The organism is Pseudomonas sp. FW305-E2, assembly GCF_058782925.1.
Genome location: NZ_JBYSYE010000009.1, coordinates 1 through 50484 on the forward strand (window position 1 = coordinate 1; position 50484 = coordinate 50484).

Consider the following 50484-nt stretch of genomic DNA (forward strand, 5'->3'; position numbering starts at 1 on the left):
CCGGTCGATTACAGCGAGAACGACCGCATTCTCAACAGCGAGCTGCGTGAGCGCGCGCTGGCGGTGTAAGCCCTGACGACCTTATCGCTGTAAGCCGGCACCCACAGGTATCTCAGATCCTGTAGGTGCCGGCGGGTGGTAGATGGCAACCACTTCACGCCTGTTGCAATTGATCATTCTCAGGTTCTCTACTCATGGAGAACCCGAGAACATGACTATTGGTTCGACACACAACCCTCCTGCCGATCTGGCCATCGACCCATCACTGCCTATGCAGCCATGGGCCGCACGTTTCCCTAATCCCCCGGATCTCTGCTTCGACTACCGCCGGCTTCTCGAACAAGATCAGGTTGGGAAATAACGGCGTACGGGTCATTTTGTAGGGGGAGTCCTACTGCCATTATGTGACTTTCCTTTGGTCCCATAGGACTCTCCTGACTGTCGCTCCCTGGCCCAACATCGCTTTACTGGCGTCCTTCCAAAACAACCACAAAAAGGAAGCCGCCATGTCTGAATCCTGTTCCCCCGTCAGCCCCGTACGTATCGCTGTCATCCAGTACGACCCTCAGGTCGGTCTTGAGCACTGTGAGAGCAACGTGAGCAGAGGTCTGGCATTGGCCCGGCGCGCAGCACGCGAAGGTGCCAACCTGATCGTACTGCCTGAACTGGCCAACACGGGCTACACCTTCAACTCCCGTGCCGAAGCCTATTCCCATGCGCAGGTGCTGCAGGACGGCCCTTGCCTGAAAACCTGGGCCGACTTCGCCAAGCAGTACCAAGTATACCTGGCTGCGGGGTTTGCCGAATGTGACGGGCTGAAGCTCTACGACAGTGCTGTACTGTTTGGCCCCGAAGGCCTGCTCGGGCACTACCGCAAAGCGCATCTGTGGAACCAGGAAAAGCTTTGGTTCACCCCTGGTGACCTGGGGTTCCCGGTGTTCGAGACGCCTATCGGCCGTATCGGCCTGCTGATCTGCTGGGACATCTGGTTCCCGGAAGTACCACGGGTGATGGCCGCGCAAGGTGCCGACATCATCTGTAGCCTCAACAACTGGGTATGGACCCCGCCGCCTTTGTTCGATGACGCAGGGCGCTGTATGGCCTCGTACCTGACCATGACGGCAGCGCATGTCAACAACGTTTATATCGCCGCCGCGAACCGTGTCGGCAGCGAGCGGGGCGGGCGCTTCCTGGGCTGCTCGCTGATCGCCGGTACCCATGGCTGGCCGATCGGCGAGGTGGGCAGTGCAGAAGCCGAGGAGATCATCTATGCCGATGTCGATTTGAGCAGTGCGCGCTCGGCACCGATCTGGAACAGCCTCAACGACCTGCCAAGAGACCGGCGCACCGACCTCTACGATGCCACCCTTGGCTATCGCTTGCATGCACCTATGCCACGCTGAGGAGTTGCGAATGAACACGCGCTTCTTCTCACGACAGCAGCATTGGCTTGTGTTGATGTTCGGCTGCCTGCTGGTGTTTTTCGCTGCAAGCCTTGCCCATGGCCAATGGCTGGATTATGCACAGAGGGTGGCGACGCTCGATGAGCCGCTCAGCCGCTTGCGCTGGATTGTTGGTGATATCAGTGAAGTGGCTTTCTACAAGCACGAACTGCCCGCGCTGGGCTTGCTGCTGGGCGCGTGCCTGGCGCACTGGGCGCAGGTGCGAGGGTACCGCTGGCAGGGCTTTGCCATTTGCTATGGCAGCGGATTATGGCCATGGGTGTTTACCAGCTCGCTCTTGGGCTTGCTGCTTAGCCATGCGTTGTGGGGATGGACCTTGGCCAGTGGCATCTGGCAACCAACGTTCGTTGCCTTCGTGTCATTGCCGGCAGCCATGGTCTTGCTTTTTGGTGCGGGCTGGCGGGTGACGATCACGGGGGCGCTACTGGGGGCTCTACTGGTAACACCGGCCAGCCTGCTGATGGTCAATTACCTGTGTTATCCCCTGCAGTTGCCCATGGTAGTGGGCAATGTGAGTGGCATGGCTGTGGCAAGCGTCGTGGCCTTCATCCTGTGCAAGCGCTTTCCTTCATGGGTACGCCAATGCCGTGAACCCACCGTCGTGGAGCCGGTTGTCAATCAGCCTGACTACGGTGTGGTCTGGACTTTGCGGCGCGTTCTGGCCGACTTCAGCGAAGCCCCATTCTTTGGTAATGAATTGGCCAGCCTCGGGCTACTGCTGGGTGTGTTGCTGGCTTACCTGTTGAGCCCGGCTGCACTGTCCTACGGTTCTATGCTGGTGATGCAAATAGTGGCCGGGCAGGCCCTGGCATCCCTGGTCGGGGTTGTATGCTGGCGTGGACAGTGGAAAGCCCGTGGGTGGTACCCTACCTACATTCCGATTGTGTCGATCGTTCCGGCCGCGGTGTTGACACATGGCGGCAGCTGGCAAGTGGTGGTGGCCAGTGCAGTGCTGGGTGCACTGGTGGCTCCGCCGCTGGCAGTGGCGATCACTCAGCGGTTGCCGGCCTATGTGCATGGCTACATCGGCAATGTGGTGTCGATGGCCATCTGCACGCTTGGCATTGTGCCGGTAGTCGGGTTGATTGTGGGGGGAGAAGCATGAGCGAACATTCGAGCCTGCCCAGGCTGTCGATCGCTACTCTGGGCGGCACGGTCAGTATGCGGGCCGGTGCTGTCGGGGATGGTGTGACGCCAAGTCTGGATTGTGAGCGGCAACTGCTTCAGGTTCCACAGTTGCGCGAGATGGCGCAGTTGAACGTTGCTTCATTGTGCCTGCTCCCCAGTGCATCGCTGGGCTTCGCGACGTTGCTGGAGGTGCTGGCATGGGCCCGGGGCGAGGTGGAGCGCGGAGCTCAGGCCTTGGTATTGAGCCAAGGGACCGACAGCCTTGAGGAAACGGCCTATTTCCTGGATCTGCTCTGGCCATTCGATGCGCCATTGGTGATGACCGGTGCCATGCGCTCGGCGAGTCAGCCGGGCAATGATGGGCCGGCCAATTTGTTGGCTGCGGCTCAGGTTGCATTGGCACAAGACAGCCGTGGGCGAGGTGTGCTTGTGGTCATGAATGATCAGGTCCACTGCGCGGCAAGGGTTCGCAAGACGGCCAGCCTGGCGATGGCGGCATTCGAGTCGCCCGGATGTGGCCCGTTGGGCGACGTTGTGGAGGGTGTTGTGTTGTATCGCCATCCGCCCGGGCGACGGAAAGTGTTGCCGTTACCGTATCGCACCGACCAGCGCGTTGCCCTGCTGGAAGCCTGCCTGGATGCGGACACGGCGCTGCTGCGGGCTGTGGCCACATTGGGTTATGAGGGGGTGGTCATCGCCGGTTTCGGTGCTGGGCATGTTTCCGCTAGTTGGTCCGAAGTGCTGGAACACCTGGCGCCCACCTTGCCGGTCATGGTTGCTACGCGCACAGGTAGGGGGCCTACAGCCCGGGCAACCTACGGGTTTGCTGGTGCAGAGATCGACCTGCAGAAAAAAGGCGTCTACATGGCTGGGCAACTCTGCCCGCGCAAATGCCGCATCTTGCTGTGGCTGCTGATAGGCACCGACCGGCAACATGAGCTGCAGGACTGGTTGCAGCCCTGAACCATCTGCCCGCGCGGGCGTTCGCGCGGGCAGCCCTTCCGGCGTTGCTGTGCTAGGGTGCACACACTTTTGCTTCCCAGGATTCTTACCCATGCTCCCCGTACTCAGCGAAAAAGAACTAGACCGCCTCGAAGACCTGCTGATCACCTATGGCAATGACTACTCGGTGCTGGACCTGGCCGAGCTCAATGGCTTTTTCGTCGCACTCGCCAGTTCGCCGATCACTGTCCTGCCGGAACAATGGCTGCCGGCGGTAGCGGGTGGCAAGGTACCGAAGTTCAAGAAGCCCGCCCATGAGGAGGCCTACACGGCATTGATGCTGCGTTATGCCAGCCAGGTGGCAGAAGAACTGAGCAATGAGGTCGACCAGTTCGAACCGCTGTTCGAGGAACGCGAATGCGAGCAGGGCACTGTGATCGTGATGGAGGAGTGGTGTTTCGGCTACATGCGCGGTACCCAGGTGGCCGGTTGGGGCGAGTTGCCACCGGAGCAGGCCCCGCTCCTCAAGGCCATTTCGCTACATGGGTTGGAAGATAACTTCGAGCTGCTGGACCAGATGAGCGATGAGGATATCCAGGCCTGTGTGCCGCAGGTGGTCGAGGCTGCGCGTGGGCTGTACCGACATTTCAAAAAACTGCACTGATCGGATCGTAGGCTAGCGCTCACCTGCAGGCGCCAGCGCAAGTGTTTGGAAACCATTATTCCGCCCTGCGAAATTATGGTTTCCCCTGCGCACTGATTCTGCTGCCAGCCGATCCAGTGCAGCATGTGCTCCATCAGCCCCATCCCGGCGCTGACCAGGAGCCAAGCCCATGTCGAACCCGATCAAGCTCTACAACTTCCCCAAGTCTGGCCATGCCCATCGCATCGAGTTGATGCTCTCGCTACTGAACCTGCCCACCGAGCTGGTGTTCGTCGACCTGGCCAAAGGCGCGCACAAGCAGCCGGACTTCCTCGCCCTCAACCCGTTCGGCCAGGTTCCGGTCATCGATGACAACGGCACGGTGATTGCCGACTCCAACGCCATCCTCGTCTACCTGGCCAAAAAATATGACAACGGTGCCTGGCTGCCCGAAGAACCTGCCGCCGCCGCCCGTGTGCAACGCTGGTTATCAGTCGCTGCCGGCCCGCTGGCCTTTGGCCCGGCCGCCGCCCGCCTGGTCACGGTGTTCGGGGCTTCATTCAATGCCGACGAAGTGATTTCCCGTGCCCACACCTTGCTCAAGGTGATCGATGCCGAGTTGGCGAAGACGCCATTCCTGGCGGGTAGCACACCCACGATCGCGGACATTGCCAACTACTCCTACATCGCTCACGCCCCCGAAGGCAACGTGTCGCTGGAGCCCTATGCCAATGTGCGCAACTGGCTGGCGCGGATCGAGGCGCTGCCGCGTTTCGTCCCCATGCCGCGCACCGTGATCGGGCTGCAAACCCACGCCTGAAACCCCGCCATCGCGAGGAACGCCGCCATGCAACAATCTCCTGATCACCGCCCCTCGCCCTGGCATACGGGTGAAAAGACCCTGCAGGAAAAGGTCGGTGTAGCAGAACGCATGGAGGCGTTCGGGCAAAAGGTCATTCGTGACCACATGCCCGACCAGCACCGAACGTTCTATCACCAGTTACCCTTCATGGTCGCCGCCAGTGTGGATGCCCAGGGTCGGCCTTGGGCCACGCTGCTGGAGGGGCCAGAAGGGTTCGTAAGCTCGCCCGACCCCCGTATGCTGACGATCCACACCACGCTGCCAGCAGATGACCCCGCCACCCCCGGGTTGGCAGCCGGGCAGGCGGTCGGCCTGCTGGGGATCGAACTGCACACCCGTCGGCGCAATCGCATCAACGGGCAGATCCGTCACGCTGCCCAAGGGCAACTGCACGTGGCCGTAGAGCAGGCGTTTGGCAACTGCCCGCAGTACATCCAGTTGCGTGACTACACCCGCGTCACCGAACCCGCCCTCGGGCGCATCGATGCGACAACACTGGATACCTCAACCGTCAGCATGATCCAGGCGGCCGATACCTTCTTCGTCGCCAGCTATGTCCAGCATGCTGACGGCCAGCGCTCGGTAGATGTCTCTCACCGGGGTGGCCGGCCAGGGTTCATCAAGGTCGAAGGCAATCGGCTCACGATTCCCGACTATGCTGGCAATCTGCATTTCAACACCTTGGGCAACCTGGTGGTCAACCCGCGGGCCGGCTTGCTGTTCATCGACTTCAATAATGGCAATGTGTTGCAACTGTACGGGCGTGCCGAGGTGCTGCTGGACAGCCCGGCCATCCAGGCCTTTGAAGGGGCTGAGCGGTTATGGACACTGCAGGTCGAGCAGGTGGTGTGGCGTCCGGCAGCCGTTGCGCTGCGCTGGGCTTTCAAGGAATACGCGCCGACCAGTCTGATGACCGGTACTTGGGCCGAGGCCGATGCGCGCCTGGAGCAGCGGCAACAACAGCGCCAATGGCTGGCCTGGCGGGTGCTGCGGGTGGAGCAGGAAAGCCGCGACATCCGCTCGTTCTATCTCGAACCACCGGCAGGCTGCCATGTGGCCTTTGCCCCTGGCCAGCATCTGCCTGTGCAGGTGCCGCGTGATGGCGAGCCGGCGCTGATCCGCACCTACAGCCTTTCAAGTGCCCCCGACGATGGATTCTTGCGCATCAGCGTCAAAGCCCAGGGCCCGGCTTCGCGGTATTTGCATGAGCACGTTGTGGCCGGCGAGGTGTTGAATGTGCGGTCTCCGATGGGCAGCTTCACGCTTGATCAGCAAAGCACGCGCCCGTTGGTGCTGATCGGCGCGGGGGTGGGCATCACGCCGTTGCTGGCCATGCTGCGTCAGCAGTTGAGGACGGGGCAGGCCCGGCGCATTCATCTGTTCCATGGCGCACGCAGCCTGGCCGACTTGCCGTTCCAGCAGGAACTGGCGACCTTGCAGCAACAGGCTGGCGAACTACTGCATATACACCGCGCCCTGAGCCAGCCTGAAGGGCACGCGCAGGTCGGTCGTGATTACGAGTTTGCCGGCCGGTTGGGTATCGAACAGGTCAAGGCAACGCTGGCGTTGGACGACTACGATTTCTACCTGTGTGGGCCGGGCAGCTTCACCCAGCAGCTTTACGAAGGGCTGCGTGGGGTGCATGTGCCGGATGCGCGGATTCACGCCGAAGCGTTTGGCCCGTCGACGCTGCGGCGGCACAGCGACGCAGACCAGCCAATCTTGCAACAGCCGCCTGCCGCCGACGAACCGGTGCCGGTGTATTTTGCTGCGTCGGCCAAGGAGGCTCGCTGGGTGCCCGGTAGCGGCACCTTGCTGGAACTGGCCGAGGCGCGTGGGCTGGCACCGGAGTTCAGTTGCCGGGGTGGTTCGTGTGGTACCTGCAAGACCCGGCTGGTGAGCGGCCAGGTGCATTATCCGAATCCGCCGGCAGAGTTGCCGGAAGCAGGGTCGGTGCTGATCTGTTGTGCTGTGCCAGCGAAGGGGGAGGAGGGGACGCAGGCGTTGGTGCTGGATGTCTGATTCAAGCCAGTCGTAGGAACGGGCTTGCCCGCGAAGAGGCCGGCACAGCTAACACCACGCATCCAGATGAACGATAATCCGCACGCCCCATTACCCTCAGGAGCCCGCATGGACCAGATCCACCTGATGAAGGTATTCGTCGCCGTCGGCGAGCTGGAAAGCTTCGCCGCGGCTGCCCGCCGTCTGGACATTTCTGCGGCCGCCGTCACCCGCGCCGTCAGCGCCCTGGAAGAGCAGCTCGGGGTCAAACTGTTGCTGCGCACAACACGCAGCGTGCGTCTGACCGAGGCCGGCGGCCGCTATCTGGAAGACACCCGGCACATCCTCGCCAGTATTCACGAGGCCAATGAAGCCGCTGCCGGCATCAATGCGACGCCCAGGGGCGACCTGGCGGTGACCGCGCCGATTTTGTTCGGCAAGAAGTTCGTCATGCCGTGCATTGTCCGTTACCTGCAGCAGTACCCGGAAGTCGACGTTTCCGCGTTTTTTCTCGACCGCGTGGTGAACATGGTCGAGGAGGGCATGGACGTGGCCGTGCGCATCGGGCCGTTGCCCGACTCCGGGTTGAAGGCGTTGCGGGTGGGCAGGGTGCGGCGCATGTTGTGTGCCTCACCCGACTACCTGGCGCGCCATGGTGTGCCGAAGCACCCGTCGGACCTGGCCGGGCATGCGATAATCGGCACCACCAACCTGTCGCCGCGGGCGGGTTGGCGCTTCGGAGTGACCGACGAGCCGACCTTGGTGCGCATGAAGCCACGGCTGACGGTAACCAGCAATGACGGGGCAATCGCAGCTGCCAGCGGCGGGCTGGGGATTGCCCGGCTGCTGTCGTACCAGGTGGCAGACGAACTGGCCAGCGGGCAGTTACAGGTGCTGCTGGCCGAGTACGAAGAGGCGCCCTGGCCCATTCATGTGCTGCACCGCGAAAGCAAGTACGGCTCGGCCAAGGTCAGGGCCTTTATCGACATGCTGGCGCAAGACTTGCGCGATCAGCAGCTGGATTGAGGTCGTGCAGCGCGTCGAGAAATGGCGCCAGACAATGTTCGCTATCGTGACGGCCCTTTTTCAGGCAGCCCGCTCACAACGCCCGATACTGCATCCTGAACCCCAGGGTCATTGCCTCCCCCCGGTTCAGCAACCGCAACCCTGGTCGCCCTGGCAGGTGATGCGCATTGATTGGGTGGCTAACAGGTTCAAAGCAGAAAAAACCTTGCCCCTGCGGGCAATACAGCAAGAAGTGTTCGGCCCCATTGGCACTGCACGCCAGTCGATAACCCGCGCTGGGCTGTTCGATCACGCACTCGCCTGGCCAGCCACCGAAGGCGTGATCAACCACTGTCTCGGGTAAACGTCCCATGGCATTGAAGCGCCATTGTTCGGGCACCTCGGCCTGGTACGACGGCAACCGCCCATCCTCGGCCAGCCACACTTTGCGTGCCGATGCGTACAACTTGGTATCGGGATACCGCGGAAAGTAAGGGTGCAACCCCAACCCGTACCAGTTGGCCGACTCATCCAGATGGGTTATATGCAGGTCCAGGTTCAGGCACCCCTCATGCAGATACACATCCAGCGTGGCCCGGTAAGCAAACGGCACAGCACTGTCTAGCGTCAGCCGTGCTCGCTGTTCACTGTGGTGCTCCACCTGCCAGGGCTGCTGCCAGGCACTGCCATGGATCGGGTAAGGGTCATGCCCGGTATTGGGTGCCAGTGCCTGCCACCCCTCGGGTCGGGCAAAGCCACCCTCGCCAATGCGGTTGGACCAAGGCACCAGTGGGTAGCAGGCGAGGCGTCGTGGCGTACCACTTTCCAGTGCGGCCAGGTCGGAATGGCGCAGCAGCGCTTGCCCGGTCGCTTTCACTTCCCAGTTGACCAGGCTGGCGCCCAACTCCGGAGCCAGGCTCAGGCGGGTCAGGCGGTCCTGCAGGTGCAGTTCGGTCGCAGGCATTCAAGGCTCCATTTAAATGAACGATCAATTGGCCCGACGGTAGGTGAGCAGCACGATGCCGCACACCACCACCGCGCCGCCGAGTAATTGCAGGGTGCCGAGTTGCTGGTCGAGCAAGGCCCAGCCCAGCAGTAGCGTGGCGATGGGTTCGACGTTCATCACGGGTGCGTTCTGCGCCATGTTCAGCCTTGGCACACAAACGAACAGCAAGGTGAAGGCCAAGCCATACAGCACTACCAGGCTGGCCAAGGCCGCCCAGCCACTGCTGCTGCCTGGCAGTGACAAACCGGACGGCATCACGCCGCTTGCGCCTGCAACCAGCATGCTGGAGAACACGATCAGCAAAGTCAGCAGGCTGCGCACGGGGCCGCGCACGCTGGCCAGTTTATGGTCGGTGATCCACAAGGCGCAGGCAAAGGCACAGGCGGCGCCGAAGGCCAGGCTGACCCCCGGCACCCAGTGCGGGTTGGCCGCAGCGCTGTCGGCCAGGCGTGCCGGGACATCCAGCGCCAGCACCAGGCCGCACAGGATCAGGCCCATGAACAGTACGGTGCGGCCCGTGGGGCGTGCGCCGCCCAGCGCCCAGGTGAGCAGCGCCAACAGCATCGGGAAGGTGTTGCCCACCAGCAGTGCCAGAGCCACCGGAATACGCGCCACCGCCGAGTACAGGCAGAGGCTCTGGGTGGCAATCAGCAAGCCGAGCAGCAGCTGCCAGCGGCGCGCACCAGCGGGCAGGGCCAGGGCCTGACGTTGCCACAGCAGCAGCCCGGCCAGTACCAGGAAGGTGATGCCAGAGCGGCAGAGGATGGCCAGCAGCACGCCGGTGCCGTCATCGAAGGCGATGCGCGCGGCGATGTGGTTGCCGGCGAATGAACAGGCCAGCAGGGCGAGCAAGGCGATGGCCAGTTTGCGGGGGAAAAGCGGTACAGCCGAGGAGGGGACAGCCATGTGCAGGATCCATTTGCAAGAGCCCAGGGGCCGCCAAGCGGCCCCCGGTCATAATTACAGCACCACGCTAGGCAGCCACAGCGAGATCGCTGGAATGTAAGTCACTGCCATCAGCACCAGGAACAGCGCCAGGTAAAACGGCAGCAGCGCCTTCACCGTCGACTCGATGCTCACCTTGCCAATGGCCGAGCCCACGAACAGCACCGCGCCCACCGGTGGCGTTATCAGGCCGATCCCCAGGTTTACCAGCATGATCATGCCAAAGTGCACCGGGTCCACGCCGATACCGGTAATCACCGGCAGCAGGATCGGGGTAAGAATCAGGATCAGCGGCGCCATGTCCATCACCGTGCCCAGCAGCAACAACATGAAGTTGATGCACATCAGGATCACGTAGCGGTTGTCCGACAGGGTCAGGAACGCCGTGGTGATCTTCGACGGGATCTGCATCAGCGTCATTACGTAGCCGAAGCTGGCGGCGAAGCCGATCAGGATCATCACGATGGAGATGGTCCGTACTGTGCGGTGCATCAGCTTGGGCAGGTCGCGCCACTTGTAGTCGCGGTAGATGAACATGGTCACGAAGAACGACCACACCACCGCCACGGCTGCCGATTCGGTGGCGGTGAACACCCCCGACAGGATACCGCCGAGGATGATGACCATGGCCATCAGGCCCCACAGCGCCTCACCGGCAATTTTCAGCGCCTGGCGCAGCGGGATCACTTCGCCCTTGGGGTAGTTGCGCTTCTTGGCGAACAACAGGCACAGGCCCATCATCACCGCGCTCAGCAGCAGGCCGGGCATCACCCCTGCCATGAACAGCGAGGCGATCGATACCGTGCCGCCCGCCGCCAGCGAGTACAGCACCGAGTTGTGGCTAGGCGGGGTCAGCAACGCCTGCACCGAACCGCTGACGGTTACGGCGGTGGAGAACTCGCGGGGGTAACCCTTGCGTTCCATCTCCGGGATCAGCACCGAGCCCACCGAGGCGGTATCGGCTACCGACGAGCCGGAAATCGCGCCAAAGAAGGTCGAGGCCATGATGTTGACCAGCGACAGCCCGCCACGCACGAAGCCCACCAGCACTCCGGCAAAAGCCACCAGCCGCCGCGACATGCCGCCTTCGGCCATGATCGCGCCCGCCAGCACGAAGAACGGAATCGCCAGCAGCGAGAACTTGTTAACCCCACTGGCCACCTGGATCATCATCGCCTGCAGCGGGATGTCGATCCACCAGGCGCCGATCAGTGCCGACAGGCCCAGGGCGTAGGCTACCGGCATGCCGATCAGAATCAGCACGATGAAACTGCCCAACAGAATGAACGCTTCCATTTACGCAGCTCCTTCGTTTTCTTCGACCAGATCAAAGCGCACGACCTTGCGGTTGCTCTGATCGCCCAGCAGGAGTTTTTCCAGCACGAACACCAGCGTCAGCACGCCGCCGACCGGGATCGGCGCGTAAGTCATGCCGACCCGCACACCGGGCAGCGAGGCCAGCGACTGGTTCCAGGTGGTGATGCACAGCCGGGTGCCGTAATAGGTCATGAACACGCACACCACGATCATCAGCAGTTGTACCAGCAGGGCGACCAGCTGGCGCTGCAGCGGCGGCAAACGGTCGGTAATCATCCCCACCGCCATATGCGCCCCGGCGCGATAGCTGGCGGCGGCACCAACGAAGGTGAATACCACCATCAGCAGGATCGAGACTGGCTCTGGCCAGCTGGAGCCGGTGCCCAGCACGTAGCGGGCGAAGATGCCCCACGGGATGATCAGCGTCATGGCCAGGATCGACAGGCCCGCGATCCAGATACAACTGCGGTACAGCGTGTCGTTCACGCTCAGGAAAAGCGATTTCATAGGCATCACCAAAGCGGCAGGGCGGCGGCGGCCGCACTGCCGAGGTCGTCTTGGAAGGGGCTGGTATTACTGGACGGCGTCGATACGCTTCATCAGGTCGGCGTACTGCGCGCCGTACTTCTCGCGTACCGAGGCGGTGGCGTCATAGAACGGCTTCTTGTCGACGGTGATGAACTCGACACCGGCGGCCTTGAGCTTCTCTTCGCTGGCGGCAGACTTGGCGTCCCACAGCGCGCGCTCTTCCATCTGTGCTTCGCGCGCGACCTTTTTCACCAGCACCTGCTGCTCGGGAGTGAGCTTGTTCCAGGTGGTCTTGGACATCACCACCGGCTCCGGCAGGATCAGGTGGCCGGTCAGGGTGTAGTACTTGGCGCTCTGGAAATGGTTGTGCTCAAGCAAGGTCGGCGGGTTGTTCTCGGCGCCATCGATCACCCCGGTTTGCAGGGCACTGAAGATTTCCCCGGTGTCCATGGCGATACCGTTGCCGCCCATGGCGTTCATCATGTCGATGAACAGCGGGTTGCCCTGTACGCGAATCTTCATGCCTTTGAGGTCTTCCAGGCTGCGCACCGGCTTTTTGGTGTAGATGCTGCGCGAGCCGCCGTCCATCCAGGCCAGGGCCACCAGGTTGAAATCGGAATTGGTGATCTTGTCGAGGATCTCCTGGCCGATCTCGCCGTCGATAATCTTGCGCATGTGATCATGGTCGCGGAACACGAACGGCATGTTGAACACGTTCACATCCGGTACGACAGGGCCGACGATCCCTAAGCTGACGCGGGTCATCTGCACGGCGCCGATCTGAGCCTGTTCGATCACTTCCTTCTCCGATCCCAGCACCCCGCCGGCGAACATCTTGAAGGTAATGTCGCCATTGCTGGCCTGTTCCAGCTTTTTACCCATGTTCTGCTCGGCGACCACGGTCGGGTAGCCGGCCGGGTGGATTTCGGCGAACTTGATGTCCAGCGCCGAGGCGGGCATGGCCACGCTGAAGGCGAACGGGAGTACGGCAAGAAGCAGCTTGCGTTTGAACGTCATGATGAAACTCCGTGGTTTTTATTATCCGGTTTCGGGCGTGCAAGTGTGGGTGTGGCAGTGGGGCTCAGCCCCGGTAGGCAGGTTCCTCCAGGCCCTTGGTGCCAGGGTTGAGGGCAAATACCCCGCCAGCCAGTGGCTGGTCGCCGAGGTCGATGCCCGCGGGGCGGATCGAGGTGACGTACAGGGTGTCGAGGTTGGCGCCACCAAAGGCGCACATGGCCGGCTTTTTCACCGGCACGCTGAGCGAGCGGTCGAGGCGCCCGTCAGGCGTGAAGCGGTGAACTTGCCCGGCGTCGTTGCCGCAGATCCAGTAGCAGCCATCCTGGTCGATCGCGGCGCCGTCGGGGCGTCCTGGGTAGCCGCGCATGTCGACGAACAGCCGTTTGTTGTGCGGCGTGCCGCTGTCGGTGTCGTAGTCGAAGGCCCACACCTTTTGCACGTTGGGGTGCGAGTCGGACAGGTACATGCGCTTGCCATCGGGGCTGAACGCCAGGCCGTTGGGCACGATCATGCCGTCTTGCTGCAGGTGCAGGTGGCCTTCGCCGTCATGCCGGTACAGCGCACCCACATGGGCGCCTTGCTGCATGTCCAGCAGCATCGTGCCGGCCCAGAAACGGCCCTGGCGATCGCAGCGGCCATCATTGAAGCGCATCCCGCCCTGGGCATGCTGCAGGCTGGCAAGCAGGCGGCTATCCAGGCGGCCATCGGCTTTGGCCTGGATCTGGTAGATGCCGCTTTCCATGCCTGCCACCCAGCCTTGGCCGCTACGGGCAATGCAGGCGAGCATTTCGTCGCCTTGCCATACTTGGTGCGCGCCATCGGCGGCCTGCCAGCGGTGCAACTGGCGGGCGGGAATGTCTACCCAGTACAAGGCCTGTTCACCGGGGTGCCACACAGGGCTTTCGCCGGTACCGTTACGGGCGTCGACGATCAGTTCGCAGTTCATGGCCGTGCCTCCTGGCGTGGGGTCAGTTGAACGGGCCGGTCACGGCGAAAGCGCCGCCCTGGTAGACCATGCTCGGGTCATCGGCGGGGGGGGCCGGTTGTGCCTCCACGGCTGCGCGGAAGGCTTCCGAGCTGTCCTTGGGCACATAGCCCAGGTGCGCGGCATGGCGGTTGTCCCACCACACGGTGCGATTGTCGGAGGCGCCGTAGACGATGGTATGGCCAACGTCGGGCGTCGATAGCCCACGTTCGATCAGTTGCACCAAGTCGTCATAGCTCAGCCAGGTGCAGAGCATGCGCGGGTTCTGTGGCTGCGGGAACGACGAGCCGATGCGAATGCTGACGGTCTCGATGCCGTAGCGGTCAAAGTAGAAGCTGGCCACATCTTCGCCGTAGCACTTGGACAGCCCGTAATAGCTGTCGGGACGGCGCGGCGCGTGAGCATCGATGCGCTCATCCTGGCGATAGAAACCGATGGTGTGGTTGGAGCTGGCGAAGATGATGCGCTTGACCCCATGCTTGCGCGCCGCCTCGTACACGTGGAACACGCCGCAGATATTGGGGCCGAGAATCTCTTCGAAGGCGTGCTCGGTAGAAACCCCGCCGAAGTGGATGATGGCGTCCACGCCTTCGACCAGTGCATGCACCGCAGCCTTGTCGGCCAGGTCGCAGGTGATGACTTCCTCATGCGGGCCAGCAGCAGGCGCCATGGGGCTGATGTCGGAAAGGCGCAGGACCTCGGCGTAGCCTTTCAGGCGTTCGCGAAGGACCTTGCCCAGGCCGCCTGCGGCTCCGGTGAGCAGCAGGCGATTGAAGGGGGTAGTGGTCATGGCCGGCTCTTGTTGTTAGTTGTTGTAGGTTGTCGTATGACTTGGGTGATTATTGGCGGTGGTTCTGTGTGTTGTCAATGAGGCTTGGGCGGCTTTTGCCGGCCTTTTCGCGGGTAAGAAAAGGCGAAAGGCCTGCGCGGTCGCCCGTAGGAGCGGGTTTACCCGCGAATGGGCCAGGCCTGCTGGCCAATCTCCACCCGCCGTTCACCGTCGCCGCCACCACCGTATTCGCGGGTAAACCCGCTCCTACACCTGATCAATGGTGGACACAGGTCGGTGGTTGGGCGCAGGCCGTCGTGTAGGAGCGGGTTTACCCGCGAAGAGGCCAGGCCTGCTGGCCAATCTCCCCCCGCCGCTCACCGTCTCCGCCACTACCGTATTCGCGGGTAAATCCGCAGGTCTTGATCAGAGCAACGACAATGGGTAGTTGAAGATCAGCCGGTTCTCATCAAACTCGTTATTGCTGTAATCCCGGCGAATCGACGAGTTACGCCATTTCACACTCAAATCCTTGAATGCCCCGCTCTGGATCACATACGCAAGCTCCGTTTCACGCACCCACTCCTTGCCATCGGTCACCCCCCCGCTGTGCACATCGCGCCCGCTGATGTAGCGGTTCATCAAGGTCAGCCCTGGCACCCCGACGGTGACGAAGTTGAAGTCATGGCGTACCTGCCACGAACGCTCGTTGGCATTGTCGAAGCTGGAGTTGTAACTGTCGTTGGCCAAGGTCCCGCCACTGGTGCCGTTTACCCGCATCCAGGTATCACCATCGACTTTCTGCAGCCCCACCCAGAAGGTGCTGCCACCGTACTTGGCCGAGAACATCCCCGAGTAGGTCTTGTTGTCCAGCTGCCCGGCGCGTTCGGAGCCGTCCTCGTCGCCATGGAAGTAGCCCAGGTTCGCACCCAGGGTCCAGTCACCCACCGGCTGGCTGTGGCTCAGTTGCAGGTACTGCTGCTGATACACGTCCTTGAGCACCGCATTCCACAGCCCGACCAGGGTACGGTCCTTGTTGAACTTGTACTCGCCGCCGACGAAGTTGAAACGGTCCGACACGCCGCCGCCGTAGCTCATGTCTTCCATGCTGGCGTCGTTGCGCGGGCTGTTGCCGCGGAACTGCCCACCGTACAAGGTCAGGCCGGCAATCTCGTTGGACGTAACCTGGCCGCCACGGAACGTCTGCGGCAACGAGCGACCGTCGTCCGAGCGAAGAATCGGCAGCACCGGCATCCACTCACCGATTTTCAGCTCGGTCTTGGAGATGCGAGCCTTGCCTGCCACCGCCAGGCGCCCGTAATCGTCAGCAGGCTTGCCATCGTCATGGCGTGGCAGCAACGCCGTGCCATAGGTACCGCCACCGCCGTCGAGTTTGACCGACCACAGCCCCAGCACATCCACGCCGAAGCCGATTGGCCCTTCTGTGAACCCCGAGCGGGCATCGAGAATGAAGCTTTGCGTCCACTCCTCGGCCTTGCTCTGTGGGTTGCTGGGGTTGGTGAAGTTGCGGTTGATGTAGAAGTTGCGCAGCCCGAGCGTGGCCTTGCTGTCCTCGACAAATCCCGCAGCCAGGCTGGTGCCCGGCAGGCCGGCGATAACCCCGGCGCCAAGCAGGGCGAAGGGCAGGGTGTGGCAGATTTTCATTATTGTTGTGCTCCCTAAGGGTGTGGCAGCCCGTCCACCGGGCACGCGCAAGCGGCCTGCGGCAGGGGCGGGTAGATAACGGGCCGGTCAGGGCCAGGGGTGAATGCGCGGCAACCGGGCGCTACGTACTGGCAGGTTTACGCGAGCTGGCCGGGGGAAGAGGGGTATGCAACAGACGTAGGTGTAGCGGGATGGATGTCGACATGAGTTCGTCCACTGATTGTTGTTTTTGTTATGCGTTGTCGTACAACTGTGGGCGATTATTAGCAAGGGGGAGGAGGGCTGTCAACGGCTGATCGCAGAGCAAATAGGGTACTAGACGCCAAAAACTGAGCGGCAGAGGCTCTACCCTGAACGCGCTGCAGACATACTACAACTGCCATGCACCATGCCACGCACGTACACGATCTACTGGTAGGAGCGGGCTTGCCCGCGAACACGGGTAAAGCCCGTGCCATCCACCCCATTGGCCGCCTCGCACCGCAAACCGGGGGCAGGGTTAAAAATCAAATCGTAACTGCGGTGGCCCCATCCCCGAGCCTGCGCTATCTTCAGATCTGGCCTCGCCCTTGACCACGTAGACTGGCATGTCCAGTCCCGGCATCCTTGCTGGTGCCGTACCCCTCCTGTCGGCAGGGGCGAGGCCTCTTCATTTGAAGGGAATGGCGCTGTGGTCACTTCCGGCAGACAAACTGCCATTGCAGAATAGCCAAGATCAGTGCATTGTAATGACAATCGTCTTTACATGAGGGCTATGTCATGGCTTCTATCAATATCCGCGTCGACGACGATCTCAAAGCCCGCGCCTACAAAGAGCTCGATCGCCTCGGTGTCACCCCCTCCGAACTCATGCGCCAGGCCCTGCAATATGTAGCTGAGCGGGGCAAGCTACCCTTCCGGCCGGTCCTGATGACCGAGGAAGATGAAGACCTCATTGCCACTGTACAAGAGCGGCTTGCTTCTCCGCAGCGCGTGAGGGTAAAGCTGGATGACCTATAGCCTCGACTTCGATGCCCGCGCATTGAAAGAGTGGAAGAAGCTGGGCGATACCGTGCGTCAGCAGTTCAAGAAGAAACTGGCAGAGGTCCTGCTGAAACCTCGAATCGAGGCAAACCGCCTTCACTCGCTGCTAGATTGCTACAAGATATAGCTTCGCAGCAGCGGGTATAGGCTGGTTTATCAGGTCATTGACCAAGAGATCGTGGTTTTTGTCGTCGCTGTCGATCGCCGTGAAAGAGACCAAGCTTACAAAAAGGCTGCTGAGCGCCTTGAGTAGGCTTCAAGGATTTGGCGGTCCCAGGTCGCAATCTCAAGGTAAATCACCGCCTCAAAGCCAGAGCTCTGCTCCGGTGGGAGCGGGCATGCCCGCGAAGAATCCGACTCGGTGTATGGCACCGGCTGCGCCGGTGTTCGCGGGGGGTCAACGCCTCGATGAACCCGCACAGGTCCCCCATCAGCCCATAGGGCTCATTGCCAAGTCAGGCAGACCAGCTTGCCAGGTAACCCCGGCAAACTGCGATCTCTGTAGGAGCGGGTTCACCCGCGAAGAGGCCAGCACAGGCAATAAATGGTCCCCTGTTCACATGGGCCTTCGCAGGGGCGGTCTTTTATAGGATTAAGAAATCAATCTTCGTAACTGACGTCAGGACTCTCGGGGAAAATCATAAAAAAGGCTGCCAATCGGCAGCCTTCTCGGTGCTCAGCCCGGACGATCAGTCCCAGCTCAACGCCCCACCCGTCTGATACTCGATCACCCGCGTCTCAAAGAAGTTCTTCTCCTTCTTCAAGTCCATGATCTCGCTCATCCATGGGAACGGGTTGGTAGTCCCTGGGTACTCTTCTTTCAAACCAATCTGGGTCAGACGACGGTTGGCGATGAACTTGAGGTAATCCTCCATCATCGCCGCGTTCATACCCAGTACACCGCGTGGCATGGTGTCACGGGCGTATTCGATCTCCAGCTGGGTTCCTTGCAGGATCATCTGGGTCGCTTCTTCCTTCATCGCCGCATCCCACAGGTGCGGGTTCTCGATCTTGATCTGGTTGATCACGTCGATGCCGAAGTTCAGGTGCATCGACTCGTCACGCAGGATGTACTGGAACTGCTCGGCCACGCCGGTCATCTTGTTGCGGCGGCCCATGGACAGGATCTGGGTGAAGCCGCAGTAGAAGAAGATGCCTTCCAGGACGCAGTAGTAGGCGATCAGGTTGCGCAGCAGCTCTTTGTCGGTTTCGACGGTGCCGGTGTTGAATTCCGGGTCGGAGATGGCGCGGGTGTACTTCAGGCCCCAGGCGGCTTTTTTAGCGACCGACGGGATCTCGTGGTACATGTTGAAGATCTCGCCTTCATCCATGCCCAGCGACTCGATGCAGTACTGGTAGGCGTGGGTGTGGATCGCTTCTTCGAAGGCCTGGCGCAGGATGTACTGGCGGCACTCCGGGTTGGTGATCAGGCGGTACACGGCCAGGGCCAGGTTGTTGGCAACCAGCGAGTCGGCGGTGGAGAAGAAGCCGAGGTTGCGCATGACGATGCGGCGTTCGTCTTCGGTCAGGCCGTCCTGGCTCTTCCACAGGGCGATGTCCGCGGTCATGTTGACCTCTTGCGGCATCCAGTGGTTGGCGCAGCCGTCCAGGTACTTCTGCCAGGCCCAGTCGTACTTGAACGGTACCAGCTGGTTGAGGTCGGCGCGGCAGTTGATCATGCGCTTTTCATCGACTGCCACGCGGGCCGAGGAGCCTTCCAGCTCGGCCAGGCCTTCGGCAACGTCGAGGGCGTCGAGGGCAGCCTTGGCACGTTTGACGGCTTCGGAGTCAGAAGCGGTGGCCGCACGGGCCTCCAGGGCGGCGGCACCACCGGCGCTGTCGAGCTTGTCGAGGGTGGCGGCGGCAGCGGCCTGCGCAGGGGTGTTGCCTTTGGCGGCTACTTCGCCGTCTTCTTTGTCGAATTCGTCCCAGCTCAGCATGGTTTGGCTCCTGCTTGAGGGTCGCCCTGGGGCAACCGGTTGGATTTAAAGAATGTGATGCCTGACGCAAGGCCGTAACGGCGAATGGACAGCTCGAGAGGCTGACTCTCGTTTACATCTGAATGTGTTCTGGCTTGTACCTGGCCAGGCCTCTGGGAGGGGCCAGGACAATTGAATAGGTGCTCTTTTCAGAGGGCGCAAAGTATACCGGAATTCACCTTCGATCGGGGCGCATGTGTTGCCGGCGAGGGTAACTTTTTCGACCGGTTTGGCGTGCGTCCGTTCACGAAACAGGTGGCTTCTTCTACGGGGGGAGAGTGTAGCGCCAACCTATATGTTGTGCCAGTTTAAATTTAAAGGCACATCATATGGTGTTTATTGAGGGCTTTGTTGGCGAAGCCGGCCTCACCGCGGGCTAGCCGGCGGTGAGGCCAGCTACCACTAGCTACGGTGGGTATACAGCGTTTCGACAATGTGTGTCTTGGGGTGCTTGCGTGCCTGTTCCACTGAGGTGAAACGGCCGGTTTCTGCGTTGCGACCAATCTTGCGAGATGCCAGTTTTTTCCGCGCCATGGGCGTACATCCTTTTTTGAGAGGTCCTGTTCTTTTACCGAGCTGCGTGAACAGTGGGCAAAGGGCAAGGTTTCTCTGAGGCGCGGATACAAAAATGCCGCGCGGGGCACCCGTAGGCACCCCGCACGGCATTCAGGCCTTACTGGCAGGCTTCGCAGTCAGGCTCGTCGATCGCGCAGGCCTTCGGCACTGGCGCTGGGCCGGCTGCCTGGACCGGGGCGCTGTCGCCACCGCTGGAAACGGCGTTGAGCTTGCCGGTGTTGATGGTCGACTTCTCGGTGCTGGTTGCGGCCAGGGCACGGAGGTAGTAGGTGGTTTTCAAGCCACGGTACCAAGCCATGCGGTAGGTCACGTCCAGCTTCTTGCCCGAGGCGCCGGCAATGTACAGGTTCAGCGACTGCGCCTGGTCGATCCACTTCTGGCGACGGGAAGCCGCGTCGACAATCCACTTGGTCTCGACTTCGAACGCAGTGGCGTACAGGTCTTTCAGCTCTTGCGGGATACGCTCGATCTGCTGTACCGAACCGTCGTAGTACTTCAGGTCGTTGATCATGACCGAGTCCCACAGGTCGCGGGCCTTGAGGTCGCGAACCAGGTACGGGTTGATCACGGTGAATTCGCCCGACAGGTTCGATTTCACGTACAGGTTCTGGTAGGTAGGCTCGATCGACTGCGACACGCCAGTGATGTTGGCGATGGTCGCGGTTGGCGCGATGGCCATGATGTTCGAGTTACGAATACCTTTCTGTACGCGGGCACGTACCGGCGCCCAGTCCAGGGTTTCTTCCAGGTTGACGTCGATGTACTTCTGGCCACGGGCCTCGATCAGGATCTGTTGCGAATCCAGCGGCAGGATGCCCTTGGACCACAGCGAACCCTGGAAGGTCTCGTAGGCGCCGCGTTCATCGGCCAGGTCGCAAGAAGCCTGGATGGCGTAGTAGCTGACCGCTTCCATCGACTTGTCGGCGAACTCGACGGCTGCATCGGAACCGTAAGGAATGTGCTGCAGGTACAGCGCGTCCTGGAAGCCCATGATGCCCAGGCCGACCGGGCGGTGCTTGAAGTTCGAGTTACGCGCTTGCGGCACCGAGTAGTAGTTGATGTCGATCACGTTGTCGAGCATGCGCACGGCGGTGTTCACGGTACGCTGCAGCTTGGCAGTGTCCAGCTTGCCGTCGACGATGTGGTTCGGCAGGTTGATCGAGCCCAGGTTGCAGACTGCGATCTCGTCCTTGTTGGTGTTCAGGGTGATTTCGGTGCACAGGTTCGAGCTGTGGACCACGCCCACGTGCTGCTGCGGCGAACGCAGGTTGCACGGGTCCTTGAAGGTCAGCCATGGGTGGCCGGTCTCGAACAGCATCGACAGCATCTTGCGCCACAGGTCTTTGGCCTGGATGGTCTTGAACACCTTGATCTTGTTGTACTCGGTCAGGGCTTCGTAGTACTCGTAGCGCTCTTCGAAGGCCTTGCCGGTCAGGTCGTGCAGGTCTGGCACTTCCGAAGGCGAGAACAGGGTCCACTTGCCGTCATCGAAGACACGCTTCATGAACAGGTCAGGGATCCAGTTGGCGGTGTTCATGTCGTGGGTACGACGGCGGTCATCACCGGTGTTCTTGCGCAGCTCGATGAATTCTTCGATGTCCAGGTGCCAGGTTTCCAGGTAGGCACATACAGCGCCTTTGCGCTTGCCACCCTGGTTCACGGCAACGGCGGTGTCGTTGACCACTTTCAGGAACGGGACGACGCCCTGGGATTTACCGTTGGTGCCCTTGATGTACGAGCCCAGTGCACGGACCGGGGTCCAGTCGTTGCCCAGGCCACCGGCGAATTTCGACAGCATGGCGTTGTCGTGGATCGCGTGGTAGATGCCCGACAGGTCGTCCGGCACGGTGGTCAGGTAGCAGCTGGACAGCTGCGGGCGCAGGGTACCGGCGTTGAACAGGGTCGGGGTCGAAGCCATGTAGTCGAACGACGACAACAGGTTGTAGAACTCGATCGCACGGGCTTCCTTGTCCTTCTCTTCCAGCGCCAGGCCCATGGCCACACGCATGAAGAACACCTGCGGCAGCTCGAAGCGCACGCCATCCTTGTGGATGAAGTAGCGGTCGTACAGGGTTTGCAGGCCCAGGTAGGTGAACTGCTGGTCGCGCTCGTGGTTGATCGCCTTGCCCAGTTTTTCCAGGTCGAAGTCGGCCAGGGCCGGGTTCAGCAGCTCGAACTCGATACCTTTGGCGACGTAGGCCGGCAGGGCCTTGGCGTAAAGGTCAGCCATCTCGTGGTGGGTAGCGCTGTCGGCTACATTCAGGAAGCCCAGGCCTTCGGCGCGCAGGGTGTCCATCAGCAGGCGGGCGGTAACGAACGAGTAGTTCGGCTCGCGCTCCACCAGGGTACGGGCGGTCATCACCAGGGCGGTGTTGACGTCCTTGATGGCCACGCCGTCGTACAGGTTCTTCAGGGTTTCGCGCTGGATCAGGTCGCCATCGACTTCGGCCAGGCCTTCGCAGGCTTCGCTGATGATGGTGTTCAGGCGGGCCATGTCGAGCGGCGCCAGGCTGCCGTCGGCCAGGGTGATGCGGATGCTCGGGTGCGGCTCGACCACGGCGTCGGTGTTGGCGCGAGTGGCACGCTCCTTGGCGCGCTGGTCACGGTAGATCACGTAGTCGCGGGCGACTTTCTGCTCGCCGGCGCGCATCAGGGCCAGTTCGACCTGGTCCTGGATTTCTTCGATGTGGATGGTGCCACCCGATGGCATGCGACGCTTGAACGTTGCGGTAACCTGTTCGGTCAGGCGCGCGACGGTGTCGTGGATGCGCGACGAAGCGGCGGCGGTGCCGCCTTCAACTGCGAGGAACGCCTTGGTGATGGCGACGGTGATCTTGTCGTCGGTGTAAGGGACGACAGTGCCGTTACGCTTGATCACGCGCAGTTGGCCGGGGGCGGTGGCAGCCAGATCCTGGTTGGAATCGGCGGCCTGCGGCACCTGGGCCTGCGGGTTCTCGCGAGTTGTGTCGGTTTGCATGGGTGGGTGTCTCCACAGTTTCTATATTGTTCAGGCGCCTTATGGGCGCCCACCGTTCCGTCCACTTGCTCGATAACCTCGCGGGGATGCGCAATGCATGCGCATCCGCCCGCGCGGGCGTACCGACTTCGGGACAGACTCAGGAATAAGGGGCAATGGCTTGCCGCTCCCTGGCCGAAGTCAAAGGTTCTGGGCCGAGCCCAAAAACTGTTGCTGATGGGTGCCAGGCCTGGCCTGCAACACCCATGCCCGAACAACGCCCTGAAAGAGCTTGCCTCGGTCGCCTCCGCAGGAGCGGTTTGGCTGCTGAAATCACCTGAAGTTCCACCCGAAAAATCGCTTGATCTTGCGGGTTGACTTTTGTGTGTGATTTTGCACGAAACCCTATATCTAGTGGTTCGCTGCGATCGGGATACAAGATAATGCGGTATTGGGGGCTTTGCAAGGCGAGCGCCTGTGGATAAGTTGTGTGTACTTTGTGAGTGAATGGTGGGTATTCGCTGTAGGCCTTGTGCCAAGTGGTTTGCAGTATTTTTCTGCACCTTGACGCCCTTGGGCAGTTTTTTTTGGGCGCGAAGCCTGTCACAAAAAACGGTTCAGTCGAGGGGCGGTAGGGCGTGTCTGAAGATCTGGGGTGCCTGGGAGATCGAGCACCGCCCGCGGGGCGCTCGGTCTCGCAGGGCCCCCCATCTACATTCATACTCTCAGCTGCCCTGACACGATCCCAAGAACAACAAGGCCAAAGCCATGGACCACCCCATACCCCGCATCCTCATCGTCGAAGACGATCAGCGCCTCGCCGAACTCACCGCCGAATACCTGCAGGCCAATGGTTTCGAGGTCGCGGTGGAGGCCGATGGCGCCCGTGCAGCGAGGCGCATCATCGACAGCCAGCCCGACCTGGTGATCCTCGACCTGATGCTCCCCGGCGAGGACGGCCTGAGCATCTGCCGCCGGGTGCGCAGCCAGTACCAGGGGCCGATCCTCATGCTCACCGCGCGCAGCGATGAACTCGACCAGGTTCAGGGCCTGGACCTGGGGGCCGACGACTACGTCTGCAAACCCGTGCGCCCACGCTTGCTGCTGGCGCGTATCCAGGCCCTGCTGCGCCGCAGCGAAACCGTGGACAGCAAGCGCCAGGACCTGGCCTTCGGTGCGCTGCGTATCGACAACCGCCTGCGCGAGGCGCACCTGGGCGAGCAGTTGATCGAACTGACCGGCGCCGAATTCGATCTGCTCTGGCTGTTGGCCAGCAACGCTGGCCGGGTGCTGACCCGTGAACAGATCTTCACCGCACTGCGTGGCGTGGGCTACGACGGCCAGGACCGCTCTATCGATATCCGCATCTCGAAAATCCGCCCCAAGATCGGCGACGACCCGCTTCAGCCGCGGTTGATCAAGACCCTGCGCAGCAAAGGCTACCTGTTCGTGGGCGAGGCACCATGAACAATTCGATCTTCCTGCGCATCTACGGCGGCATGCTGGCCGTGCTGGTGCTGGTGGCCCTGCTTGGCGTGCTCAGCCTGCACCTGGTCAACGAAGTGCGCGCTGCCCAGCATCGCGAGGGCCTGGCCCAGGGCACCTTCAGCCTGATGGCCGACAACCTGGCAATGCAGAATGAAACCCAACGCAAGCGTTCGCTGCTGATCTGGGAACGCCTGCTTGGCGTGCCGTTGGCGCTGCAACCGATGAGCGCACGCAGCCTTGACGGTGGCCAGCGGGCGCGCCTGTACCGTGGCCTGGTGGTGGTCGAGAAAATTGGCCCGCATGCGGCGCAAGTGCTACGCAAGGTGGGCCAGGAAGACCTGATGCTGGTCGCGCAGATCAAACAGATCAGCGAGCAGTTGGCGCGGGCCACCCTCTATCTATTGGCCGACGAACTGGTGCGCTACCCGGTAACCGAACAGCAGCAGCGCCTGGCACAGATCAAGCACGAAAAGGGCTTCGGCTTTGGCGTTGCCTTGCAACGTATCGAGCGGGTCAGCCTGGACGATGACCAGCGGCGCCGCGTGGAGGAGGGCGACACGGTGATGGCGCTGGGCAAGGATGGTGACTCGATCCGGGTGTTCGCCGGGCTGACGGGCTCGCCATGGGTACTGGAAATCGGCCCGCTGTACCAGCTCAACCCTTACCCGCCGCAGTTGCTGATCCTGATTGCCTTCCTGGGTCTGTGCCTGATTGGCCTGGTGGTCTACCTGCTGGTGCGTCAGCTGGAACGTCGTGTGTCCGGCCTGGAGATTGCTGCCACGCGCATCGCCCAGGGCAGCCTGGATACCCGCGTGCCGGCCGGCGACGCCGACTCGGTAGGGCGCCTGGCGGCTGCCTTCAATGGCATGGCCGAGCACCTGCAGCGCTCGCTGACCATGCAGCGTGAGCTGGTGCGAGCGGTGTCCCACGAGCTTCGCACGCCGGTGGCGCGCCTGCGTTTTGGCCTGGAGATGATCGAAAGCGCCACGACTGAACAGGTGCGGGCAAAGCACCTGGCGGGCATGGACGGGGATATCCAGGACCTCGACAAGCTGGTCGACGAGATGCTGACCTACGCCCGCCTGGAGCAGGGCGCACCGGCCTTGAAGTTCCAGCAGGTCGATCTGGATGCCTTGCTCGATCGGGTGATCGAAGAGCTGGCACCTTTGCGTGCCGAGGTGCGGGTGGTGCGCGGCGACTGTCAGGGCGCGGATGCCGAAGGCGCCTGGGTCGAGGCCGAGCCGCGCTACTTGCACCGGGCCCTGCAGAACCTTGTCGGCAATGCCATGCGCCATGCCGAGAGCGAAGTGCGCCTGAGCTATCAGCTGGGCCAGCAACGTTGCCGCATCGATGTGGAGGATGACGGCCCGGGGATCCCCGAGGGCTTCTGGGACCGCATTTTCACGCCCTTCACCCGCCTCGATGACAGCCGCACCCGTGCCTCGGGCGGGCATGGCCTGGGCCTGTCGATCGTACGGCGGATCATCTACTGGCACGCGGGCCGGGCCACGGTGGGCCGCAGCGACGCGTTGGGCGGTGCCTGCTTCAGCCTGAACTGGCCAAGGCAGCAGGCACCGCTGTGAAGGTCAGACGCTGACCAGGCTCAGCAGGTGGCCGTCCTGCAGGCAGAACTGGCCTTGCAGCTCTGCGCCTTGCTGCCACTGCGGTGACAGGTCGGTGAGCAGGCGCAAGCGCGCCAGCCCTTCTGCGGACCAGTCGAGCACTTCTGCGTGTTCGAAGTAGAAGCGTTGGCGAGTCAGTGGGTACAGGGTCTTGAACAAGCTTTCCTTCAGCGAGAACGTCAGGGTGACCGTAAGCCCAAGCTGGCGGCGGTCCAGGCGCTCCAGCTCTGCCGGGGTAAGGATTTCGCCCATCAGCCGCTCGGCGCGCGCGTCATCCAGCAAGGCTTCCTGATCCAGGCCCAGACCTTGGCAGCTGTTTTCGCCGGCGACCACCGCGGCGGCCCAGCCCTTGCCGTGTGTGATCGAGCCATGAATACCGGCGGGCCAGATGGGCGAGCGGTCTTCGTGGGTGCCGGGCACGTAGTCGCGGCCGTCCAGGTGCTGGAGCGCGGCGCGGGCACATACGCGGCCGGCCAGGTACTCGGCCTGGCGCTTGGGCACCGAGCGCAGCAGGCTGGCGCTGGGCAGTACGCCAGCGCGCTGGAAGTCGTCGGCGGCCAAGTGGGCAGGGTCGAAGGCGCAACTGACCAGCACCGCGCCGGGCAATGGGCGGGGCAGGGGCCAGTGGTGCTGGAGCGGGGCGCAACAGGCAGGAAGTGTGTTCATGGCGGTTATTGTGCCAGCTGTGCAGGCGCTGAGGGAGGTGGCGTGGCAGGATGACTTACCGCAGCCATGAAAACATGGCGCAGATCACAGCGTGATCCGTGCGGGAGCGGGTTTACCCGCGAAGCATACACCGCGGTGGATGGCACGGGCTTCGCCCGTGTTCGCGGGCAAGCCCGCTCCCACAGGGATCGCGCCAGCTTTTAGAAATTGAGCAAGACAGTTGCTCCCACAACGATTGCACAATCTTTTATTTGAACACCTTCTTGAAGAACGCCTGCATATCCGCCCAGGAACGCTCGTCCGCTGCCTTGTTATAGCCAATGTCCGGCCCCCCATGTTCACCGTGGCTGAGCCGATCGGCATCGGGGTTGGTGAACCCGTGCTTGGCCCCTTCAATACTGACGAACTGGTAGTTGACCTTGGCCGCATCCATTTCGGCCTTGAACGCCTCCACCTGCTGTGGGGTGATCATGCTGTCCGCTGCACCATGCTCGACCAGGATATCGGCCCGCACCACGCCAGGTTTTGCCGGGGTCTGGGTGGCCAGTGCGCCATGGAAGCTCACCACGCCATCGAGCTTTTCTCCCCGGCGTGCGGCATCGAGCACCACCTTGCCGCCAAAACAGTAGCCGACAGCGCCCAGTTGATGCTTGTTCACATTCGGCTGCTTTTTCAACAACTCCAGGCCCGCGTCGAAGCGTGCTGCTGCTGCGGCCGGGTCCTTCATCGCTGCGGCCATGAATGCCTGGGCATCCTGCGGATGCTCGGTGTGCTTGCCATCGCCGTACATGTCGATGGCCAGTGCCTTGTAGCCCAGGGCGGCAAGATCTCTCGCACGACGCTTGGCATAGTCGTTCAGGCCCCACCATTCATGCACCACAACGATGCCTGGGCGTTTGCCGTCCAGCGCGTCATCGTAGGCGTAGTAGCCGACGAGGCGGTTGCCATCGTCGTCCTGATAAGGAATTTCACGGGTCACTACCGCCGCTTGGGCGAGGGCGGCGCTGCACATCAGGGTCAGGGCCAGCAGGGCTCGCATGTTCACAACTCCTTGTTTTGCTATCGATTCGTTCAGCCGGGGTTCAGCCAGGGTTCAGTCGCGGTTCAGGGTGCCCTGATTACTCTAGCTTCCAGACCGAAACAGCGCACCCAACTGGAGTACCCAGCCATGAAAACCTTCAATACCCTGCTTGCCGCCATGGCCGTCTGTGCCGCTGGCATTACCACCGCTCAGGCCGCGGACGACAACTTCGCCAGCCTCACCTACGGCCAGACCAGCGACAAAGTTCGCAAGTCCGGCCTGCTGCAACGCAACACCGATCAGCTCAATGCCGACGGTATCATCGGCAAGGACGATACCTGGGGTGTGCGTCTGGGCAAGATCAACGACCAGGGCCGCTACTACATGACCTATGACAATGTCTCTGGCGACCACAGTGGCCTGAAGTTGCGCCAGGAAAACCTGCTTGGCAGCTACGACTTGTTCCTGCCGGTGGGCGATACCACCAAGCTGTTCGGTGGTGGCAGCCTGGGTGTGACCAAGCTGACCCAGGACTCGCCTGGCGCCAGCCGGGACACTGACTACGGTTATGCCTACGGTTTGCAGGCCGGTGTGATCCAGGACATCACCGACAAGGCCTCGGTCGAACTGGGCTACCGTTACCTGCGCACCAATGCCGCGACCGAGGTGGGCGCGCATGGCGGGCCGAAGGATGGCACCCTGCGCCTGACCAGCAGCGCGCAGACCTACCTGGCAGCAAGTTACAAGTTCTGACGAACGAGCCGCGTTATCCTGTACCGGCCTTCGCGGGCACGCCCGCTCCCACAGGTACTGCACAAACCGCTGAAACTGTGCAGTACCTTTGGCTTGTGCAGGTGCTGCACACGTTTCAGAGACTGTGCGATTGCTGTGGGAGCAGGCATGCCCGCGAATAGGCCGGTACAGGCAATACACATAAGGAGCTGCACATGAAACTGCTGGTGGTCGAGGACGAAGCCCTGCTTCGCCATCACCTCTACACCCGCCTGGGCGAAAGCGGCCATGTGGTCGAGGCGGTCGCTGATGCCGAAGAGGCGCTGTACCAGGCCGAGCAGTACCATTTCGACCTTGCCATCATCGATCTGGGCCTGCCCGGTATCAGCGGCCTGGAGCTGATCACGCGGCTGCGCAGCCAGGACAAGACCTTCCCCATTCTCATCCTCACAGCCCGTGGCAACTGGCAAGACAAGGTCGAGGGCCTGGCCGCCGGTGCCGACGACTATCTGGTCAAGCCGTTCCAGTTCGAGGAGCTTGAAGCACGGCTCAATGCCCTGTTACGCCGCTCCAGTGGTTTCATCCAGTCGACCATCACCGCTGGCCCCTTGGTACTTGACCTCAACCGCAAGCAGGCCACCCTCGACGAACACGCCTTGGCCCTGACTGCCTACGAATACCGCATCCTCGAATACCTCATGCGCCATCACCAGCAGGTGGTGGCCAAGGATCGCCTGATGGAACAGTTGTACCCAGGTGACGAAGAGCGCGACCCCAATGTCATCGAAGTGCTGGTTGGCCGCCTGCGCCGCAAGCTTGAAGGCGAGCGCGGCTTCAAACCCATCGACACGGTGCGCGGCCTGGGCTACCTGTTCACCGAGCGCTGCCGATGATCCGCTCGCTGCGGGTGCGCCTGATGCTGGCCGCCGCAGTGTTGGCGCTGCTGTTCATGCTGGCGCTGCTGCCGGCCTTGCAGAAGGCCTTCAGCCTGGCTCTGCAGGAGTCGATCGAGCAGCGTCTGGCCTCGGATGTGACCACGCTGATTTCCGCTGCGCGTATCGAGCATGGCCAGCTGCAGATGCCGACACTGCTGCCGGACGAGCGTTACAACCTGCCCTACACAGGCCTGCTCGGCTATATCTTTGACCGCGACGGCAAACTGGTCTGGCAGTCGCGTGCCACCGCCGACCGGCACATCAACTACCAGCCGCGCTATGACGGGCGCGGCAACGAGTTCGACCGCATTCACCAGTCCGATGGCGAAGAGTTCTTCGTGTACGACGTCGAGATCAAGCTGTTGGGTGGGCAGAGTGCCGCCTACAGCATTGTCGCTCTGCAGCCCGTGAGCGAATACAAGGCCACCCTCAATGGCCTGCGCGAAAAGCTCTACCTGGGGTTCGGCGCTGCATTGCTGGCGCTCATGGTGTTGTTGTGGGCAGGCCTGACCTGGGGGCTGCGCTCGTTGCGACGCCTCAGCCACGAACTGGATGAAGTGGAATCAGGTGCACGTGACGGTCTGAGCGGTGAGCACCCACGCGAGTTGCTGCGCCTGACCCGCTCGCTCAACCGTCTGTTGCGCAGTGAGCGTGAGCAGCGCACGCGCTACCGTGATTCGCTGGACGACCTGGCCCACAGCCTGAAGACGCCGCTGGCGGTGTTGCAGGGTGTGGGTGAAAGCTTGCAGCAGCGCAGCGGCGAGCGCGAGCAGGCGCGGGTGCTGCAAAGCCAGATCGAGCGCATGAGCCAGCAGATCGACTACCAGCTGCAACGCGCCAGCCTGCGCAAGAGTGGCCTGGTCCGCCACAGCGTATTGCTGCGGCCGTTGCTCGACAGCCTGTGCAGCACCTTGGCCAAGGTTTACCGGGAAAAACGTGTGAACGTGGTGCTGGAGTTGCCGGACGCGGCGCAGGTGCCGATGGAGCAGGGCGCGTTGCTGGAAATGCTCGGCAACCTGCTGGAGAACGCCTACCGGCTGAGCCTGGGCCAAGTGCGGGTGAGCCTGGTGAAGGCGCCGGGGTATCTGACCTTGTGCATCGAGGACGACGGGCCGGGCGTGCCCGCCGACCAGCGTGAACGCATTCTGGAGCGTGGGGAGCGGCTGGACAGCCAGCACCCGGGGCAGGGCATAGGCTTGGCCGTGGTCAAGGATATCGTCGACAGCTATGACGCCGAGCTGAGCCTTGGCGATTCGCCGCTGGGGGGCGCTGCGTTCAGGATCACCTTCAACCTGGATTGATCCCTAGCCTGTTCCGGCCCATTCGCAGGTCAATCTGCGAATGGGGGCACAGGCAATCCACAAAGGGCGGTTTTCCGCCATTCCTCCTTGTACAAATTCCGCCATCGGGCGGAAATCCGCCAATCCGTCCCGGGAATATCGCCCTGTCGTTGGGCATTTATTCCTAGCAAATACGGGCTTTGCACCCTTCATGGGCATTTTGGCACCACCCTTGCTACTGATCCTCGCAGAGGCCTGCCCAGGCAGCTCGAACACAACGACAAATCCCTCCAAGTGCAGGAGGGTTAGCGATTCAGGTGCCCCCATCACCCTGGGAAGGGTGAACCGGCACACTTGAGGAAAATTAGCCATGACGACACGTCAGCCGCTGTACAAATCCCTGTATGTCCAGGTGTTGGTCGCCATCACCATCGGCATCCTGCTCGGCCACTACTATCCGGAAACGGGCGTTGCCCTCAAACCCCTGGGTGACGGCTTCGTCAAACTGATCAAGATGGTCATCGCCCCGATCATCTTCTGTACCGTGGTCAGCGGCATTGCCGGCATGCAGAGCATGAAGTCGGTCGGCAAAACCGGCGGCTACGCGTTGCTGTACTTCGAAATCGTCTCCACCATCGCCCTGATCATCGGCCTCGTCGTCGTCAACGTGGTCAAGCCAGGCGCTGGCATGCACATCGACGTCAGCACCCTGAACGCCAGCAGCGTGGCTGCCTACGCCGCCGCCGGCGCGCAGCAGACTACCGTCGGCTTCCTGCTTAACGTCATCCCCAATACGGTCGTCGGCGCCTTCGCCAACGGCGATATCCTGCAAGTGCTGATGTTCTCGGTGCTGTTCGGCTTCGCCCTGCACCGCCTGGGCAGCTACGGCAAGCCGGTACTGGACATGATCGACCGCTTCGCCCACGTCATGTTCAACATCATCAACATGATCATGAAGCTGGCCCCGATCGGCGCTTTCGGCGCCATGGCCTTTACCATTGGCCAGTACGGTGTTGGCTCGCTGGTGCAGCTGGGCTACCTGATGGCCTGCTTCTACATCACCTGCCTGCTGTTCGTGCTGGTGGTGCTGGGCGGTATCTGCCGTGCCCACGGCTTCAGCGTGATCAAGCTGATCCGCTACATCCGTGAAGAACTGCTGATCGTGCTGGGTACTTCGTCCTCGGAGTCGGCCCTGCCACGCATGCTGGCCAAGATGGAGCGCCTGGGTGCCAAGAAGTCGGTAGTGGGCCTGGTTATCCCGACTGGCTACTCGTTCAACCTGGACGGCACCTCGATCTACCTGACCATGGCTGCGGTGTTCATCGCTCAGGCCACTGACACCACCATGGACATCACTCACCAGATCACCCTGCTGCTGGTGCTGCTGGTGGCTTCCAAGGGTGCTGCCGGCGTTACCGGTTCGGGCTTCATCGTGCTGGCCGCGACCCTGTCGGCTGTTGGTCACCTGCCGGTTGCTGGCCTGGCGCTGATCCTTGGCATCGACCGCTTCATGTCCGAAGCCCGCGCCCTGACCAACCTGGTGGGCAACGCCGTTGCCACCGTGGTAGTGGCCAAGTGGGTCAAGGAAATGGACAACGACAAGCTGGCTTCGGAACTGGCCTCCGGTGGTGCGCCGCTGATCGATACCCGCCCGACGGACGACCTGGGCGTGGCTGAAGGCCCGGCTCGTTGATAGCGGGTTGAAATGAGAAAGGCGACCCAAGGTCGCCTTTTTCGTGTCTGCGCGCTCCCACACAGGGCGATGCGGTGGCCCTCAGCCCAGTACCACCTCCATCACCCGGATGACGTCCGGCTGTGGGTAATGCCACCTTACTTGCACATCCCAGAACTTCACCCCGTACACCCGCTCGGACGGTGGTATCTGGTAGGCCGGCCGTGGGTCCTGCGCCAGGCATTGCTCGATCAGTTGCACCAGCGGCTCATTCAAACGCAGCGCATGCTCGCGGGCCTGGATCAGGGCGTTGTCCGCCCACTGCACGGCAATTGCCACAGGCGCTGCATTGGCCATCTGGTTGCTGGCGCCAGCGACGCTGTCGGCATAGGGCACATAAGGCTTGATGTCCAGCACCGGCGTGCCGTCGAGCAGGTCGATCCCGGACAGCAGCAGGCGCCCGGGCTCCACGCCCTCCAGGCGTACCACCGACTGGCCGATGCCGTTGGGCCGGTGGGTGGCGCGGGTGGCGAACACCCCCATGCTCTTGTTGCCGCCAAGACGCGGAGGCCGCACTTTCAGGCGCGGCTTTTCTTCCAGGGCCTGGTGGAACAGGAACAGCAGCCAGACATGGCTGACCTGCTCCAGGCCTTCGACCGCGTCACCTTGATCGAACGGCGGCAACAGTTCGAGCACGCCACGGGCGGCAGGCGCCAGCTGCGGCTGGCGCGGAATGGCGAACTTTTCCTTGAAACAGGAGTGGACGATGCCGACCGGGACAACCGTATGCTGCATGTCCACTCAGCCGCGCACGCGCAGGGTCAGGCCCTTGAGGAAGTTGCGCATCAACTGGTCGCCACACGGGCGGTAGTTGTCGTGGCCAGCCTTGCGGAACAGCGCGCTGAGCTCAGGTTTGCTGACCGGGAAGTTGACCGACTTGAGAATCGCGTGCAGGTCGTCTTCCTTGAGCTCAAAGGCCACACGCAGCTTCTTGAGGATCAGGTTGTTGGTTACCGGCAGCTCGATCGGCTGCTGCGGGCGGCTATCGTCTTTGCCTCGGCGGTAGATCACCAGGCCGTCAAGGAAGTGCGCCATCACCCGTTCCGGGCAGCGCACGAAGCCTTCCTCTTCTTCTTTTTTCAGGTAGGTGGCCAGCACCAGAGGATGCACTTCGAGGCCAGAGAGCCCGATGATTTCGGCCATCTTGGCGTCGTTCACCTTGAGCATGTAGCGCAGGCTGCGCAGGACGTCGTTGTGGTTCATTGCAGCAGAATCCTGTTCAGGTGCCGCGCGTTCCAGCGCGGCGTATTGCTTAGAAACGTTCGGAGGTAGCCAGGTAGCGCCATTGGCCCAAGGGCAGCTTGCCCATCGACACACCACCCAGGCGAATGCGTCGCATGCCTAAAAGCTCCAGGCGCAGGTAGGCGCATAGCTCGGAAATCTGCCCTGGTTGTGGGTTTTTCAACACCATGCGCAGGTGTGTCTCGTTCTGCCAGCTGGCCTTGGCCTTGGGCAACTCGCGGTCATTGCGCATGGCCCCACGCGCCAGGCGTTCCAGCGCCTGAGGGGTGGTTTCGCCGCGCACTTCAATGATGAACTCTTGCTCCAGGCGACGCAGGTCGGCCTCGATCTTGCGGGATACCCGCCAGTCCTGGGTAAACACCTGCAGGCCGCTGGCGCCCCGCTCCAGCGGTGCCACGCAGGCCTGCCGGGCAAAATGCCCGTGCAGGGCGCGCACGCCTTCGCGGTGGGCCTCGCTAAGGCTGCCCATGTTCATGCTGGCGCGGGCGTCTTCACTGTCCATGCCGGCTGGCTGGTTCAGCAGCAGGGTCACCGGCTCCAGGGTTTCGGCACGGGCGCCCGGCAGCAGTTCGACGCGCTGCTGCTCAACCTTGAACTGCGGCTGCTCGACCACCACGCCATCGACCGTTACCCAGCCTCCTTCAATGTACTGCTCGGCCTCGCGGCGGGAGCAGCCGAGCTGCTCGATGAGGCGTTTGGACAGGCGGACGGGTTCGGACATGGGGCAATTCGCAAGGCAGGGAAAGACCTCCATTGTACCTGCCTGCAAGCGGTAGATGATGGGAATCTGTGTCAGATGCGCCATTTTGGACACACAGCGCGGCACATTCAGGCGCCGCCTCAAGGCACTGTGCGCATTAGCCTCATGTGCAGCAGAGGATAGGGCTGGCCCAGGCCGTCGGTTTCCGAACGGCCGATGACCTCGAAACCTTCATGCAGGTAGAAGCCCAGCGCTTTCGGGTTCTGTTCGTTGACGTCAAGGTACTCGGCATTCAGCTCACTGATGGCATAGCGCAGCAGGCGCTTGCCTACCCCTTGGCCACGGTAGCCAGGTGCGACGAACAGCATGTCCACCCGCCCGTTGGCGACACCGGCGAAACCACAGATGCGCTGGCGGTCCTTGCAGCAGATCAGCATCACTGCGTCGAGGTAGCGGCGCAGCACATGTTCGCGCAGTAGCAGGATATAACCCTCTGGCAGAAAGTCGTGGGTGGCGCGTACTGAATCCTCCCACACCTGTACCAGCTCGCTGTAGTCGCACAAGCGCGGGGTTTGCAGCGTCAGTAGCGCAGCCATGCCGGTGTTCCTCTGGGGCGATAGGGAAAACATAGCAGGCCAACCACCGGTCGGCTTGTTCGCTTAGCGCTTGAGACCTGAGGGGTGACGGTCTATTAATTAAGCGTGGGAAAAAATCCCACGTAAATATAAGTTCAATCTGAAGCAAGATTACTGACTGATTTGGCGTTCTCGTGGCGAAGACCTGGAGACGGACTATGCAAATCCACCTGCTGTTCAAGAAGGCTTTACTCGCGGCTGCTGTAGCTGGCGTGTTGTCGATGTCCATTGCCTTGATCCCTGACTCGATTTCTCATGGCTCCAGTGCCTACGCTAAAGATGGCGGTGGCGGTGGCCACGGTGGTGGTGGAAGTGGTGGCGGCGGTGGCCATGGTGGCGGAAGCGGAAGTGGTGGCCACGGCAGCGGCGGTGACGGTGGTGGCCATGCCGGCAACAGCGGCAGTGGCCACGACGGTAATTCAAACGCTGGGCGCAGCAGCAACCATGCTGAAGCGGGTGACGATCATGGCAATCACGCGGGTGGGGAACCCGGGGATGATCATGGTAATCATGTCGGCGGTGAGCCTGGCGATGATCACGGCAATCATGTTGGTGGTGAACCTGGTGACGATCACGGCAACCATGTGGGTGGCGAACCGGGTGATGACCACGGTGTTCATGCCGGCGGCGAGGCCGGGGATGACAACAGCAGAAGCTGATTGGCGCTGACCCGAAGTGGCCCATACAAAACCCAGCGGACGGGTTTTGTATGAGCAGGTTCTGGCCTGTCTTGCCTTTATCACGTCATTTCCAATGAGCGCTGACAGCTTTTTCCTCGTCCATGCCGGGATATGATTGCGGTTTGCGTGGGATTAATTCCCGCGTCTTATACTGGGTGCCTCTGTCAAGGAATGCCCTCGATGCAATCGCCTGTCTTACCCCCGTCGATGCTGAGTGCGCTGCGGCGTGTGATGCGCCCGCTGGTGCGCCTGATGCTGCGCAAAGGGGTTACCTACACGATGTTCACCGACCTGCTCAAGGAGGTGTTCGTCGATGTGGCCCATCGCGAGTTTCGCCTGAACGACACCGCGCCAACCGATAGCCGCATCAGCCTGCTTACCGGCGTACATCGTAAAGATGTCCGGCGGCTGCGTAATGAGGGTGACACTGCAATTGCGGCCCTGCCGGATAACATCACGCTAGGTGCACAGTTGGTCAATGTATGGACCAACACCCCACCATTCTGCTCGGCACCCGGCCAGGCGAGGGCGCTTGCGCGGCTAGCCAGTGTGGGTGGCGATTGCTCATTCGACGCCCTGGTCGCCAAGGTCAGCACCGATATCCGCGGCCGGGTGGTGTTGGACGAATGGTTGCGCCTGGGCGTCGTGCGGCTCGATGAGCAGGATTGCGTGCACTTGGAAGCCCATGCATTCGTGCCACAGAAGGGTTTTGATGAAAAGGCTGCGTACTTCGGCCACAACCTGCATGACCATGCCTGTGCGGCGGTGCACAACCTCAGCGGCGAAGGCCCGCCATTTTTTGAGCGTAGCGTGCACTACGATGCCTTGAGCCCGGCCAGCGTCGAGCATTTGCGAGATGTGGTAGCCAAGGATGGCATGCAGACACTACTTGCCTTCAGCCGGCTTGCAGCAGATTTAGAGAATGCTGATGAGCCCGGTATCGAACAACGTCAGCGCATCACTGTCGGGCTTTATTTCTACACTGAAGCTACCGATTCCGATCCGTCGAAGATACCCGGCCCATGACACTTCCTGTGCGCTACCTCAGTGCTGTCATGTTTGCCCTGGTTTTCGGGTGGAACCTGATGGCCCCGGCCGAGGTGGCCGCAGCGCCGGTGTGTGTCAGTCGTGACGAGATGGGTATGGCCGGTGCCGCAGGCCAGCAGTTCCCCGGTGGCATAGGCGGCACCGGTGTGCGCAATGAAAATGGCGGCGTCGGTGGCACCGGTGCCCCAGTCCAGCAACGCCCGGGTGGTACAGGCGGCACAGGCGCGGTGGCGGAGGGTGTGGACGGCACCTACTTTGATCAGCGCCACGGGGGGGGAGGTGGTACCGGTACGCCGATCCTGCGCCCGGGTGGTACTGGGGGTACAGGCATCGTCGGTACCATCACCGGCTTCGCCTCGATCTGCGTCAATGGCATGGAAGTGCACTATGGCAAGGACGTACCGGTGAGTGAAAACGGTGCGCCCGCCAGCAGTGGTCACCTGGCGATCGGGCAGGTGGTGGCGGTGGAGGCATTCGCCACCCAGCGCGGCCTGCAAGCGGGGCGCATTTCGATCCTCAACGTCTTCGAAGGGCCGTTGACGGCGCTGCCCAATGCCTCGGCCCCACTGCGGGTCATGGGGCAACCCGTGCGGCTGGCCGCTGGCGCGCGGGTAGCTGAAGGGTTGCGCCCGGGTGAGCCCGTGAGGGTCAGCGGCCTGCGCGATGCCCGGGGAGAAGTCGTGGCGACCCGTATCGAACGGGCACCGGGGTTGAGGGAGGCCAGCGCCATCGGCGCGGTTGATCGCACTGGCAGCCTTCAAGGGTTGAAGTTGGGTACCCGTGTGGCGCCTGCACGTGAGGTGCTGGTGCGCGGCCAGTGGACCGGGCGCCAGCTTGAAGTGGCGCAAACCCGTCCAGACCCGAGCCTGCCTTTTGCTGGCCGTGTCCAGCAGGCGGTGGTTGAAGGGCTGGTACAGCGCACACAAGCTCGGCAGTTGGTGGTTGCAGGTCTCAATGTGACATTGGGGCAGGGCACCGTAATTGTCGGCCGGCAGCCAGCGGCGTTGGCGCTTGATCAACGTGTGCGGGTGAGCGGGGTGCTCAATGGAACTCACGAGCTGCGGGCAACCCGCGTGGAATTCCAGGACGACCGTGTCGACAATCCTGACAGAAGCCAGTCGGGGCACGGAGGTGAGCATGACGGAAGCAGCTCCGGCGGCTCCAGCAGCGGTCATGGCGCAAGCGATGGGGCCAGCGATCGCGATGAAAACAGCGATGATCACAGTGGGCGCAGTGCCGTTGACGGCTCCAGTGACCATGGCAGCGGTGACAAGTCGGGAAAGTCGGTACACCTCGACGCATTGGAGCAATCGACGCGCAGCAACAGTGGAAGCTCCGATCGGGTTGAGAAGGTCGAAGTCGAAAACACCGGAAAGGTCGAAAAAGTAGACAAGGTCGAGAAGCCCGAGAAGGTCGAAAAAGTAGACAAGGTCGAGAAGCCCGAGAAAGTCGAAAAAGTCGAGAAAGTCGAGAAAGTCGAGAAAGTCGAGAAAGTCGAGAAAGTCGAGAAAGTCGAGAAAGTCGAAAAAGTCGAAAAAGTCGAAAAAGTCGAAAAGCCTGAACGGGTCGAAAAGGTCGAAAAGGTCGAGAGAGTCGAAAAGGTGGAGTTACCAGAGAAAGTTGAAAAGGTGGAGAGGCCGGAAAAGGCAGAGACGGTGGAAAAAGTCGAGCATCCAGAGCGATCCGGGCGTTAGCCAACTAGGCTGGGTAAGTCTGGTCATGCTTCCCGAAAGAGTACTGAGTTGCAAATGAGACCCACGCTCCCTCTGTTCGCCTGTTTGCTCTCGTGCACCTGCGTGTCGGCGCTGGCCGATACCTTCAGTGCCGCCATTGGCATGGATTATTCAAGTGGCGACTATGGTACCGGCACCACTTCGGAAATCTGGTATGTGCCGGTGGTCGGCAAGTATGAGAGCGGCCCCATGACCTACAAGGTTACCGTGCCTTGGTTGCGTATCACCAACCCCGAAGTCGGCCCCAATGGTGACCCCTTGCCCGGTGGTTGCCGAGACGTGGAAAGCGGGTTGGGTGACACGGTTGCCAGCGCCGCCTATGCACTGCTCGATGGTCGTGACGGCGGCCTGATGCTGGACCTGATCGGCAAGGTCAAATTCCCTACCGCTGATGAAGACCAGTGCCTGGGCATCGGCCAGTACGACTACACCACCCAGGTCGACATAGCCAAGGGCTTTGGCCCGGTCACCGGTTTCGCGACGCTGGGTTGGAAGAAGTTCGGTGACCCGCCCGATAGCGACTTCGATGACCCGGTATTTGCCAGTCTCGGCTTTGCCCTGCCGGTGGCGGTCGGTACTTCGGCCGGCGCCTCCTACGATTGGCGGCAGAAAGTGGTCTCGACCGGGGCGCAGATCAAGGAGCTTACCCTGTTCCTCACCCACAAGCTCAACCAGCAGTGGAAAGTCCAACTCTATGCAGTCAAAGGCTTCTCGGATGCCAGCCCGGATGCCGAGGGCGGCCTGATGCTGTTTCACACGTTCTGACAAAAAAGCCCCTGCGCCGGTCATTCCCTATGGAGAACGCCGGGGCAGGGGCTTTGCAGGCTTCAGCCGTTTTAGATGGGTTCAGCCCACATGTCGTACTCGTCGGCATCCACCACACGGCAACGCACTTTGTCGCCTGGCTTGAAACCATGGTCGCCATCGATGAACACGCTGCCATCGATTTCCGGTGCATCGAAGAAGCTGCGGCCAACCGAACCTTGTTCCTCGACTTCGTCGATCAGCACGTCGATTTCCTTGCCGATGCGCAATTGCAGGCGGGCAGCACTGATGGCCTGCTGGTGGGCCATGAAGCGGTCCCAGCGCTCTTGCTTGACGTCGTCCGGTACTTCGGCCAGGCCCAGGTCGTTGGCCGGGGCGCCTTCCACCGGCGAGTACTGGAAGCAGCCCACGCGGTCGAGCTGGGCTTCGGTCAGCCAGTCCAGCAGGTACTGGAAGTCTTCCTCGGTCTCGCCCGGGAAGCCGACGATGAAGGTGGAGCGGATCACCAGCTCAGGGCACTGCTCGCGCCAGTTCTTGATGCGCGCCAGGGTGCGGTCTTCGAAGGCCGGGCGCTTCATCGACTTGAGCACTTTCGGGCTGGCGTGCTGGAACGGGATGTCCAGGTACGGCAGGATCTTGCCGGCAGCCATCAGCGGGATCACGTCGTCAACGTTCGGGTAAGGGTACACATAGTGCAGGCGTACCCAGGCGCCCAGGCTGCTCAGTGCTTCGCACAGCTCGAGCATGCGGGTCTTCACCGGGCGGCCGTTCCAGAAGTCGGTCTTGTACTTGACGTCGACGCCGTAGGCGCTGGTGTCCTGGGAGATCACCAGGATTTCCTTCACCCCGGCCTTGACCAGGCGCTCGGCCTCGCTCAGCACTTCACCCACCGGGCGGCTGACCAGCTTGCCGCGCATCGACGGGATGATGCAGAAGCTGCAGCTGTGGTTGCAGCCTTCGGAGATCTTCAGGTAGGCATAGTGGCGCGGGGTCAGCTTGACGCCCTGTGGCGGCACCAGGTCGATCAGCGGGTTGTGGTCCTGACGCGGCGGCACCACTTCGTGAACGGCGTTGACTACTTGCTCGTACTGCTGCGGACCAGTGACCGACAGCACGCTTGGGTGCACGTCACGGATGCTGCCTTCTTCGACGCCCATGCAGCCGGTGACGATCACCTTGCCGTTTTCCTTGATCGCTTCGCCGATCACTTCCAGCGATTCGGCCTTGGCGCTGTCGATGAAGCCGCAGGTGTTGACCACCACCACGTCGGCGTCCTCGTAGGTGGGTACGACTTCATAGCCTTCCATGCGCAGCTGGGTCAGGATGCGCTCGGAGTCGACCAGGGCTTTTGGGCACCCCAACGATATCATTCCTATACGCGGTGGTTTCTCTGTCATCATAGGATGATCCTCATCAGGGTTATATTTTTGGTAATGGCAAAAAACGGCGCGCGAGTATACAGCTATTTGAGGTTTTCCGATCCCCGGCAAGCGACCGGCAGTAGCGCCGACCGTCAGTTGCAGTACGCTCAGCAATGGGCTGCCAGCAAGGGCCTCGTCCTCGATGACACGTTATCGCTCAGAGATGAAGGTCTGTCAGCGCTGTCCGATGCACTGATCTACCCACAGAACCTGCTGGTTCGCCGAGAACTCGGCGCGGACATTGTGGCCACGGTGTCGAGCACCACTACTGCCTTGGCCGCCACCGGCAGCCCACTGACCCTCAATGCCCAGACCTATGGTCCTGGCGCACCGGTGGCGCGACTCGCCTGGGCACCAACGGAGCCGCCACCTCATCGGTGAATACCCTGAGCGCCGGCGAGGTGGCCACCGACTGGGGTATCCGCTGCCTGCGCTCCAGCAGCTCGATGTTCACAAAGGTGCAGAACCTCACGAAGAACATCACCACTCAAGGCACCGATTCGGCATCGCGGGTGCTGGCTGACTCGCTGTTCCAGATCGGAAGTGGCTCCGCTGCGTTTGGGGGAGAAGTGGATATCTCTGGAGTGGCGATTTACTCCAGGCCGCTGAGCGACGACGAGCTGAATGCTGTTGCAACCTGGTGGCGCAAACGAATGCTGCGACTTGGAATCGTGGTGTAAGAAAAAGCCCGCTTAAAGCGGGCTTTTTCTATAGCTCGATAATTTTGCAGTATTGCACAAGCCCTACATCATTCAATATGACCGGCTTCAATATCTCGGATCTAGACTTCGGCAACCAAGTTGCTCTAATCTCGAATTGCCCCTTAAACTCTTCATCCTTGATGTATGCCGCGTCATCCCCCCAGTCACGGAAATTATACTGTTCGATCCTAGGCTGGTATCTGACCGCTTCCAGCTTAAAGCTTTCTTCATGGATACTCACAAGCTTACCCATTGATTCCGTGAGCCGATCATAAAATCCTCGCGGGTTTGCAATTTCTAGGCAGGACTCGGTCCCGTCAAATTCTTGCATCACTTCTTTCGAAAGCCGATAAGAAGTGCAGTGCACATAGCAGTCAAGCTCGTTGAACTCGATGCCTACCCCAATGTTCACCATGTTACCCGGCCGACTAGGATCAGCATGCCTTATGACGTTGAAAGCGCTCATCGCTTGCTGATTTCTAGCGCTGTTCGGCCCTTCCAGCAAATTATCTATGTGGTGGTGGACAATCTTCCGGCCTTCCCAAGCGTCGGCGATCCCTCTCTTATGTTCATCTCTCCGAAAATCATGGAGTGTGCCAATCCTGATATTACCAAGCACATTAAGTGCATTGTTATTGCGGTTGCTTGAATATCTATAGAGCCTCATAACTCTCACTCCAGCCAAATGCTTTAACTGTCCTTAATGTGGGCAGCCATAGCAGTCAGTCATCACTGTCCTTGTATTGAAGTTTGCAAATATTCTTAATGACTTCAGAGTATTCCTTAGCAAACATAAGCGCGGCGTGGCGCGACTCGATTATGTAGGCTTCGTAATAGTCGCCCAGCGAGACAAACGCGATCGCGGCGGGATTAGCATCTCTATTAGAATTTATATGGATCTCCAGCTCAGCTGCATGCTCACGGCCGATATGCACAGCTGGCTGATAACCTAGCGTAGTCAATGAGTCTTCGATTTCTGTGTGATTAGTTTTTGAAAGTAAATCATCAACAAATGCCGGAACAGCTTGGGTAATGGCCCCCGAGCTTTTTACATACATCATCTTCAACTTCCTTTTGACTACCGGTGATTAGAAACGAATCCCTGTGTCCTCATGGCTGGATCCTGCTCAAAGCCTCGCCATGGGGACTCAAACTCTCACCCCATACGATGGCACATCGCTAGCCGGGAAAAATACTGCTTCACAAAAAAATCGACGGAGAAAATCACTTATCCCCCTCCCGCCGACGCGCCTTGCGTCCTGATTTTTTGCAAACCAGATGTGGAGTGAAATGGATGCTTCTGTGGCGCGGGCGTTAGCTGCCCGGGGTCGGATGTCCATTGCACTTTGTGCAAAATTTTGACGAAGAATGCAGTGCCATCGGGGTGTATTAGCGCTGAACGCTCAGTCTTGCCGCCCCCGCGCACCCCCCATAGCCACGGGGCGAGCCACGATCCGAGCCACTGAAAAAGCGACGTAAATGCTGATTTTTTCGGCAGTGCCTACGTCGATTTTACGGTGTCTTAGACAGGGTCTGACATTCGTACAAAAGGCTTCTAACGACCGTGCTAGAGCGGTTTTCGTCACTTCGTAAGCGTCATGGCGTTTACATTTCATTGCGTAGTGCTACGGCCCTGATGTGAATCTCCAGCTGATTTCGCTGTGTTGCAGATGGCAACACAGCTACACAACTGCAACACGACGTGCTAAAGTGGTTTCACTGGACATAGGCCAGTTACCAGTGCAGTCAATCCCGACTGCCGACCATTACCAGAGGCGCAGCTAAACCTATGTTTTCGCTGCAAGAAGCAGGTGACCCGCATGCAAGCAAACGCAGCCGTTAGGACTATTTGTCTAAGATCTTAAACAGGAGAACGTCACGACCCTATACACGAATTGGAGATAGCGATGGAAAGAACAGCCGAGGCAGGCGTGAGGCCTGTATCCATAAATATGAGGGCTGATTCGAAACGGCGCGATCTTATCGATGCTGCAGCTGACATCCTTAGCATCGATCGGACCAGTTTCATTCTCGATGCCGCGTGTCGGCGTGCAGAGGAAGTGATCGTGGATCGTAAGCTTTTTCTGCTTAGCGATGAAGCGTTTGACCGTTTTGAAAAAGCTCTTGATGCGAACCCCATTAGGAGCAACGAATGCGTCAAGAAACTGCTTTCCAGGCCGAAGCCCTGGAGCTGAGCCCACCGGAGAAACTGGGCAGTCACCACGTGACAGCAAATTTCGACTGCAATGAGCCGTCGATTAATGACTTTTTGCGAAGCAAGGCGCTGAAAGCGCAGGATGCCAAGCATGCGATGGTATACGTAGTGTGCTTCAAGGGCACTCATGACGTAGCCGCTTATTACACGCTGTCTAACAGCGCAATTGATCGCAGGTATGGTGCCACGGCCCAGATTCGCCGTAATGCGCCAAACCCTCTGCCTGTGACTGTATTGGGGCGCATGGGGGTGACGGCCACGGCTAGCGGCCGTGGGCTCTCATTGGCATTGCTTGCAGATGCCATTGAACGGAGTTTGGCTGCGTCGGAGAGCATTGGGTCTACGGCTTTGATAGTACACCCTCTCACAGAGCGCCTTGTTGCGTTCTACGCCAAGCATGGGGGGTTCATTCCATGCCCTGACTTGTCGCCGATGACGATGATGCTCTCGTTGAAGTAGCTTGCATCGCAAAAAGCCCGCTTAAGCGGGCTTTTGTTTGTCTCGATTTTCACATCAAAAGTATATTTTAGGCATCGCTAGGGCAACCCAGGCTTACGAAACCTACCTTGGGGGTGGCGGGCGTGGTGGACATGACTAACCTCGGTATTGAATACAGGTCGCCCGGCCGGAATCGGGGGCGAACTTGACGGGCGCTTTTGGCGCCTCTGATCAAAAAGTGCGCAATTCTAGCGAGCGCAAGGGCGCTTGACCAGCAGAAATACGACGAACGCTGCGCTATGCTTCGCGCCGTTGCGCCGGGGTACCTTCCAGGGCCTGGTGGCAGATTGATTACCAAGGGCCGTGAAGGCCGTTTGCGGGAGTGGTCGATGGTTCAGGCAAGCAGTCACGCTGAGGGCGGGCACGAGGGGAAGCAGGGTGCGTCACGGTCGGTGGGCCTGCTCGTGGCGGCGGTCGGGGTAGTTTATGGCGATATCGGCACCAGCCCGTTGTATACCCTCAAGGAAGTCTTTACCGGCGGCTACGGGGTGTCGGTCAACCATGATGGCGTGCTGGGGATCCTGTCGCTGATCCTTTGGTCGTTGTTGTGGGTGGTCTCGTTCAAGTATGTGATGTTCATCTTGCGTGCCGATAACCAGGGGGAGGGCGGCACCATGGCGTTGACCGCTCTGGCGCGGCGGGCCACGGCGGCGTACCCGCGGCTGCGCACGCTGATGGTGATCTGTGGCTTGATCGGCGCTTCGCTGTTTTATGGCGACAGCATGATCACCCCGGCGGTGTCGGTGCTGTCGGCGGTGGAGGGCATGGGCCTGGCCTTCGATGGCATCGACCACTGGGTGGTGCCAATTTCGCTGGTGGTGCTGGTGGCGCTGTTCCTGGTGCAGCAACATGGCACTGAGAAGATCGGCAAGCTGTTTGGTCCGATCATGGTGACCTGGTTCGTGGCGCTGGGCGCGCTGGGTGTGCATGGCATCTCGCAGAGTCCGGAAGTACTCAAGGCGTTCAACCCGGGCTGGGCAGTCAACTTCTTCGTGGTGCACCCCGGTATTGGCGTGGCCATTCTGGGTGCGGTAGTGCTGGCGCTGACCGGTGCCGAGGCGCTGTACGCCGACATGGGGCACTTTGGCCGCAAGCCGATTGCCCGGGCCTGGTTCATCCTGGTGCTCCCGGCGCTGGTGCTCAATTATTTTGGCCAGGGTGCACTGCTGCTGCAAAACCCGGAGGCCGCGCGCAACCCGTTCTACCTGCTGGCGCCGGGCTGGGCGCTGCTGCCCTTGGTCGGGCTGGCCACCATGGCCACGGTTATCGCTTCGCAGGCGGTGATTTCCGGGGCCTTCTCCCTGACCCGTCAGGCCATCCAGCTGGGCTACATCCCACGTATGCAGATTCAGCACACCTCAAGCGACGAGCAGGGGCAGATCTACATTGGTGCAGTGAACTGGACGCTGATGGTGGGTGTGGTGCTGCTGGTCATCGGCTTCGGGTCCTCGGGCGCTCTGGCGGCAGCCTACGGGGTTGCGGTCACCGGTACCATGCTGATGACCACCATCCTGGTGTCCGCGGTGATGCTGCTGCTGTGGAAGTGGCCGCCGCTGCTTGCAGTGCCGATTCTGGTCGGCTTCCTGTTTGTCGACGGGCTGTTCTTCGCCGCCAATGTGCCGAAAATCGTCCAGGGTGGTGCCTTCCCCGTGTTGGCCGGTGGTGTGCTCTACCTGCTGATGAGCACCTGGAAGCGCGGCAAGCAGATTCTGGTCGAGCGCATCGATGAAGGTGCCCTGCCATTGCCATTGTTCATCAGCAGCATCCGCATTCAGCCACCGCACCGGGTCGAGGGGACTGCAGTGTTTCTGACGGCACGCTCCGATGCCGTGCCGCATGCGCTGTTGCACAACATGTTGCACAACCAGGTGTTGCACAGCCAGGTGGTGCTGCTGACTGTGGTCAGCGAAGACCGGCCGCGGGTGCCCGAACATGAGCGTTTCGAGGTGGAAGCCTATGGCGACGGATTCTTCCGTGTGCTGCTGCACTTTGGGTTCATGGATGAGCCGGACGTGCCTGCCGCGTTGAAGCTGTGTCATCTGGATGACCTGGACTTCACGCCCATGCGGACCACCTACTTCCTCAGCCGCGAGACGGTGATCGCGTCACGGCTGGAGGGGATGTCGCGCTGGCGGGGCAACCTGTTTGCGTTCTTGCTGAAGAATGCCAACGGCAATCTGCGCTTCTTCAACCTGCCGTTGAACCGGGTGATCGAGCTGGGGACGCAGGTCGAGATCTGAATGGGTTTATACAGCAGGGTCGGGGCCGCAGAGCGGCCCTGACCCTTGTCAGTTCTGCTCAGCTACGCTGGACTTGCCTTGGCGCGTCTCGATCTCGCCAATCAACCGCTTGGCAAGTGCCGGGTAGTTCTCGTCGAAGTGGTGACCACCAGGCAGTTTCAGGCGCTCACCCACTGCCGTCTTTTCCGTGCAACCGCTCTCGTCGGTTTCCTCGACGCCATATACGCACACGACCTTGGACGCTGGCAGCTTGGCCATTTCCGGCCCGGTTGGCGCTTCCTGGCCTTCCTTGCCCAGCCAACCCTCGACCTCGATCTCGAAGCTGCCACTGCGCGCAAAGGCTAGCAGCATCACCGCGTCGATACGCTGTTGGTCCTCGACGGGCAGGCGGTTGTAGATCGCCGGCAGCACGTCGGCGCCGAACGAATAGCCGGTCAATACGAAGCGCTTGGTACCCCACTTCTGCCGGTAGTGATGCATCAGCTCGGAAAGGTCGGCGGCGCTTTGTTCCGGGGTCTTGTGCTGCCAGTAGTAGCGCAGCGTGTCGATGCCCACCACCGGGTAACCCAGCTTGGCCATTTCCCCGGCCACGTCGCGGTCCAGGTCGCGCCAGCCGCCATCACCAGAGAGGAACAAGGTAACCGTGTCTGTGGTTTGCCCGGCCGGCACTTCGACCACCGGGATGGCCAGTGCGTTACCGTCGCGGCCGACCAGGGCTTGGGTCAGTTGCGCCTTGAGCACTTGTGGCAAGTGGATGTCGTAGTCGCTGATGCTGGTTTCGGCGTTGGCCTGGTCGCGCACGAAGGCGGCGCTGGCGTCATCCGGGTTGTCGTTCCAGGCGACGTTCCAGTGGCCATGGGCAGCCGATTTGGGCAGCGGAGCCTGGCAGTCAGGCTGTTCGAGGGTGAAGCCCACGGAAATGGCCCGCGCCTTGTCATCGTTCTGGCTGGCCAGCCAGCGCCAGGCCTGGGTGGCACCGGGGCCGATGCCGGCGACCAAGGTCGGTTTTTCCTGCAGTTGGGTCAGCGCCTGGTCCATGGCCTGCTGCTGCTTGCTGCAGTCGCCAGGCGGCAGAATCACCTGCACTAGCTGGGCTTCACCGGCCTGGCTCAGGTCGAGCAGTTGCTTGCCCGTCAGTGCCTGGTCTTGTGGCACGCCGATGGCCACCCGGGCCTTGGGGTGCACGCCAGGGGTAACACGGGTGATGCTGGTGTCATTGATGCTCATTTGCTCCAGGCGCGCCTCGGGGGCCGGGCGCGTCCACAGCCAGAAGGCCAGCGCACCACCCAGGGCGGCCAGCAGCAGGGGAACCAGCAGGTACAGCCAAAAGCGTCGGGTCATCAGCGTTTCACCAATCCAGTCAGGCCGCCTGCAATCAGAGCGGCGGTGTCGGCCAGTGCCACCAGCGGGTCGAGCCCGGCTGGCACGGCCATGTAGCGGGGTTCCCAGTCCGGCTGGAACTTGTCCTTGAAGCGTCGAAGCCCCTGGAAGTTGTAAAGCTGTTCACCACGGCGGAACACCAGCGAACCCAAGCGTTGGGTCAAGGGGGCGCCACGCCTGGGTTGCAGGCCGGACAGCGGTACCATGCCCAGGCTGAAACGCCCGTAGTCATGGCTTTTGTAGTGCAGGATCAAGCCGATCATCATGAACTCCATGGTCAGCTTTGGCGCTTCGGGGTGCGCACGCATCAGGTCGAGGCTGGCCAGCTCGTTCCCATGGGTCTCCAGCAAGTTGGCGAAGGCTACCGGGCGGCCCTGGAAGCGAATCAGGGCTATGCGGAAGTGCTGCAGGTAGTCTGGGCTGAAGCGCCCCAGCGAAAAGCCTTTCTCGCGCACGTTCTTGCCGCCGAGCCAGGCGTCGGAGATTTCCTTCAGCTCAGCCAGCGGGGCGTGGCCGGGCTCATGGATCTCCAGGCTCAGGCCATCGCGTCCGCCGCGGTTCCAGGTGTAGCGCAGGTCTTTCATCTCCTTGCCTTTGGCTTCAAGGTCAAAGCGGCGCAAGTCGACCCGGGCTTCTTCACCGAGCTTCAATGCGGTCAGGCCGATGTCCATGTAGAACGGCAGGTTCTCCGCACGTACTTGGTAGAACACGGGGCGTGCGTGGTGCAGGTCGCACAGGTCGCGGAACTGCCAGATCATCTCGGCGCGTTCCTGGGCCGGGCCTATCGGGTCGTACAGCGCCACCAGGCTGCGGCCGCGCCGGGCGTACATGAGGAACGCGTTACCACGCGGGTGGAACAGCAACGCCTTGTCGCCAGTCAGCGCCAAGCCGCCGTCGGGTTGGTCGGAGGCCTGCAGGATGCGGTTGGCGCGTTGCAGCTCTTCTTCATCGGGCAGGTGGATCACGGGCGGCGCTGTGCGCAGCAGCCACGTCAGTGCCACGGCAGCCAGCAGCAAGGCACTGCCCATGGCGGCGCGCAGGCCGCGTGGCGCGTCGGCATCGAGGGTGAACTGCCACCACAGCTGATGGCTGTAAGGCACATCCTGGTAGGCGAACAGCAGAAGCCACACTGATGCGCCCACCGTACAGGCGCTGGCCACCAGGAAAACCGGTGAGAAGGGCAGCTCCAGCAGTCGGCTGGGGCGATAGAACGAGCGGCGGAACAGTGCGAGCAGGGCGGCGGTAAAGGTCAGCAGGCAAGCCTCTTCCCAGTCAAAGCCCTTCAACAGCGACAGCAGGGCGCCGACCAGCAACAGCACGGTGGTCAGTAGCCAGGCGGCGGACAGGCGCCGGCGCAGGCCTTGGGCCAGCAGCAGGCATAGCACACCGATCAGGCTGGCGCCGAAATGAGAGGCGTCGATCAGCCGGTGTGGCACCAGGAAGCCCATATGCTCCAGACGTGTATCTATCTCGGGCGTGGCACCGGAAAACAGCAGCACCACGCCGGACAGGAACACCAGAATCGACAGGATCGGTGCGGCCAGACCTGAAGCGGCCTTGATGGCCTGTTGCGCAAACAGCAGGCGTCGGGCTTCATTGGCCAGCAGCAACACGCAGGCCAGCAGCAGTGGCAGTACCACATAGATCAGCCGGTACAGCAGCAAGGCAGCCGCCAGCGGTGCGGCACCGAGCTGGTCGGCAAAGGCCGCCAGCAGGATCGCTTCGAACACTCCGACGCCGCCCGGTACGTGGCTGAGCACGCCCGCAGCCAAGGCCAGCAGGTACACCAGCACGAACGCGCCGAAAGGAGGGGCTTCGGGCAGCAACAGGTAGAGCACGGTAGCCGCCGCCGCCACATCCAGCGCGGTAATCAGCAATTGCAGGGCCGCCAGGCGTGCATCCGGCAGGCGAAGTGTGCGCCGCCCCAGTTGAACGAGCAGGTTATTGGCCGCCGGTTGCTCGGCCAGGCGTCGGCGGTACAAGCCAATTACCAGTAAGGCAGACACCACCAGCACGGCGCCGGCAACAGCTGCCAGCAGGCCGGGCGCCAACCCGAGCGCTGTCGAGGCCGCCGGCAGGTTGCTCAATGTCGCCAAGGCGGCCAGGGGAGGCAGCGCGCAGCCCAGTGACAGGCTGGCAAACACGGTCATGCGTGCGACTTCGCCAGCACCAAGCCCTTGCCGTGCGTACAGGCGATAGCGCACCGAGCCGCCAGAGAGCATCGACAGGCCGATGGCGTTGCCGATGGCAAAGGCGCTGAAGCCGCCCAGTGCCAGGCTGCGTGCTGGCAGTTTCACGCCGGCATAGCGGCTGGCCGACCACTCGTAGCCCAGCAGGATCACAAAGCCGATCACCGTTGCCAGCAAGGCGCCCAGCAATGACTGGGTGGGCACGCTGAGCATGGCATCGTGCAAGGCATAGATGTCCAGCTCGCTCAGCAGGTGGCGGCAGGCAATCAAGGCCATCGTGAACAGTAACAGGGTCACTATCAGGCCTATGGGCTGGCGGTAGCGACTCAGGCGTTCGAGTAGGGGCAGGCGCTGCACAGCACCGGGTAGCGCCGTAGCGAGTGGCACCGGAGGTTCGGGATTGTGCGAAGTCATGAGTTGCCCCGGGCATGCAGCGCGAGGTGAAGGAAAGGTGCGGCCAAGTGAAAGTCCCTTAGGAAAACGTATCCAATGTTACTCCGGCCTCAGGCGTTTGCAGCGGCTTGGCAGGGTTAAAGATAGTTCATCCTGGGCACGACATCTCAAGCCTGCGGGTTGGCATGAGGGGAGGGAAAATCGAGGCGACGAAAATCAGGGAGGTATAAAGCAACAAACCCCGCGCTGCTTTTACACAGGCGGGGTTTGTTCTGACGAATATGGTTGCGGGAGCCGGATTTGAACCGACGACCTTCGGGTTATGAGCCCGACGAGCTACCAGGCTGCTCCATCCCGCG

Annotated in this window: 46 protein-coding genes, 1 tRNA gene and 1 pseudogene; 25 read left to right on the top strand and 23 right to left on the bottom strand. The window is 61.4% G+C overall.

The genetic code is table 11. From position 1 onward, the window contains the following. From AC3WLP_RS10355 to AC3WLP_RS10390, 8 genes are all read left to right on the top strand, one after another. The coding region (locus tag AC3WLP_RS10355) for a hypothetical protein (protein ID WP_370464298.1) at positions 1-69 on the top strand (69 nt) is incomplete at its 5' end. A gap of 437 nt (positions 70-506) precedes the next feature. After that, positions 507-1403, top strand: a complete 897-nt coding sequence (locus AC3WLP_RS10360) for a nitrilase family protein (protein ID WP_088513457.1) — start codon at positions 507-509, stop codon at positions 1401-1403. A gap of 10 nt (positions 1404-1413) precedes the next feature. Then, complete coding sequence (locus AC3WLP_RS10365; protein WP_088513456.1) at positions 1414-2568, top strand: hypothetical protein; 1155 nt, start codon at positions 1414-1416, stop codon at positions 2566-2568. Continuing rightward, a complete protein-coding gene (locus AC3WLP_RS10370; protein ID WP_088513455.1) occupies positions 2565-3554 on the top strand; it encodes an asparaginase in 990 nt (329 codons plus the stop codon). The genes AC3WLP_RS10365 and AC3WLP_RS10370 overlap by 4 nt, the downstream gene beginning before the upstream one ends. A 91-nt stretch (positions 3555-3645) precedes the next feature. Continuing rightward, the gene (locus AC3WLP_RS10375) at positions 3646-4197 is read left to right on the top strand and encodes a UPF0149 family protein (RefSeq protein WP_014860612.1); all 552 of its coding nucleotides are present in this window, start codon (positions 3646-3648) and stop codon (positions 4195-4197) included. A gap of 169 nt (positions 4198-4366) precedes the next feature. Beyond that, positions 4367-4996, top strand: a complete 630-nt coding sequence (locus AC3WLP_RS10380; protein ID WP_012051444.1) for a glutathione S-transferase family protein — start codon at positions 4367-4369, stop codon at positions 4994-4996. A 27-nt stretch (positions 4997-5023) separates the two neighbouring features. Further along, positions 5024-7060 carry a pyridoxamine 5'-phosphate oxidase family protein gene (locus AC3WLP_RS10385; RefSeq protein ID WP_088513454.1) on the top strand — a complete coding sequence of 679 codons (2037 nt, stop codon included), beginning with the start codon at positions 5024-5026 and terminating at the stop codon, positions 7058-7060. Between the two features lie 108 nt (positions 7061-7168). Beyond that, a complete protein-coding gene (locus AC3WLP_RS10390; RefSeq protein ID WP_003254840.1) occupies positions 7169-8065 on the top strand; it encodes a LysR family transcriptional regulator in 897 nt (298 codons plus the stop codon). 73 nt (positions 8066-8138) lie between these two features. Here AC3WLP_RS10390 and AC3WLP_RS10395 read toward each other — a convergent pair whose 3' ends face one another. From AC3WLP_RS10395 to AC3WLP_RS10430, 8 genes are all read right to left on the bottom strand, one after another. Next, on the bottom strand, positions 8139-9008 hold the full coding sequence (locus AC3WLP_RS10395) for an aldose 1-epimerase (RefSeq protein WP_088513453.1): 870 nt from the start codon (positions 9006-9008) through the stop codon (positions 8139-8141). Positions 9009-9032: 24 nt separating this feature from the next. Beyond that, on the bottom strand, positions 9033-9956 hold the full coding sequence (locus AC3WLP_RS10400) for an EamA family transporter (RefSeq protein WP_003254835.1): 924 nt from the start codon (positions 9954-9956) through the stop codon (positions 9033-9035). Between the two features lie 54 nt (positions 9957-10010). Continuing rightward, positions 10011-11291, bottom strand: a complete 1281-nt coding sequence (locus AC3WLP_RS10405; RefSeq protein ID WP_014755560.1) for a TRAP transporter large permease — start codon at positions 11289-11291, stop codon at positions 10011-10013. Continuing rightward, positions 11292-11819: a TRAP transporter small permease gene (locus AC3WLP_RS10410; RefSeq protein ID WP_003254832.1), complete on the bottom strand. Its 528-nt coding sequence runs from the start codon at positions 11817-11819 to the stop codon at positions 11292-11294. Between the two features lie 66 nt (positions 11820-11885). Next, a complete protein-coding gene (locus AC3WLP_RS10415) occupies positions 11886-12857 on the bottom strand; it encodes a TRAP transporter substrate-binding protein (RefSeq protein WP_012051448.1) in 972 nt (323 codons plus the stop codon). A gap of 64 nt (positions 12858-12921) precedes the next feature. Next, complete coding sequence (locus AC3WLP_RS10420; RefSeq protein WP_088513452.1) at positions 12922-13803, bottom strand: glucurono-1,5-lactonase; 882 nt, start codon at positions 13801-13803, stop codon at positions 12922-12924. Positions 13804-13825: 22 nt separating this feature from the next. Continuing rightward, complete coding sequence (locus AC3WLP_RS10425) at positions 13826-14632, bottom strand: NAD-dependent epimerase/dehydratase family protein (RefSeq protein WP_012051450.1); 807 nt, start codon at positions 14630-14632, stop codon at positions 13826-13828. A 405-nt stretch (positions 14633-15037) separates the two neighbouring features. Then, positions 15038-16276, bottom strand: coding sequence for an OprD family porin (locus AC3WLP_RS10430; protein WP_012051451.1), 1239 nt, complete (start codon positions 16274-16276; stop codon positions 15038-15040). Positions 16277-17035: 759 nt separating this feature from the next. Between AC3WLP_RS10430 and AC3WLP_RS10435 the strand changes: the two genes are divergently transcribed. Both AC3WLP_RS10435 and AC3WLP_RS10440 read left to right on the top strand, forming a co-directional pair. After that, complete coding sequence (locus AC3WLP_RS10435) at positions 17036-17275, top strand: type II toxin-antitoxin system RelB/DinJ family antitoxin (RefSeq protein ID WP_003254825.1); 240 nt, start codon at positions 17036-17038, stop codon at positions 17273-17275. Beyond that, positions 17265-17552: pseudogene (locus tag AC3WLP_RS10440) on the top strand (type II toxin-antitoxin system RelE family toxin). The gene AC3WLP_RS10435 and the pseudogene AC3WLP_RS10440 overlap by 11 nt, the downstream one beginning before the upstream one ends. A gap of 436 nt (positions 17553-17988) precedes the next feature. Here the strand turns inward: AC3WLP_RS10440 and AC3WLP_RS10445 are convergent. The 3 genes from AC3WLP_RS10445 to AC3WLP_RS10455 form a co-directional block, all read right to left on the bottom strand. Next, positions 17989-19239 carry a ribonucleotide-diphosphate reductase subunit beta gene (locus AC3WLP_RS10445; RefSeq protein WP_003254823.1) on the bottom strand — a complete coding sequence of 417 codons (1251 nt, stop codon included), beginning with the start codon at positions 19237-19239 and terminating at the stop codon, positions 17989-17991. 441 nt (positions 19240-19680) lie between these two features. Continuing rightward, positions 19681-19812, bottom strand: coding sequence for a hypothetical protein (locus AC3WLP_RS10450; RefSeq protein WP_003254821.1), 132 nt, complete (start codon positions 19810-19812; stop codon positions 19681-19683). A gap of 139 nt (positions 19813-19951) precedes the next feature. Then, positions 19952-22831: a ribonucleoside-diphosphate reductase subunit alpha gene (locus tag AC3WLP_RS10455; protein WP_012051455.1), complete on the bottom strand. Its 2880-nt coding sequence runs from the start codon at positions 22829-22831 to the stop codon at positions 19952-19954. Between the two features lie 747 nt (positions 22832-23578). On the opposite strand from AC3WLP_RS10455, the gene AC3WLP_RS10460 reads away from it, so the two are divergent. Further along, positions 23579-24277, top strand: a complete 699-nt coding sequence (locus tag AC3WLP_RS10460) for a response regulator (RefSeq protein ID WP_004576832.1) — start codon at positions 23579-23581, stop codon at positions 24275-24277. Further along, positions 24274-25881: an ATP-binding protein gene (locus tag AC3WLP_RS10465; RefSeq protein WP_088513451.1), complete on the top strand. Its 1608-nt coding sequence runs from the start codon at positions 24274-24276 to the stop codon at positions 25879-25881. Before AC3WLP_RS10460 ends, AC3WLP_RS10465 begins: the two co-directional genes overlap by 4 nt. Positions 25882-25884: 3 nt before the next feature. Here AC3WLP_RS10465 and AC3WLP_RS10470 read toward each other — a convergent pair whose 3' ends face one another. Next, positions 25885-26586 (bottom strand): 4'-phosphopantetheinyl transferase family protein, encoded by a 702-nt coding sequence (locus AC3WLP_RS10470; RefSeq protein WP_012051457.1) that lies wholly within the window; start codon positions 26584-26586, stop codon positions 25885-25887. 247 nt (positions 26587-26833) lie between these two features. Next, on the bottom strand, positions 26834-27625 hold the full coding sequence (locus AC3WLP_RS10475; RefSeq protein ID WP_012051458.1) for a dienelactone hydrolase family protein: 792 nt from the start codon (positions 27623-27625) through the stop codon (positions 26834-26836). Between the two features lie 129 nt (positions 27626-27754). Here AC3WLP_RS10475 and AC3WLP_RS10480 point away from each other — a divergent pair, with 129 nt between their 5' ends. From AC3WLP_RS10480 to AC3WLP_RS10495, 4 genes are all read left to right on the top strand, one after another. Then, complete coding sequence (locus AC3WLP_RS10480) at positions 27755-28360, top strand: outer membrane beta-barrel protein (protein ID WP_003254814.1); 606 nt, start codon at positions 27755-27757, stop codon at positions 28358-28360. A 194-nt stretch (positions 28361-28554) separates the two neighbouring features. Beyond that, positions 28555-29232 carry a response regulator gene (locus AC3WLP_RS10485; protein ID WP_004576835.1) on the top strand — a complete coding sequence of 226 codons (678 nt, stop codon included), beginning with the start codon at positions 28555-28557 and terminating at the stop codon, positions 29230-29232. Continuing rightward, entirely contained in the window at positions 29229-30575 is a 1347-nt protein-coding gene (locus AC3WLP_RS10490) for an ATP-binding protein (protein WP_088513450.1), read from the top strand. Before AC3WLP_RS10485 ends, AC3WLP_RS10490 begins: the two co-directional genes overlap by 4 nt. A gap of 349 nt (positions 30576-30924) precedes the next feature. Continuing rightward, positions 30925-32247 carry a dicarboxylate/amino acid:cation symporter gene (locus AC3WLP_RS10495; RefSeq protein WP_014861189.1) on the top strand — a complete coding sequence of 441 codons (1323 nt, stop codon included), beginning with the start codon at positions 30925-30927 and terminating at the stop codon, positions 32245-32247. 81 nt (positions 32248-32328) lie between these two features. Here AC3WLP_RS10495 and tsaA read toward each other — a convergent pair whose 3' ends face one another. The 4 genes from tsaA to AC3WLP_RS10515 all read right to left on the bottom strand — a co-directional run bounded on the left by tsaA (position 32329) and on the right by AC3WLP_RS10515 (position 34824). Further along, positions 32329-33021 (bottom strand): tRNA (N6-threonylcarbamoyladenosine(37)-N6)-methyltransferase TrmO, encoded by a 693-nt coding sequence (gene tsaA, locus AC3WLP_RS10500; protein WP_004576837.1) that lies wholly within the window; start codon positions 33019-33021, stop codon positions 32329-32331. A 6-nt stretch (positions 33022-33027) separates the two neighbouring features. Beyond that, positions 33028-33489, bottom strand: a complete 462-nt coding sequence (locus AC3WLP_RS10505) for a YehS family protein (RefSeq protein WP_003254807.1) — start codon at positions 33487-33489, stop codon at positions 33028-33030. A gap of 49 nt (positions 33490-33538) precedes the next feature. Continuing rightward, positions 33539-34249, bottom strand: coding sequence for an rRNA pseudouridine synthase (locus AC3WLP_RS10510; protein WP_010952344.1), 711 nt, complete (start codon positions 34247-34249; stop codon positions 33539-33541). Positions 34250-34368: 119 nt separating this feature from the next. Then, positions 34369-34824: a GNAT family N-acetyltransferase gene (locus AC3WLP_RS10515; RefSeq protein WP_014755577.1), complete on the bottom strand. Its 456-nt coding sequence runs from the start codon at positions 34822-34824 to the stop codon at positions 34369-34371. A 197-nt stretch (positions 34825-35021) separates the two neighbouring features. On the opposite strand from AC3WLP_RS10515, the gene AC3WLP_RS10520 reads away from it, so the two are divergent. The 4 genes from AC3WLP_RS10520 (at position 35022) to AC3WLP_RS10535 (ending at position 39088) form a co-directional block, all read left to right on the top strand. Next, on the top strand, positions 35022-35522 hold the full coding sequence (locus AC3WLP_RS10520) for a hypothetical protein (RefSeq protein ID WP_256596080.1): 501 nt from the start codon (positions 35022-35024) through the stop codon (positions 35520-35522). A gap of 201 nt (positions 35523-35723) precedes the next feature. Continuing rightward, positions 35724-36569, top strand: a complete 846-nt coding sequence (locus tag AC3WLP_RS10525) for a DUF6502 family protein (RefSeq protein WP_012051463.1) — start codon at positions 35724-35726, stop codon at positions 36567-36569. Next, positions 36566-38284: a DUF5666 domain-containing protein gene (locus AC3WLP_RS10530; RefSeq protein ID WP_088513448.1), complete on the top strand. Its 1719-nt coding sequence runs from the start codon at positions 36566-36568 to the stop codon at positions 38282-38284. The genes AC3WLP_RS10525 and AC3WLP_RS10530 overlap by 4 nt, the downstream gene beginning before the upstream one ends. A gap of 54 nt (positions 38285-38338) precedes the next feature. Continuing rightward, entirely contained in the window at positions 38339-39088 is a 750-nt protein-coding gene (locus AC3WLP_RS10535) for a hypothetical protein (RefSeq protein ID WP_088513447.1), read from the top strand. 71 nt (positions 39089-39159) lie between these two features. Here AC3WLP_RS10535 and rimO read toward each other — a convergent pair whose 3' ends face one another. Continuing rightward, positions 39160-40485, bottom strand: coding sequence for a 30S ribosomal protein S12 methylthiotransferase RimO (gene rimO, locus AC3WLP_RS10540; protein ID WP_088513461.1), 1326 nt, complete (start codon positions 40483-40485; stop codon positions 39160-39162). Between the two features lie 69 nt (positions 40486-40554). Here rimO and AC3WLP_RS10545 point away from each other — a divergent pair, with 69 nt between their 5' ends. Both AC3WLP_RS10545 and AC3WLP_RS10550 read left to right on the top strand, forming a co-directional pair. Then, positions 40555-40890, top strand: coding sequence for a recombinase family protein (locus tag AC3WLP_RS10545; protein WP_256596081.1), 336 nt, complete (start codon positions 40555-40557; stop codon positions 40888-40890). Further along, complete coding sequence (locus AC3WLP_RS10550) at positions 40887-41189, top strand: hypothetical protein (RefSeq protein WP_088513445.1); 303 nt, start codon at positions 40887-40889, stop codon at positions 41187-41189. Before AC3WLP_RS10545 ends, AC3WLP_RS10550 begins: the two co-directional genes overlap by 4 nt. 28 nt (positions 41190-41217) lie before the next feature. Here AC3WLP_RS10550 and AC3WLP_RS10555 read toward each other — a convergent pair whose 3' ends face one another. Together AC3WLP_RS10555 and AC3WLP_RS10560 are read right to left on the bottom strand one after the other, a co-directional pair. Continuing rightward, positions 41218-41877 (bottom strand): hypothetical protein, encoded by a 660-nt coding sequence (locus tag AC3WLP_RS10555; RefSeq protein ID WP_088513444.1) that lies wholly within the window; start codon positions 41875-41877, stop codon positions 41218-41220. 55 nt (positions 41878-41932) lie between these two features. Continuing rightward, on the bottom strand, positions 41933-42271 hold the full coding sequence (locus AC3WLP_RS10560; protein WP_088513443.1) for a hypothetical protein: 339 nt from the start codon (positions 42269-42271) through the stop codon (positions 41933-41935). Between the two features lie 846 nt (positions 42272-43117). On the opposite strand from AC3WLP_RS10560, the gene AC3WLP_RS10565 reads away from it, so the two are divergent. From AC3WLP_RS10565 to AC3WLP_RS10575, 3 genes are all read left to right on the top strand, one after another. Then, positions 43118-43405 carry a type II toxin-antitoxin system TacA family antitoxin gene (locus tag AC3WLP_RS10565; protein WP_088513442.1) on the top strand — a complete coding sequence of 96 codons (288 nt, stop codon included), beginning with the start codon at positions 43118-43120 and terminating at the stop codon, positions 43403-43405. Further along, a complete protein-coding gene (locus AC3WLP_RS10570) occupies positions 43363-43884 on the top strand; it encodes a GNAT family N-acetyltransferase (RefSeq protein ID WP_088513441.1) in 522 nt (173 codons plus the stop codon). Before AC3WLP_RS10565 ends, AC3WLP_RS10570 begins: the two co-directional genes overlap by 43 nt. Positions 43885-44252: 368 nt before the next feature. Continuing rightward, entirely contained in the window at positions 44253-46163 is a 1911-nt protein-coding gene (locus AC3WLP_RS10575) for a potassium transporter Kup (RefSeq protein WP_012051466.1), read from the top strand. 48 nt (positions 46164-46211) lie between these two features. Here AC3WLP_RS10575 and AC3WLP_RS10580 read toward each other — a convergent pair whose 3' ends face one another. The 3 genes from AC3WLP_RS10580 to AC3WLP_RS10590 form a co-directional block, all read right to left on the bottom strand. Then, positions 46212-47504: a virulence factor family protein gene (locus AC3WLP_RS10580; protein ID WP_012051467.1), complete on the bottom strand. Its 1293-nt coding sequence runs from the start codon at positions 47502-47504 to the stop codon at positions 46212-46214. Then, on the bottom strand, positions 47504-50146 hold the full coding sequence (gene mprF / locus AC3WLP_RS10585; RefSeq protein WP_017148149.1) for a bifunctional lysylphosphatidylglycerol flippase/synthetase MprF: 2643 nt from the start codon (positions 50144-50146) through the stop codon (positions 47504-47506). The genes AC3WLP_RS10580 and mprF overlap by 1 nt, the downstream gene beginning before the upstream one ends. A 261-nt stretch (positions 50147-50407) precedes the next feature. Beyond that, positions 50408-50484 (bottom strand) — tRNA-Met (locus AC3WLP_RS10590).

Coding starts and splice junctions, on each gene's coding strand:
- AC3WLP_RS10360 (WP_088513457.1), top strand. CDS start 507: ATGTCTGAATCCTGTTCCCCCGTCAGCCCCGTACGTATCGCTGTCATC.
- AC3WLP_RS10365 (WP_088513456.1), top strand. CDS start 1,414: ATGAACACGCGCTTCTTCTCACGACAGCAGCATTGGCTTGTGTTGATG.
- AC3WLP_RS10370 (WP_088513455.1), top strand. CDS start 2,565: ATGAGCGAACATTCGAGCCTGCCCAGGCTGTCGATCGCTACTCTGGGC.
- AC3WLP_RS10375 (WP_014860612.1), top strand. CDS start 3,646: ATGCTCCCCGTACTCAGCGAAAAAGAACTAGACCGCCTCGAAGACCTG.
- AC3WLP_RS10380 (WP_012051444.1), top strand. CDS start 4,367: ATGTCGAACCCGATCAAGCTCTACAACTTCCCCAAGTCTGGCCATGCC.
- AC3WLP_RS10385 (WP_088513454.1), top strand. CDS start 5,024: ATGCAACAATCTCCTGATCACCGCCCCTCGCCCTGGCATACGGGTGAA.
- AC3WLP_RS10390 (WP_003254840.1), top strand. CDS start 7,169: ATGGACCAGATCCACCTGATGAAGGTATTCGTCGCCGTCGGCGAGCTG.
- AC3WLP_RS10395 (WP_088513453.1), bottom strand. CDS start 9,008: ATGCCTGCGACCGAACTGCACCTGCAGGACCGCCTGACCCGCCTGAGC.
- AC3WLP_RS10400 (WP_003254835.1), bottom strand. CDS start 9,956: ATGGCTGTCCCCTCCTCGGCTGTACCGCTTTTCCCCCGCAAACTGGCC.
- AC3WLP_RS10405 (WP_014755560.1), bottom strand. CDS start 11,291: ATGGAAGCGTTCATTCTGTTGGGCAGTTTCATCGTGCTGATTCTGATC.
- AC3WLP_RS10410 (WP_003254832.1), bottom strand. CDS start 11,819: ATGAAATCGCTTTTCCTGAGCGTGAACGACACGCTGTACCGCAGTTGT.
- AC3WLP_RS10415 (WP_012051448.1), bottom strand. CDS start 12,857: ATGACGTTCAAACGCAAGCTGCTTCTTGCCGTACTCCCGTTCGCCTTC.
- AC3WLP_RS10420 (WP_088513452.1), bottom strand. CDS start 13,803: ATGAACTGCGAACTGATCGTCGACGCCCGTAACGGTACCGGCGAAAGC.
- AC3WLP_RS10425 (WP_012051450.1), bottom strand. CDS start 14,632: ATGACCACTACCCCCTTCAATCGCCTGCTGCTCACCGGAGCCGCAGGC.
- AC3WLP_RS10430 (WP_012051451.1), bottom strand. CDS start 16,276: ATGAAAATCTGCCACACCCTGCCCTTCGCCCTGCTTGGCGCCGGGGTT.
- AC3WLP_RS10435 (WP_003254825.1), top strand. CDS start 17,036: ATGGCTTCTATCAATATCCGCGTCGACGACGATCTCAAAGCCCGCGCC.
- AC3WLP_RS10445 (WP_003254823.1), bottom strand. CDS start 19,239: ATGCTGAGCTGGGACGAATTCGACAAAGAAGACGGCGAAGTAGCCGCC.
- AC3WLP_RS10450 (WP_003254821.1), bottom strand. CDS start 19,812: ATGGCGCGGAAAAAACTGGCATCTCGCAAGATTGGTCGCAACGCAGAA.
- AC3WLP_RS10455 (WP_012051455.1), bottom strand. CDS start 22,831: ATGCAAACCGACACAACTCGCGAGAACCCGCAGGCCCAGGTGCCGCAG.
- AC3WLP_RS10460 (WP_004576832.1), top strand. CDS start 23,579: ATGGACCACCCCATACCCCGCATCCTCATCGTCGAAGACGATCAGCGC.
- AC3WLP_RS10465 (WP_088513451.1), top strand. CDS start 24,274: ATGAACAATTCGATCTTCCTGCGCATCTACGGCGGCATGCTGGCCGTG.
- AC3WLP_RS10470 (WP_012051457.1), bottom strand. CDS start 26,586: ATGAACACACTTCCTGCCTGTTGCGCCCCGCTCCAGCACCACTGGCCC.
- AC3WLP_RS10475 (WP_012051458.1), bottom strand. CDS start 27,625: ATGCGAGCCCTGCTGGCCCTGACCCTGATGTGCAGCGCCGCCCTCGCC.
- AC3WLP_RS10480 (WP_003254814.1), top strand. CDS start 27,755: ATGAAAACCTTCAATACCCTGCTTGCCGCCATGGCCGTCTGTGCCGCT.
- AC3WLP_RS10485 (WP_004576835.1), top strand. CDS start 28,555: ATGAAACTGCTGGTGGTCGAGGACGAAGCCCTGCTTCGCCATCACCTC.
- AC3WLP_RS10490 (WP_088513450.1), top strand. CDS start 29,229: ATGATCCGCTCGCTGCGGGTGCGCCTGATGCTGGCCGCCGCAGTGTTG.
- AC3WLP_RS10495 (WP_014861189.1), top strand. CDS start 30,925: ATGACGACACGTCAGCCGCTGTACAAATCCCTGTATGTCCAGGTGTTG.
- tsaA (WP_004576837.1), bottom strand. CDS start 33,021: ATGCAGCATACGGTTGTCCCGGTCGGCATCGTCCACTCCTGTTTCAAG.
- AC3WLP_RS10505 (WP_003254807.1), bottom strand. CDS start 33,489: ATGAACCACAACGACGTCCTGCGCAGCCTGCGCTACATGCTCAAGGTG.
- AC3WLP_RS10510 (WP_010952344.1), bottom strand. CDS start 34,249: ATGTCCGAACCCGTCCGCCTGTCCAAACGCCTCATCGAGCAGCTCGGC.
- AC3WLP_RS10515 (WP_014755577.1), bottom strand. CDS start 34,824: ATGGCTGCGCTACTGACGCTGCAAACCCCGCGCTTGTGCGACTACAGC.
- AC3WLP_RS10520 (WP_256596080.1), top strand. CDS start 35,022: ATGCAAATCCACCTGCTGTTCAAGAAGGCTTTACTCGCGGCTGCTGTA.
- AC3WLP_RS10525 (WP_012051463.1), top strand. CDS start 35,724: ATGCAATCGCCTGTCTTACCCCCGTCGATGCTGAGTGCGCTGCGGCGT.
- AC3WLP_RS10530 (WP_088513448.1), top strand. CDS start 36,566: ATGACACTTCCTGTGCGCTACCTCAGTGCTGTCATGTTTGCCCTGGTT.
- AC3WLP_RS10535 (WP_088513447.1), top strand. CDS start 38,339: ATGAGACCCACGCTCCCTCTGTTCGCCTGTTTGCTCTCGTGCACCTGC.
- rimO (WP_088513461.1), bottom strand. CDS start 40,485: ATGACAGAGAAACCACCGCGTATAGGAATGATATCGTTGGGGTGCCCA.
- AC3WLP_RS10555 (WP_088513444.1), bottom strand. CDS start 41,877: ATGAGGCTCTATAGATATTCAAGCAACCGCAATAACAATGCACTTAAT.
- AC3WLP_RS10560 (WP_088513443.1), bottom strand. CDS start 42,271: ATGATGTATGTAAAAAGCTCGGGGGCCATTACCCAAGCTGTTCCGGCA.
- AC3WLP_RS10565 (WP_088513442.1), top strand. CDS start 43,118: ATGGAAAGAACAGCCGAGGCAGGCGTGAGGCCTGTATCCATAAATATG.
- AC3WLP_RS10570 (WP_088513441.1), top strand. CDS start 43,363: ATGCGTCAAGAAACTGCTTTCCAGGCCGAAGCCCTGGAGCTGAGCCCA.
- AC3WLP_RS10575 (WP_012051466.1), top strand. CDS start 44,253: ATGGTTCAGGCAAGCAGTCACGCTGAGGGCGGGCACGAGGGGAAGCAG.
- AC3WLP_RS10580 (WP_012051467.1), bottom strand. CDS start 47,504: ATGACCCGACGCTTTTGGCTGTACCTGCTGGTTCCCCTGCTGCTGGCC.
- mprF (WP_017148149.1), bottom strand. CDS start 50,146: ATGACTTCGCACAATCCCGAACCTCCGGTGCCACTCGCTACGGCGCTA.